Annotated in this window: 57 protein-coding genes, 1 pseudogene and 1 CRISPR repeat array (1 of these 59 running past the window's edge); of the genes and pseudogenes, 30 read left to right on the forward strand and 28 right to left on the reverse strand. The window is 67.5% G+C overall.

Annotation, left to right across the window (positions count from 1 at the left end; translation table 11 throughout):
* Nucleotides 1–109: 109 nt before the first annotated feature.
* Complete coding sequence (locus ACFQXB_RS15200) at nucleotides 110–1,060, reverse strand: LysR substrate-binding domain-containing protein (RefSeq protein ID WP_377405545.1); 951 nt, start codon at nucleotides 1,058–1,060, stop codon at nucleotides 110–112.
* 105 nt (nucleotides 1,061–1,165) lie between these two features.
* Here ACFQXB_RS15200 and ACFQXB_RS15205 point away from each other — a divergent pair, with 105 nt between their 5' ends.
* From ACFQXB_RS15205 to ACFQXB_RS15230, 6 genes are read left to right on the forward strand one after another with little or no spacing between them, the layout of a single operon-like run.
* Entirely contained in the window at nucleotides 1,166–2,089 is a 924-nt protein-coding gene (locus tag ACFQXB_RS15205) for an ABC transporter permease (RefSeq protein ID WP_377405547.1), read from the forward strand.
* The gene (locus ACFQXB_RS15210; protein ID WP_377405549.1) at nucleotides 2,086–2,922 is read left to right on the forward strand and encodes an ABC transporter permease; all 837 of its coding nucleotides are present in this window, start codon (nucleotides 2,086–2,088) and stop codon (nucleotides 2,920–2,922) included. Before ACFQXB_RS15205 ends, ACFQXB_RS15210 begins: the two co-directional genes overlap by 4 nt.
* Nucleotides 2,923–2,942: 20 nt before the next feature.
* Nucleotides 2,943–4,529 carry an ABC transporter substrate-binding protein gene (locus tag ACFQXB_RS15215; protein WP_377405551.1) on the forward strand — a complete coding sequence of 529 codons (1,587 nt, stop codon included), beginning with the start codon at nucleotides 2,943–2,945 and terminating at the stop codon, nucleotides 4,527–4,529.
* Nucleotides 4,526–5,356: a creatininase family protein gene (locus ACFQXB_RS15220; protein WP_377405553.1), complete on the forward strand. Its 831-nt coding sequence runs from the start codon at nucleotides 4,526–4,528 to the stop codon at nucleotides 5,354–5,356. The genes ACFQXB_RS15215 and ACFQXB_RS15220 overlap by 4 nt, the downstream gene beginning before the upstream one ends.
* The gene (locus ACFQXB_RS15225) at nucleotides 5,353–6,978 is read left to right on the forward strand and encodes an ABC transporter ATP-binding protein (protein WP_377405555.1); all 1,626 of its coding nucleotides are present in this window, start codon (nucleotides 5,353–5,355) and stop codon (nucleotides 6,976–6,978) included. The genes ACFQXB_RS15220 and ACFQXB_RS15225 overlap by 4 nt, the downstream gene beginning before the upstream one ends.
* The gene (locus tag ACFQXB_RS15230) at nucleotides 6,975–7,649 is read left to right on the forward strand and encodes an RraA family protein (protein WP_377405557.1); all 675 of its coding nucleotides are present in this window, start codon (nucleotides 6,975–6,977) and stop codon (nucleotides 7,647–7,649) included. Before ACFQXB_RS15225 ends, ACFQXB_RS15230 begins: the two co-directional genes overlap by 4 nt.
* 26 nt (nucleotides 7,650–7,675) lie before the next feature.
* On the opposite strand, the gene ACFQXB_RS15235 is transcribed toward ACFQXB_RS15230, so the two are convergent.
* Nucleotides 7,676–8,608 carry a dihydrodipicolinate synthase family protein gene (locus ACFQXB_RS15235; RefSeq protein WP_377405559.1) on the reverse strand — a complete coding sequence of 311 codons (933 nt, stop codon included), beginning with the start codon at nucleotides 8,606–8,608 and terminating at the stop codon, nucleotides 7,676–7,678.
* Nucleotides 8,609–8,650: 42 nt separating this feature from the next.
* On the reverse strand, nucleotides 8,651–8,794 hold the full coding sequence (locus ACFQXB_RS15240; RefSeq protein WP_377405561.1) for a LamB/YcsF family protein: 144 nt from the start codon (nucleotides 8,792–8,794) through the stop codon (nucleotides 8,651–8,653).
* A 277-nt stretch (nucleotides 8,795–9,071) separates the two neighbouring features.
* Between ACFQXB_RS15240 and ACFQXB_RS15245 the strand changes: the two genes are divergently transcribed.
* From ACFQXB_RS15245 to ACFQXB_RS15265, 5 genes are read left to right on the forward strand one after another with little or no spacing between them, the layout of a single operon-like run.
* Nucleotides 9,072–9,353, forward strand: coding sequence for a hypothetical protein (locus tag ACFQXB_RS15245; protein WP_377405563.1), 282 nt, complete (start codon nucleotides 9,072–9,074; stop codon nucleotides 9,351–9,353).
* A complete protein-coding gene (locus ACFQXB_RS15250; RefSeq protein ID WP_377405565.1) occupies nucleotides 9,350–10,072 on the forward strand; it encodes a GntR family transcriptional regulator in 723 nt (240 codons plus the stop codon). Before ACFQXB_RS15245 ends, ACFQXB_RS15250 begins: the two co-directional genes overlap by 4 nt.
* Complete coding sequence (locus ACFQXB_RS15255; RefSeq protein WP_377405567.1) at nucleotides 10,069–11,019, forward strand: NAD(P)-dependent oxidoreductase; 951 nt, start codon at nucleotides 10,069–10,071, stop codon at nucleotides 11,017–11,019. The genes ACFQXB_RS15250 and ACFQXB_RS15255 overlap by 4 nt, the downstream gene beginning before the upstream one ends.
* Nucleotides 11,016–11,645 carry a GntR family transcriptional regulator gene (locus tag ACFQXB_RS15260; RefSeq protein WP_377405569.1) on the forward strand — a complete coding sequence of 210 codons (630 nt, stop codon included), beginning with the start codon at nucleotides 11,016–11,018 and terminating at the stop codon, nucleotides 11,643–11,645. The genes ACFQXB_RS15255 and ACFQXB_RS15260 overlap by 4 nt, the downstream gene beginning before the upstream one ends.
* Before the next feature lie 32 nt (nucleotides 11,646–11,677).
* Complete coding sequence (locus tag ACFQXB_RS15265; protein ID WP_377405570.1) at nucleotides 11,678–12,091, forward strand: VOC family protein; 414 nt, start codon at nucleotides 11,678–11,680, stop codon at nucleotides 12,089–12,091.
* 120 nt (nucleotides 12,092–12,211) lie between these two features.
* Here ACFQXB_RS15265 and ACFQXB_RS15270 read toward each other — a convergent pair.
* Nucleotides 12,212–12,616, reverse strand: a pseudogene (locus ACFQXB_RS15270) (6-phosphogluconolactonase); the annotation flags it as partial.
* A 229-nt stretch (nucleotides 12,617–12,845) separates the two neighbouring features.
* Here ACFQXB_RS15270 and phnF point away from each other — a divergent pair.
* From phnF to ACFQXB_RS15335, 13 genes are all read left to right on the forward strand, one after another.
* Nucleotides 12,846–13,571: a phosphonate metabolism transcriptional regulator PhnF gene (gene phnF, locus ACFQXB_RS15275; protein ID WP_377405572.1), complete on the forward strand. Its 726-nt coding sequence runs from the start codon at nucleotides 12,846–12,848 to the stop codon at nucleotides 13,569–13,571.
* Nucleotides 13,564–13,980, forward strand: a complete 417-nt coding sequence (locus tag ACFQXB_RS15280) for a phosphonate C-P lyase system protein PhnG (RefSeq protein WP_377405574.1) — start codon at nucleotides 13,564–13,566, stop codon at nucleotides 13,978–13,980. Before phnF ends, ACFQXB_RS15280 begins: the two co-directional genes overlap by 8 nt.
* A complete protein-coding gene (phnH, locus tag ACFQXB_RS15285; RefSeq protein WP_377405576.1) occupies nucleotides 13,980–14,576 on the forward strand; it encodes a phosphonate C-P lyase system protein PhnH in 597 nt (198 codons plus the stop codon). The genes ACFQXB_RS15280 and phnH overlap by 1 nt, the downstream gene beginning before the upstream one ends.
* Entirely contained in the window at nucleotides 14,576–15,712 is a 1,137-nt protein-coding gene (locus ACFQXB_RS15290; RefSeq protein ID WP_377405578.1) for a carbon-phosphorus lyase complex subunit PhnI, read from the forward strand. Before phnH ends, ACFQXB_RS15290 begins: the two co-directional genes overlap by 1 nt.
* On the forward strand, nucleotides 15,709–16,623 hold the full coding sequence (locus tag ACFQXB_RS15295) for an alpha-D-ribose 1-methylphosphonate 5-phosphate C-P-lyase PhnJ (RefSeq protein WP_377405580.1): 915 nt from the start codon (nucleotides 15,709–15,711) through the stop codon (nucleotides 16,621–16,623). Before ACFQXB_RS15290 ends, ACFQXB_RS15295 begins: the two co-directional genes overlap by 4 nt.
* On the forward strand, nucleotides 16,620–17,423 hold the full coding sequence (locus tag ACFQXB_RS15300) for an ATP-binding cassette domain-containing protein (RefSeq protein ID WP_377405582.1): 804 nt from the start codon (nucleotides 16,620–16,622) through the stop codon (nucleotides 17,421–17,423). The genes ACFQXB_RS15295 and ACFQXB_RS15300 overlap by 4 nt, the downstream gene beginning before the upstream one ends.
* Before the next feature lie 9 nt (nucleotides 17,424–17,432).
* Nucleotides 17,433–18,167: a phosphonate C-P lyase system protein PhnL gene (locus ACFQXB_RS15305; protein WP_377405584.1), complete on the forward strand. Its 735-nt coding sequence runs from the start codon at nucleotides 17,433–17,435 to the stop codon at nucleotides 18,165–18,167.
* Complete coding sequence (locus ACFQXB_RS15310) at nucleotides 18,154–19,323, forward strand: alpha-D-ribose 1-methylphosphonate 5-triphosphate diphosphatase (protein WP_377405586.1); 1,170 nt, start codon at nucleotides 18,154–18,156, stop codon at nucleotides 19,321–19,323. Before ACFQXB_RS15305 ends, ACFQXB_RS15310 begins: the two co-directional genes overlap by 14 nt.
* Nucleotides 19,324–19,421: 98 nt before the next feature.
* Nucleotides 19,422–20,228, forward strand: a complete 807-nt coding sequence (phnC, locus tag ACFQXB_RS15315) for a phosphonate ABC transporter ATP-binding protein (protein WP_377405588.1) — start codon at nucleotides 19,422–19,424, stop codon at nucleotides 20,226–20,228.
* A 102-nt stretch (nucleotides 20,229–20,330) separates the two neighbouring features.
* Complete coding sequence (phnD, locus tag ACFQXB_RS15320) at nucleotides 20,331–21,266, forward strand: phosphate/phosphite/phosphonate ABC transporter substrate-binding protein (RefSeq protein WP_377405590.1); 936 nt, start codon at nucleotides 20,331–20,333, stop codon at nucleotides 21,264–21,266.
* Nucleotides 21,267–21,329: 63 nt separating this feature from the next.
* Nucleotides 21,330–22,307 (forward strand): phosphonate ABC transporter, permease protein PhnE, encoded by a 978-nt coding sequence (gene phnE / locus ACFQXB_RS15325; RefSeq protein WP_377405592.1) that lies wholly within the window; start codon nucleotides 21,330–21,332, stop codon nucleotides 22,305–22,307.
* Nucleotides 22,304–23,170 carry a phosphonate ABC transporter, permease protein PhnE gene (gene phnE / locus ACFQXB_RS15330; RefSeq protein ID WP_377405594.1) on the forward strand — a complete coding sequence of 289 codons (867 nt, stop codon included), beginning with the start codon at nucleotides 22,304–22,306 and terminating at the stop codon, nucleotides 23,168–23,170. The genes phnE (ACFQXB_RS15325) and phnE (ACFQXB_RS15330) overlap by 4 nt, the downstream gene beginning before the upstream one ends.
* Nucleotides 23,167–23,775, forward strand: a complete 609-nt coding sequence (locus ACFQXB_RS15335) for a DapH/DapD/GlmU-related protein (RefSeq protein WP_377405596.1) — start codon at nucleotides 23,167–23,169, stop codon at nucleotides 23,773–23,775. The genes phnE (ACFQXB_RS15330) and ACFQXB_RS15335 overlap by 4 nt, the downstream gene beginning before the upstream one ends.
* A gap of 39 nt (nucleotides 23,776–23,814) precedes the next feature.
* On the opposite strand, the gene ACFQXB_RS15340 is transcribed toward ACFQXB_RS15335, so the two are convergent.
* From ACFQXB_RS15340 to ACFQXB_RS15350, 3 genes are all read right to left on the reverse strand, one after another.
* Entirely contained in the window at nucleotides 23,815–24,054 is a 240-nt protein-coding gene (locus ACFQXB_RS15340; RefSeq protein ID WP_377405598.1) for a hypothetical protein, read from the reverse strand.
* A 112-nt stretch (nucleotides 24,055–24,166) separates the two neighbouring features.
* Nucleotides 24,167–24,481 (reverse strand): hypothetical protein, encoded by a 315-nt coding sequence (locus ACFQXB_RS15345; protein ID WP_377405600.1) that lies wholly within the window; start codon nucleotides 24,479–24,481, stop codon nucleotides 24,167–24,169.
* Nucleotides 24,482–24,723: 242 nt separating this feature from the next.
* Complete coding sequence (locus ACFQXB_RS15350) at nucleotides 24,724–25,122, reverse strand: winged helix-turn-helix transcriptional regulator (protein WP_377405602.1); 399 nt, start codon at nucleotides 25,120–25,122, stop codon at nucleotides 24,724–24,726.
* A gap of 102 nt (nucleotides 25,123–25,224) precedes the next feature.
* Here ACFQXB_RS15350 and ACFQXB_RS15355 point away from each other — a divergent pair, with 102 nt between their 5' ends.
* On the forward strand, nucleotides 25,225–26,070 hold the full coding sequence (locus ACFQXB_RS15355) for an NAD(P)H-binding protein (protein WP_377405603.1): 846 nt from the start codon (nucleotides 25,225–25,227) through the stop codon (nucleotides 26,068–26,070).
* 109 nt (nucleotides 26,071–26,179) lie between these two features.
* Here the strand turns inward: ACFQXB_RS15355 and ACFQXB_RS15360 are convergent, their stop codons facing one another.
* From ACFQXB_RS15360 to ACFQXB_RS15400, 9 genes are all read right to left on the reverse strand, one after another.
* Nucleotides 26,180–26,806 (reverse strand): flavin reductase family protein, encoded by a 627-nt coding sequence (locus ACFQXB_RS15360; RefSeq protein ID WP_377405605.1) that lies wholly within the window; start codon nucleotides 26,804–26,806, stop codon nucleotides 26,180–26,182.
* Nucleotides 26,803–27,726 carry a LysR substrate-binding domain-containing protein gene (locus ACFQXB_RS15365; RefSeq protein ID WP_377405607.1) on the reverse strand — a complete coding sequence of 308 codons (924 nt, stop codon included), beginning with the start codon at nucleotides 27,724–27,726 and terminating at the stop codon, nucleotides 26,803–26,805. The genes ACFQXB_RS15360 and ACFQXB_RS15365 overlap by 4 nt, the downstream gene beginning before the upstream one ends.
* Nucleotides 27,723–28,361, reverse strand: a complete 639-nt coding sequence (locus tag ACFQXB_RS15370) for an aspartate/glutamate racemase family protein (protein WP_377405609.1) — start codon at nucleotides 28,359–28,361, stop codon at nucleotides 27,723–27,725. Before ACFQXB_RS15370 ends, ACFQXB_RS15365 begins: the two co-directional genes overlap by 4 nt.
* On the reverse strand, nucleotides 28,358–29,815 hold the full coding sequence (hydA, locus tag ACFQXB_RS15375; protein WP_377405611.1) for a dihydropyrimidinase: 1,458 nt from the start codon (nucleotides 29,813–29,815) through the stop codon (nucleotides 28,358–28,360). The genes ACFQXB_RS15370 and hydA overlap by 4 nt, the downstream gene beginning before the upstream one ends.
* Nucleotides 29,816–29,829: 14 nt before the next feature.
* Complete coding sequence (locus tag ACFQXB_RS15380; protein ID WP_377405613.1) at nucleotides 29,830–30,756, reverse strand: N-carbamoyl-D-amino-acid hydrolase; 927 nt, start codon at nucleotides 30,754–30,756, stop codon at nucleotides 29,830–29,832.
* 39 nt (nucleotides 30,757–30,795) lie between these two features.
* On the reverse strand, nucleotides 30,796–31,461 hold the full coding sequence (locus ACFQXB_RS15385) for an amino acid ABC transporter permease (RefSeq protein WP_377405615.1): 666 nt from the start codon (nucleotides 31,459–31,461) through the stop codon (nucleotides 30,796–30,798).
* Nucleotides 31,462–31,464: 3 nt separating this feature from the next.
* Nucleotides 31,465–32,145 (reverse strand): amino acid ABC transporter permease, encoded by a 681-nt coding sequence (locus tag ACFQXB_RS15390; RefSeq protein WP_377405617.1) that lies wholly within the window; start codon nucleotides 32,143–32,145, stop codon nucleotides 31,465–31,467.
* Nucleotides 32,146–32,148: 3 nt separating this feature from the next.
* Nucleotides 32,149–32,889, reverse strand: coding sequence for an amino acid ABC transporter ATP-binding protein (locus tag ACFQXB_RS15395; protein ID WP_377405708.1), 741 nt, complete (start codon nucleotides 32,887–32,889; stop codon nucleotides 32,149–32,151).
* Between the two features lie 66 nt (nucleotides 32,890–32,955).
* Nucleotides 32,956–33,819, reverse strand: coding sequence for a transporter substrate-binding domain-containing protein (locus ACFQXB_RS15400; protein ID WP_377405619.1), 864 nt, complete (start codon nucleotides 33,817–33,819; stop codon nucleotides 32,956–32,958).
* 498 nt (nucleotides 33,820–34,317) lie between these two features.
* Between ACFQXB_RS15400 and ACFQXB_RS15405 the strand changes: the two genes are divergently transcribed.
* On the forward strand, nucleotides 34,318–34,491 hold the full coding sequence (locus tag ACFQXB_RS15405) for a hypothetical protein (protein WP_377405621.1): 174 nt from the start codon (nucleotides 34,318–34,320) through the stop codon (nucleotides 34,489–34,491).
* Nucleotides 34,492–34,620: 129 nt separating this feature from the next.
* On the opposite strand, the gene ACFQXB_RS15410 is transcribed toward ACFQXB_RS15405, so the two are convergent.
* Nucleotides 34,621–35,019: a RidA family protein gene (locus ACFQXB_RS15410; RefSeq protein WP_377405623.1), complete on the reverse strand. Its 399-nt coding sequence runs from the start codon at nucleotides 35,017–35,019 to the stop codon at nucleotides 34,621–34,623.
* A 149-nt stretch (nucleotides 35,020–35,168) separates the two neighbouring features.
* On the opposite strand from ACFQXB_RS15410, the gene ACFQXB_RS15415 reads away from it, so the two are divergent.
* Complete coding sequence (locus ACFQXB_RS15415; RefSeq protein ID WP_377405625.1) at nucleotides 35,169–35,777, forward strand: TetR/AcrR family transcriptional regulator; 609 nt, start codon at nucleotides 35,169–35,171, stop codon at nucleotides 35,775–35,777.
* 164 nt (nucleotides 35,778–35,941) lie between these two features.
* Here the strand turns inward: ACFQXB_RS15415 and ACFQXB_RS15420 are convergent, their stop codons facing one another.
* Nucleotides 35,942–37,060, reverse strand: coding sequence for an NAD(P)/FAD-dependent oxidoreductase (locus ACFQXB_RS15420; protein ID WP_377405627.1), 1,119 nt, complete (start codon nucleotides 37,058–37,060; stop codon nucleotides 35,942–35,944).
* A gap of 870 nt (nucleotides 37,061–37,930) precedes the next feature.
* Between ACFQXB_RS15420 and ACFQXB_RS15425 the strand changes: the two genes are divergently transcribed.
* Both ACFQXB_RS15425 and ACFQXB_RS15430 read left to right on the forward strand, forming a co-directional pair.
* Nucleotides 37,931–38,278, forward strand: coding sequence for a hypothetical protein (locus ACFQXB_RS15425; RefSeq protein WP_377405629.1), 348 nt, complete (start codon nucleotides 37,931–37,933; stop codon nucleotides 38,276–38,278).
* A complete protein-coding gene (locus tag ACFQXB_RS15430) occupies nucleotides 38,275–40,152 on the forward strand; it encodes an outer membrane protein assembly factor BamB family protein (RefSeq protein ID WP_377405630.1) in 1,878 nt (625 codons plus the stop codon). The genes ACFQXB_RS15425 and ACFQXB_RS15430 overlap by 4 nt, the downstream gene beginning before the upstream one ends.
* Nucleotides 40,153–40,382: 230 nt before the next feature.
* On the opposite strand, the gene ACFQXB_RS15435 is transcribed toward ACFQXB_RS15430, so the two are convergent.
* Complete coding sequence (locus tag ACFQXB_RS15435) at nucleotides 40,383–40,832, reverse strand: MarR family winged helix-turn-helix transcriptional regulator (RefSeq protein WP_377405632.1); 450 nt, start codon at nucleotides 40,830–40,832, stop codon at nucleotides 40,383–40,385.
* A 65-nt stretch (nucleotides 40,833–40,897) separates the two neighbouring features.
* On the opposite strand from ACFQXB_RS15435, the gene ACFQXB_RS15440 reads away from it, so the two are divergent.
* On the forward strand, nucleotides 40,898–41,281 hold the full coding sequence (locus ACFQXB_RS15440) for a VOC family protein (RefSeq protein ID WP_377405634.1): 384 nt from the start codon (nucleotides 40,898–40,900) through the stop codon (nucleotides 41,279–41,281).
* On the opposite strand, the gene ACFQXB_RS15445 is transcribed toward ACFQXB_RS15440, so the two are convergent.
* The 9 genes from ACFQXB_RS15445 to cas3 form a co-directional block, all read right to left on the reverse strand.
* A complete protein-coding gene (locus ACFQXB_RS15445; protein ID WP_377405636.1) occupies nucleotides 41,270–41,920 on the reverse strand; it encodes a pyridoxamine 5'-phosphate oxidase family protein in 651 nt (216 codons plus the stop codon). The genes ACFQXB_RS15440 and ACFQXB_RS15445 overlap by 12 nt on opposite strands.
* A 434-nt stretch (nucleotides 41,921–42,354) precedes the next feature.
* Nucleotides 42,355–45,068: direct repeats of the CRISPR family, unit length 29 nt; unit sequence CGGTTCATCCCCGCGTGTGCGGGGAACAG.
* A gap of 49 nt (nucleotides 45,069–45,117) precedes the next feature.
* On the reverse strand, nucleotides 45,118–45,414 hold the full coding sequence (gene cas2e / locus ACFQXB_RS15450; RefSeq protein ID WP_377405638.1) for a type I-E CRISPR-associated endoribonuclease Cas2e: 297 nt from the start codon (nucleotides 45,412–45,414) through the stop codon (nucleotides 45,118–45,120).
* On the reverse strand, nucleotides 45,411–46,307 hold the full coding sequence (gene cas1e, locus ACFQXB_RS15455) for a type I-E CRISPR-associated endonuclease Cas1e (protein ID WP_377405640.1): 897 nt from the start codon (nucleotides 46,305–46,307) through the stop codon (nucleotides 45,411–45,413). Before cas1e ends, cas2e begins: the two co-directional genes overlap by 4 nt.
* A 35-nt stretch (nucleotides 46,308–46,342) precedes the next feature.
* Nucleotides 46,343–47,050: a type I-E CRISPR-associated protein Cas6/Cse3/CasE gene (gene cas6e / locus ACFQXB_RS15460; RefSeq protein ID WP_377405642.1), complete on the reverse strand. Its 708-nt coding sequence runs from the start codon at nucleotides 47,048–47,050 to the stop codon at nucleotides 46,343–46,345.
* Nucleotides 47,047–47,727: a type I-E CRISPR-associated protein Cas5/CasD gene (gene cas5e / locus ACFQXB_RS15465; RefSeq protein ID WP_377405644.1), complete on the reverse strand. Its 681-nt coding sequence runs from the start codon at nucleotides 47,725–47,727 to the stop codon at nucleotides 47,047–47,049. The genes cas6e and cas5e overlap by 4 nt, the downstream gene beginning before the upstream one ends.
* On the reverse strand, nucleotides 47,720–48,799 hold the full coding sequence (gene cas7e, locus ACFQXB_RS15470; protein WP_377405646.1) for a type I-E CRISPR-associated protein Cas7/Cse4/CasC: 1,080 nt from the start codon (nucleotides 48,797–48,799) through the stop codon (nucleotides 47,720–47,722). The genes cas5e and cas7e overlap by 8 nt, the downstream gene beginning before the upstream one ends.
* Nucleotides 48,796–49,320, reverse strand: a complete 525-nt coding sequence (gene casB, locus ACFQXB_RS15475; protein WP_377405648.1) for a type I-E CRISPR-associated protein Cse2/CasB — start codon at nucleotides 49,318–49,320, stop codon at nucleotides 48,796–48,798. The genes cas7e and casB overlap by 4 nt, the downstream gene beginning before the upstream one ends.
* On the reverse strand, nucleotides 49,317–50,765 hold the full coding sequence (gene casA, locus ACFQXB_RS15480; RefSeq protein ID WP_377405650.1) for a type I-E CRISPR-associated protein Cse1/CasA: 1,449 nt from the start codon (nucleotides 50,763–50,765) through the stop codon (nucleotides 49,317–49,319). The genes casB and casA overlap by 4 nt, the downstream gene beginning before the upstream one ends.
* Nucleotides 50,766–51,086: 321 nt before the next feature.
* Nucleotides 51,087–53,493, reverse strand: partial view of a CRISPR-associated helicase Cas3' gene (cas3, locus tag ACFQXB_RS15485; protein ID WP_377405652.1) — the 3' portion only. Its footprint extends 98 nt past the window's final position; only the last 2,407 of its 2,505 coding nucleotides appear in the window; its start codon lies beyond the right edge, outside the window — the gene reads right to left on this strand; its stop codon occupies nucleotides 51,087–51,089.

A 53,493-nucleotide genomic window follows, 5' to 3' on the forward strand; every position in this document is an offset into this window, starting at 1 on the left:
CTTGGGGGCCGGCGCCAAACGGGGCGGATCGCGGCGCAGGGCCCCGCTTGCGACGCGGCGCCCCTTGCGAATGGATGCGCCCGGGGGGCGGCGCTCGGGGGGCGGTGCCTCAGGGCAGCGAGGGCCGCGGACCTTGGGCCGGCTCCAGCCCCAGTTCCCGGGCAAGGCCCGGCGCGACGCGGCGCGTCGTCTCGATGAAGTCGAGCACGATGGCCGAGGTCTCGCCCGCCGGCCAGGCCACCACAAGCTCGATCGAGCGGGGCAGTTCGGGCACCGGCCGGAACGCGATATAGGGGGATCGGATATTGGTGATCCAGGCCGGCATCACCGCCACCCCCAGCCCCGAGGCGACATGCGCCGCGACCGAGGTGGTATGGGTGCATTCCTGCACGATCCGCGTATGCAGCCCCGCGCGGCGGAATTCGGCGTTCAGCGTCACGGCATAGCTTGCCCCCAGGATCGGCGCATAACCGATCAGCGGTTCCTGCGCGAGATCCTGCAGCGTCACCTCGGCCTTGGCCGTCAGCGGGTGGTTGCGCGGCATGGCGGCGACGAAACCCTCGCGCATCAGCGTCTCGATCTGCATATGCGCGGCGCGTTCGGTGGGGCGGATGAAGGCGATGTTGATATCGCCCGCCTCAAGCACGCGCAGCTGTTCCGAGGTGCCGAGATGGATGATGTCGACGATCACCGCCGGCCACTTTTCGCGAAACGCCGCAAGAATGGGCGGAATGACATGGGTCATCGCCATATTGACCCCGGCGACGGTGATCCGGCCTGTCGTCTCGCCGGCCATCGCGCGGGTATGGGCAACCGCCCGGTCCATCCCGTCAAGCAGGCTGCGCGCGTGCCGGAGCAGGGTATTTCCCGCCGCCGTCAGCCGGGTCCGGCGCGTCGTGCGGTGAAAGAGCGTGACGCCAAGCCGTTCTTCCATCGCCCTTATCTGCTGGCTGAGCGGGGCCTGCGCGATGCCGAGCCGCTCGGCCGCACGGCCGAAGTGAAGCTCGTCGGCAAGGCAGACGAAATAGCGAAGCTGGCGCAGGTCGATTCCCGTATTCATATCGGAAACGTATCAAACCATTCATCATTAGGGAATTGATCGCGACAGATCGCCGTGTTTCGTTTCTGTGACTCTCCGACAACTTCCGTCCCGGATGCGAGGTATATGGCACGTTTCTGGCTGATAAAATTCCTGCGCACGGCGATCACGCTCTGGTTCGTGGTGACATTCGCCTTTGTCGTGCTGCGCACATCGGGCGATCCGGTGGTGGCACTGCTGGGGGCGGATGCGCGGCCCGACGAGGTCGAATATTTCCGCCAGCTCTGGGGCCTCGACCGGTCGCTGTTCAGCCAGTACATCAGCTATGTGGGCCAGATGGCCACGGGCCAGTTCGGCAATTCGCTGCGCGACAGCCGCCCGGTGATGACGATCATCCTGGAACGGCTGCCCGCGACGGTGGAACTGGGGCTGATGGCCTTTGCCATCGCGGCGGTGATCGGTATCCCCGCCGGGATCGTGGCGGCCCTGCGGCGCGGGCGGCTGGCGGACCGGATCATCATGATCTTCGCGGTCTTCGGCTTTGCGCTGCCGAACTTCTTTCTGGGCATCCTCCTGATCCTGCTTTTCTCGCTGTACCTGCAGGTGCTGCCATCCTCGGGCACCGGCACGATCTGGCACCTGATCATGCCGGCGGTGACGCTGGCGACCTTTACCGCCGGGACGCTGGCGCGGTTCACGCGATCCGCGATGCTCGAGGTGCTGGAACGGCCCTATATGCGGGCCGCCGCGGCGCGGGGCGTGCCCTTCTGGAAACGGGTGGTGTTCCATGCCCTGCCGAACGCGGCCATTCCCATCGTCACGGTGATCGGGCTGAACCTCGGGCAGCTGGTGGCGGGGGCGATCGTGGTCGAATCCGTCTTTGGCTGGCCGGGGATCGGGCGACTGCTGGTCGTGGCCGTGTCGCAGCGCGATCTGGCGGTGGTGCAGGGGCTGGTGCTGGTGATCGCGGTGACGATGGTGCTGGCGAACCTGATCGTCGATCTTCTTTACGGGCTTCTCGACCCGCGCATCCGGGAGGGGGCGAAATGAGCCGGCCGAACGTCATCACCCTCCTGGCCGGGGGCATCGTCGCGGCGGCGGTCGGCGTGGCGCTGGTGGGCAATGTCTTTACCCCCCATGCCGTCACCGATCAGGCGCTGTTGGCGCGCCTGCAACCCCCCGCCTTTCTGGGCGGCAATCCGGACTTCCCGCTGGGCACCGACCGGATCGGCCGCGACATGGTCGCCCGGCTGGTCGCGGGGTTGCAGATGTCGCTGTCGGTCGCGCTGGCGGGCACGCTGATCGGCGCGGTCTTTGGCACCTTTGTCGGGTTTATCGCCGCCCATTTCCGCGGGCTGGTCGAGGAAGTGCTGATGATGGTCGTGGATTTCCAGGCCTCGCTGCCCTTCATCCTGATCGCGCTGACGCTCCTGGCGTTCTTTGGCAATTCGATGGTGCTGTTCGTCATCCTGATGGGGATGTTCGGCTGGGAAACCTATGCGCGGCTGGCGCGGGGCGTGGTGCTGTCGGCCCGGTCGCAGCCCTATGCCCGCGCGGTCGAGGCGCTGGGGGCGGGGCCGGGGCGGCTCTATTTCCGGCACATCCTGCCCAATGTCGCCTCGGCGCTGATCGTGCAGGTCACGCTGACATTCCCGCAGATCATCCTGCTGGAAACCTCGCTGTCGTTCCTGGGTCTGGGCATCCAGCCGCCGAACACGAGCCTTGGGCAGATCCTGGGTGACGGGCGCGACTACCTGTCCACCGCCTGGTGGATTTCCGTCTGGCCGGGGGTCGTCATCTTCCTTGTCACCCTGTCGATGTCGCTTCTGGGCGATGCGCTCCGCGACCGGCTGGACCCGATGCTGAAAACAAGAACCACATGAACCCAACCGGAGGTACGCCGATGATCAGCAGACGCAACTTTGGGAAATATACGCTGGGGGCCGGGGCGGCATCGCTCTGGCTGCCGAAATCGCTGGCCTTCGCACAGGACGGCACGCGGCCGACGCTGACCATCGCGGTCGACAACCTCTGGGCGAACATCAACACGATCAACGGGATCTCGACCACCACGCGGCGGTTCTTTCCGAACATCTATTCGCATCTGGTCGAGCGTGACTACATCGCCGACGAACAGGGCCTTGACCTGCGCCCCGGCCTGGCCACCGACTGGACGCAGGACGGCAATGTCTGGACGCTCCGCCTGCGCGAAGGGGTCAAGTTCCACAACGGCGAGACGATGACGGCCGAGGACGTGGCCTTTACCCTTGGCCCGGAACGGCTGTGGGGCGAGAACCCGTTCGAGCCGCGCGGCCGCACCTTTACGGCCGGTTTCACCCGGGTCGAGGCCATCGACGACCTGACGGTCGAGATCGAGACCGAGCGCGAGGACCCCTATATCCCCGGCAAGCTGACCGGCTATATCGGCTTCGTCGTGCCCAAGGCCGCCTATCTCGACATGGGCGTCGATGCCTTCGGTCAGGCGCCCATCGGCACCGGCCCCTATCGCGTGACGCTCTTCCGGTCGGGCGAGGTGCTGGAGATGGAGGCCTTCGACGACTACTGGGAAGGCCCGCCGCCCGCGCAAAAGCTGATCTGGCGCATCGTGCCGGAATTCGCGGGCCGCATGGCGGGGCTCGTTTCGGGCGAGTTCGACTTCATCGCCAACATCCCCACGGACCAGGAGGCGCAGCTTGACAGCTATGACAATGTGACGGTGGCGCGCGCGCTGGCGGGGAACTATCCGGCCATCGCCTTCAACACCCGCCCCGACCCCGAGGACAACCCGCTGGTCGATGTGAACCTGCGCAAGGCGATGGTGCAGGCGATCGACATGGACGCCATCGTGCAGGCGCTGTTCGGCGACACGACCTTCCATCCGCCGGTTCCGTTCAACTTTCCCGAATACGGCGATTTCTATGACCCCGACATGGAAAACCCGCTGCCCTATGACCCCGAGGCGGCGCGGGCGCTGGTGGAACAGTCGGGCTATGACGGGCAGGTGCTGCGCTGGCACATCACCCGGTCGTTCTACCCGAACTATGAGGCCGCGGCCGAGATCATGGTCGAGCAGTGGCGCCAGGTCGGCGTCAATGTGCAGGCCGTGATCCTCGACAATTTCGAGCTGGTCTATACCCGCCCCTATCACATGATGAACATGTCCATGTCGTCGGACTTCATCCCCGGCGACCCCTATCAGCCGCTCTGGCTCGACTGGGGCCCGACATCGAGCCGCGCCACCGCCCATTGGAAGACCTGGGACCCGACGCCGGAATACCTGGCCGCCGGCGAGGAATTCGAACAGGCGATCACCTTCGAGGATCGCAAGGCCGCCTATCTGCGCCTGTCGCAGGCCTGGCAGGACGTGACGCCGGGCTATTACATGTGGAAAAGCGTCTATAACTGGGGGCACCGGTCGGATATCGAGTTCATCGCGCGGCCCGACGGCGAGATGCGGATGTTCGGCGACTACATGGCGTTGCCCGCGTGACGGCAGTTGCGAAACATGCGCTGAAGGACATGACGGTCGCGGAGTTCCGCGACCGTCTGGCCGACGAGCCGGTGATCCTGTTGCCCATGGGCAGCCATGAGGAACAGGGCCCCCACGCCCCCATGGGTGACTATCTGCTGGCCGAGGAAATCGCGCTCCGCGCCGCCGCGGCGTCGGGGGCCATCGCGGCGCCCTGCCTGCCCTTCGGCTATGCCGAGTTCTTTCGCGGCTTTCCGGGCGGCATCCAGTTGCGTGCCACGACCTTCCGCGCCGTGGTCGAGGATATGGTCACCGCCTTTCTGGATCATGACATCCGCCGCATCCTGATCCTGAACGGCCATTCCACCAATGCCGCGCTGATCGACGAGGTGCTGCGCGACATCCGCCGCCGGACGGGGGTGATCGTGGGGTCGGTCGATCTGTGGCGCGCGATCCCCGATGCCCTCTGGGCGCAGGTCCATGGGCCGGAGGCGGGGCGGGCGCGCGGGCATGGCGGCGATCCCGTCACATCCGTGTCGATGTATCTGCGGCCCGATGCGATGCGCCCCGACCTGATGCAGGCGGCCCGCCCCGCGCAGGCGATGGGGCTGCCCGCGACCGTCTCGGGTGTGCGGTTCGAGGGCGCGGCCCTGAACCTGCCGCTCGATGCGCAGGAGCTTTTTCCCGACGGGATGCTGGGGGGCGATCCGGCGCTGGCATCAGTCGAGACGGGGCGGCGGATCGTCGAACATCTCACGGGCCATTGCGCGCGCCTTGTCGCCCATCTGCGCGGGCAGGACCCGCGCGACCCGCGGGTTGGCCCCCTGGCCGCGGGGGCCGCGACATGACCGCGCCGCTGATCGACATCCGGAACCTTTCCGTGCCGCTGCCCGCCGGCGCCGACCGCCCCTTTGCGGTCGAGGATCTGTCGCTGAGCATCGGCCAGGGCGAGATCCTCTGCGTGGTGGGCGAGACCGGATCGGGCAAGTCGCTGACGGCGCTTTCGGTGATGGGGCTCTTGCCGTCGAACCTGCCGCGCGCATCGGGCGAGATCGGGTTCGAGGGGCGCGACCTCTTGCGCCTTTCGCCCGCGGAACGGTTGCGGCTGTCGGGGCGCAGGCTCGCCATGGTGTTTCAGGAACCCTCGGCCGCGCTGAACCCGATCTATCGGGTGGGCACGCAGGTGGCCGAGGTGTTCCGCCTGCACACCGATCTTTCGCGCGCCGAGATCCGCGCGCGCGTGATCGAGCTTTTCCGAGAGGTGCGCCTGCCCGAGCCCGAGGCGATCCTGCGCGCCTATCCGCACCAGCTTTCGGGCGGGCAATGCCAGCGGGTGATGATCGCGACCGCGCTCGCGCTCGACCCGGCGCTGCTGATCGCGGATGAACCGACAACCGCGCTCGACGTGACGACGCAGGCGCGCATTCTCGAGCTGATGCTCGACCTGCGCCAGCGGCACGGAACCGGCATCCTGTTCATCACCCATGACTTCGGCGTGGTCGCGGAAATCGCCGACCGGGTCGCGGTGATGCGCCATGGCCGTCTGGTCGAGATCGGGACGCGGGACGAGATCCTTCTGAACCCGCAGGCCGAGTATACGAAAAAGCTGATCGCGGCCGTTCCGCGCCTGCAACCGAAACCGCCCGCGAAAGGCCTGGGCAAGACCGTGCTCAGCGCGCTGGGTCTGGGCAAGACCTATCGCAGCCGCAGCATGATCGGCACGGGGCGCGAGGTTCAGGCGCTCCGGGGTGTCGATATCTCGCTTGCCCGGGGGGAGACGCTGGGCCTTGTGGGTGAAAGCGGGTCGGGCAAATCGACCCTTGCGCAATGCGTCATCCGTCTGGTCGAACCCGACCGGGGCGAGGTGGTGATCGACGGCGGGCAGTTTTCGGGCCTTTCGGGGCGGGCGCTGCGGGCCGCGCGGCGCAAGGTCCAGATCGTGTTTCAGGACCCTTATACCGCGCTCGACCCGCGCCAGACGGTGGGCGACGCCATCGCCGAGGGGCCGGTGATCCACGGGCTTTCACGCGACAAGGCGCAGGCCCGGGCGCGCGACCTTCTGGCGGCGGTGGGGCTTGACCCTTCTACTGCGCCCCGGTTCCCGCATGAATTTTCGGGCGGCCAGCGGCAGCGGATCTGCATCGCCCGGGCGCTGGCGGTGGAGCCGGACCTGCTGATCGCGGATGAAAGCGTCTCGGCGCTGGATGTGTCGGTGCAGGCGCAGATCCTCGACCTGCTGGCCCGGATGCAGCGCGAATTGCAATTCGGCCTTCTGTTCATCACCCATGACTTGCGCGTGGCCTCGCGCATCTGCGACCGGATCGCGGTGATGCAGCGCGGCGAGATCGTGGAACAGGGGCCCTCGGCCGAGCTCTTTGCCCGGCCGCAGAACGACTATACCCGCGAATTGCTTGCCGCCGTCCCGGGGCGCAACTGGCAGGACGCGGACAGCGAAGGAGCATCTGCATGAAGAAATACCAGATCGGCGCGGTGCCCCCGCAGGTGGACGCGGGCCTGCGGCAGGGCTTTGCCGAGGTCGAGATCGCCACGATCGGTCATTTCCGCCATCGCGGTTTCGTCGATCGCCGCCTGCGCCCCATTGCCCCCGTTTCGGGCGTTCTGACCGGCACGGCGGTGACGGTCGCGATTCCGGGCACGGATTCGACCCTGCTGCATCATGCGATGTCGGTGGTGCGGCCCGGCGACGTTGTGGTGATCGACCGGCTGGGCGACCGGCGCCATGCCTGTCTTGGGGGCGGGGTGGCCTTTGCCGCCAAGGTGGCGGGGGCGGTCGCCGTGGTGCTCGACGGTCCCTGCACCGACCCCGACGAGATCATCGAGGTCGGCCTGCCGGTCTATTGCAGCGGGGTGTCGGCCATCACAACGCGGCTCAATGACCTGGGCGGCGCGCTGAACCTGCCCGTGTCCTGCGGCAATGTCCCGGTCATGCCCGGCGATCTGGTGGTGATGGATGCCTGCGGCGTCCTGATCCTGCCCCCGTCCGAGGCGCCCGAGGTGCTGGAAGAGGCCCGCATCCGTCAGGCGCGCGCGGGCCGCAACCGGGGCCGGATCGAGGCGGGCGAAAAGCTGGGCGACCTGTCGGGCGCAACACGGCTGGTCGCGGCGGCGCTGGAAGGCTGAGGGGCGCGCCCCCCCCCCACCCCATCTCAGCCCCGTTCGGCCAGGCGGCGTTCGGTGCGGGCCATCAGCCGTTCCAGTTCCGCCACATCGGTTGTGGTCAGGCGCGGACCGGGCGCGCGGGTGGCCGCAGAGGCAATCGCACCGCGCCGCATCAGGATATGCTTGCGCAGCGCAAGGCCCCAGCCCGGCTGCTGTTCGTGGCGCAGGATCGGAAGATAGGCGTCAAAGAGATCCTCGGCCGCGTCGGTCCGGCCCGCGTGATGCAGCGCGACGGTCTGGACCAGCGCCTCGGGATAGGCAAAGCCGGTCATCGCCCCGTCCGCGCCCCGCGCCAGTTCCTGCGGCAGGTAAAGCCCGCCATTGCCGCACAGGATCGACAGCCGCGGAACCGAGGCCGCGCTCTCCTGCGCGCGCAGGGCGGTGATCTTGGTCAGGCCCGGCCAGTCCTCATGCTTGAGCATCACCATCTGCGGCAGGTCGTTCGACAGCCGCCGGATCAGCGCGGGCGAGACGGGAACGCCGGTCGTCAGCGGAAAGTCCTGAAAGACCAGCGGCACATCGGCCCCCAGCGCGGCTGCCACGGCATGGAAATACCCCTCGACCCGGTCTTCGCGGGCCGGGCCGCGCGACGGCGCGACCATCAGCCCCGCCGCGCCCCGGTCCATCGCATGGCGGCCCAGATCGGTCAGGTTGCCGATCCCCGCGTCCGAGACTCCCACCACCACCGGCAGCGCGCCCGCGCGCGACATCACCCGGTCGATCACCGCGCGCCGTTCCTCGGGCGTCAGCTTGTCGGCCTCGCCCATCATGCCGAGGATGGTGAGGCCGGTGACCCCCGTTTCCGCATAGAAATCGACCAGCCGGTCGAGGCTGTCCAGGTCGAGCGCGCCATCCTCGGCAAAGGGGGTGGCGGCGATGATGTAGACGCCGCGGGTCGTCCGGTCGATCAACTGGGTCATGGGCTGTCCTTCGGGGCCGCTGGGGCGTTGGTGGAAAAGGGGTCAGGCGAAAGGCGCGACGGCGATGCCGTTTTCGGTCACGAGAATGCGCGTGGCCCGGGCCATCCGGATCGCGCGGCGCATCGCCACCGGATCGGCGGCGTGAGAGCCGCAGGGGATGTTCGCGGCGCTGAGCCGATCGAACATCGCCCACCGCAAGGGCGCCAGAGCTTTCGCCCATGTCGCAGGTCAGGTCGATCCTTCGGGTCATCGCCTTCCTCATCCGGGCGCTTTGCGGCCATTTCCGTGCCTGATTCTTGTGTCGCTGTTGAGCCGGGCGGGATGTTTTTCGGGCCGCTCGCGCCGTTTCGGCTTGACGCGCAGGCCCGTCCCGCCGAATTAGGGAATACAGCTGGTATACCGAAACATCAAGTCTCACATTGTCCCCGATTCACGCGCGCCTCTCCCTGAACAGGAAGGATCCATGCCGGCTCCACCCCGCATCCTGCCCCCGGGCGATCAGGCGCCCAGCCTTCGGATCGGCGCCGACCTGCCGCGCCTTGCCCAGACGGCGACCGGCGCCATGATCCGGTGTGCCGCCGTGACGCAATCCGAGGCCGAGGAGATCTGGATCGCCCATGCGCGCGCGCTGCGGGCCCGGCTTTCCGGCCTGCGCCCCCGGCCCGAGGGGGGCCTGAGTTCCGCATGGCTTTTGTCCTGCGATCTGATGGGCGGGATCTGGCCGCCAGAGGAGGTCGTGTGGTGACTTCCCGTGACCGCCCCAGAGGGCTGGCGCAGGCCGCCCATGCCCGGATCATCGCCATGATCCTCGACGGCGATCTGCAACCGGGCGACGCGCTGCAAGAGGCCCGGCTGGGCGCGGTGCTGGGCATGTCCCGCACGCCCGTGCGCGAGGCGATCAAGCGGATCGAGAGCGAGGGGCTCGCGCGTCAACAGGGCCGGTTCCTGCGGGTGCGCCTGCCCGACCCCGCCGAGATCGACGAGATCTTCTGGCTGCGCCGGCTGATCGAGCCCCCTGCGGCCGCCGCCGCCGTGGCGCTGCCGCGTGACCGGATCGACGCGATGGAGGTCCGGGTGCGGGCCTTGATCGACGGCGCGGGGGCCGAGGATCTGTGGCGCGCCGATGACGAATTCCACGCGATGATCGCGGGCGCCAGCGGCAACCGGGCGGCGGTGCAGCTGCTGGCCGACCTGCGCCGGCGGACCTGCATGTTCGACACGAGCCAGATCCCCGAACGGCATCAGGCGGGCTGTCGCGAACATCTGGACATCCTGTCGGCGCTGCGGGCCAATGACGGGGCGGCGGCGCGCGACGCCATGGCGCGCCATCTCGACCACGCGCGCGACGCGATCCTGCGGCGGCTTGCCGGCGGCCGGGTGCCGGCACCGCAATCTCCACCGGCCGGCCCGCAAGACCCCCCGAACGACCTACCGCAAGACAAGCCGAAAGATACACAGCCATGAAATGCCTCATCGTCCAGCCGATCCATGACCGCGGGCGCGCCATGCTGCGCGCGGCGGGGGTGGAGCCGGTGCCTTGCCCCACACCCGACATGGACACGGTCGCGCGGCTGATCCCCGGTTGCGCGGCGGTCATCACGCGCGATGCGGGTCTTTCGGCGCAAGCGATTGCGGCGAGCGATGCGCTGCGCGTCGTCGTTGTGCATGGTACCGGCCATGACGCCGTGGACAAGGTGGCGGCCAGCGCGCGCGGCGTGATGGTCTGCAACACGCCGGGGGCCAATGCGCGGTCCGTCGCGGAACTGGCGCTGGGGCTGATCGTTGCCGCCGCGCGCGGCGTGGCGGGGGCCGACCGGGCCGAACGCGCGGGCCAGCCGGGTTTTCGCGAAAGCGCGCGTTTCGCCGAGCTTTCGGGCAAGACCGCGCTGATCGTGGGCTGGGGCGCCATCGGGCGCGATCTGGGGCGGATGCTGGATGCCGCGCTCGGGATGCGGGTGCTGGTCCATTCGCCGAACGCGCCCGACACCGGCGGCTTTGCCCGCACCGCCTCGCTGGAAGAGGGGCTGGCGCAGGCGGATGTCGTCTCGCTCCATACGCCGATGCGGCCGGGCAACCGTCACATGATGAACGACGCGCGGTTTTCGCTGATGAAGCCGGGCGCGGTGCTTGTGAACCTTGCGCGGGCGGGGTTGGTGGATGAGGACGCGCTGGCCCGCGCGCTCGGGTCCGGGCGGTTGGCGGGGGCGGGGCTCGACGTCTATTCGCCGGGCGCGCCGCTGGGGCCGCTGGCCGCGCAGAACGTGATCTTCACCCCCCATCTGGGCGCCACGACCGAAGAGGCGCTGATCCGCGTCGCCGAAGGGGCGGCGGGCCATGTGCTGACCGCGCTGGCGGGGGGCGTGCCGGAAACGGCGCTCAACCTCGCCGATCTGCGGGGGCAGCACCCATGACCGAAACGCTGGCCCAGCGGGCCTATGCCCGGATCAGGCAGGACCTGCTGGAGGGGTTCATCGCCCCCGACACGGTACTGAGCGAACGCGCCCTTGCCGCCCGGTCGGGGATTTCGCGCACGCCGCTCCGGTCCGCGCTGTCACGGCTGGAACGCGAGGGGGTGATCGCGCGGCTGGAAAACGGCGCGATCCTGGTGCGCAGCGTTTCGTTCGAGCATCTGCTGGAAATCGTGCAACTGCGCCAGGCGCTGGAAAGTGCGGCCGCCGGACGGGCGGCGCAGGCGGGCATGACCCCGGAGCTTGCCGCGATCCGCGACGTCATGGCCGAATATGCGGAAGGACGGTCGACCGCCTTTGACGAATTCTGGGCCGAGGACGACCGTTTCCACGATGCCGTCGCCCGCACCGCCGGCCTGCGGCTTTTGCCCGGGATCCTCACCGAACAGCGCGCCACCGCCCGACGCTGCACCATCACCCGCACCCATGACCGTTTCGCCGATCAGGCGCGCGAACATATCGCCGTGATCGACGCGATCGCCCGGGGCGACGCCGCCGCCGCCGGGGCCGCGATGGCGCTGCATTTCGACAATGTGCGCGCGCGCTTTCTGGGCTGGCTTGGCCGCTGACCTTCCATTCGCAATCAAGGAGAGAGACCGCGATGAAATCCCTGTTCCACCTTGCCATCCATGTGACGGACCTTGACGAGACCCGTGCCTTTTACGGCGATGTGCTGGGCTGCGCCGAGGGGCGATCGACCGACACATGGGTCGATTTCGACTTTTTCGGGCATCAGCTGTCCTTCCATCTGGGCAAGCCGTTCGAAACGACGCGCACCGGCAAGGTGGGCGATCACATGGTGATGATGCCGCATATGGGCGCGGTGCTGCGGCTTGATGACTGGCTCGCGCTGGCGGAGCGGCTGGCGGAAAAGGGCGTCACATTCGACATCCCGCCCGTCGTCCGGTTCGAGGGCGAGCCGGGCGAGCAGCGCACGATGTTCTTCTTCGACCCCTCGGGCAACCCGATCGAGATCAAGGGCTTCCGCGACTGGGACGGCCTTTTCGCGAAATAGGCGTCACGGGGCGGGCGCGGCCCCCCCGTGTCGCGGGGGACAGCCGCGCGGCCGCCGCCGTGTCGCAGATCACCGTCGCATCCGGATGCAGCCGCAGCGTGGATGCGGGGCAGGCGGGCGTTACCGGCCGTCCAGCATCGCCGCCAGCGCCTCGGCCTTGGCGGGGCCAGAGGCCAGCAGCAGGATCCATTTCACCGCAAGGATCGGGCCGATGCCCATGGCCACCGCCTTTTCCGGGACTGTGCCGCCGGGGAAATCGCCCGCATTCGCCGCGCGGGTCGATGGCGCCAGCGGCACGATCCGGGTGCGGCTGTCAAAGCGCGAGCCGGGCTCGTTGAAACCGATATGGCCGTTCTGCCCGATCCCGAGGATCTGAAGGCCGATGCCCCCCGCCGTCACGATCATCGCCTTGTAATCCGCCGCCGCGCGGACGGGATCGGGCGCCATGCCGTCGGGCAGATGGCTCCGGGCCATGTCGATATCGGACGCCGCGAACAGCTGCCGGTTCATGTCCGCGGCCCGGCGCGGTGGCCGATCTGGTCGCGCTGGAGGACTGCACCCAGACGCGGGCGGTCAATCCCGCCTCGGCCCCAGGCGCGGCGCATCGGCTGGTGGCGGAATTCGCGCCGCCCTCAGGCTGAGCGCGCCACTGACGCCGGCCTTTCCCGCGCCACGCAAGCTTCACGCAGGGTTCACCGAGGCGACATGTTCGCAGGGTACTCCGTGATTCATCCGAATGACTCAAAGGTGACGTGTGGGACGGGAAAGCTGGAAAGAGGTCAGGGATTCGCTTGCCGCCCGGATCGAGCGTGGCGAGCTGCTGCCGGGGGCGCAGCTGCCCGTGGAGCCGGCGCTTTGCGCGGAATTCGGCGTGGGCCGCCATTCCCTGCGCCGCGCGATCCGTGAACTGGCCCTGGAGGGCAAGCTGCGGGTCGTGCAGGGCGCCGGCACCTTCATCCAGAACGCCCCTCTCATCACCTATCACATCGGGCGGCGCACGCGGTTTCGCCAGAACCTGCGCGATCAGGGGGTGACGCCATCGGGCGAACATCTGGCGCATGAGATCCTGCCCGCCCCCGCCCATGTCGCCGAGGAACTGCGGGTGGACCCCGGCACGGCGCTGCACCGCGTCATCCGGCGCGGGCTGGCCGATGGCGTGCCGATCAGCCTGGGCATCGGCTGGCACCGCGTCGACCGCTTTCCCGATCTGGGGGAACGGCGCGCCGCCGGCGTCTCGGTCTCGGACATCTATCGCAACCACGGCATTCCCGACTACTTCCGCAAGCGCACCACGATCTTTACCCGCCGCCCCACCCCGGAAGAGGCCGCGCTGCTGAGCCAGCATGGCGAAAGCCCGGTGCTGGTCGTCACCAAGGTCGATGTGGCGCCCGATGACCATGTGATCGGCTTTTCCGAGGCCGTCTGGGCGGGCGACCGGATCAAGTTCAGCCTCGATCAGGGGGGACGTGACGATGACTGACCATGGCAGGCTGCTGGACGTCCTGGCCCGGGCCGAGGCCGATGCGATCAAGGCGCTGGCCGAGGATCTTTTGCCCCGGCTGGGGGATGTCGAGGTGCTGAGTTCGCGCACCGGGCTGGTGATGCAGCCGGCCCGCGACCCGGTGGCCGAGGTCGATTTTCATCTGGGCGAGGTTCTGGTCGCCGAGGCGCATATCCGCGCCGCCGGGACCGAGGGCTATGGCATGACGCTGGGCCGCGATCTGGAACGGTCGATGGCGATGGCGGTCTGCGATGCGGCCTGGTCCTCGGGGCTTGGCCGGGCCGAGGTCGCGGCCTTTGCCGAACGGGCGGCCACGGCACAGGCCGAAGCCGATGCCGCGATGCTGCGGGCGATCGAGGCCACCCGCGTGGACATGGAGACCTTCTGATGCTTTCGCCCGACCTGACGCCTGCGCCGCAGGAAACCCGCGTGGCGCCCCCCGAAATGAGCCGGGAAGAGGCGCGCGACACCGCCACCTATGAGGCGCTGCTCTGGGCCTTTGCGCGGCCCGGCCTTGTGCGGGACCTTCCGGTGGTACCGGACGCCCCCGCCGAACCCGCGATGGCGTTGATCCTTGCGGCGCTGATCGACCGGGAATGTCGCGTGATGACCGACGATCCGGCGCTGGCGGCGCAGGCGCGGCAGGCGGGCGCGGCCATCGTTCCCGCGCCCGAGGCTGACCATGCCTTTGTCGCCGGCGACGCGGCGCTGCGTGTCCTGCCGGACCTGCCCAGCGGGTCCGCCCTTTATCCCGACGCGGCCGCGACGCTGGTGATCGCCGCCCCGATCGGGCGTGGCAGGGAATTGCGGTTGCAGGGACCGGGGGTCGAACCGGGCGGCATCACCCTGCGGCTGGGGCTTCCGCCCGGCTTTGCGGCGGCGCGGGCGCGGGCGATCCGCTACCCCGCCGGGATCGATATTCTGGTGGTCGAGGGACACCGCGTCGTGGCGCTGCCCCGATCCACCCTGCTGGAGGAAATCTGATGGCCTATGTGGCGACACGCGGCGGCGAACGCGCGATAGTCGAGGCCGAGCGGCTCTATCGCGCGGGTCTGGGCCCCATCGACCGGTCGCGGGTGGAAACCGTGGGCGCGGCCCTGCCGATGCTGATCGACCGCGTGATGGGCGAGGCCTCGCTTTACGCGCCCGACCTTGCGGCGCTGGCCCTCACGCAGGCGGGCGGCGACCTTTATGAGGCGGTCCTGTTGCTGCGGGCCTGGCGCACGACCCAAGCCCGGCTGGCGGTGGCAGAGCCCGCGCGCCCCGAAGACCAGATCGTGCATCGCCGCATCTCGGCCGCGTTCAAGGATGTGCCGGGCGGGCAGGTGCTGGGGCCGACGCTCGATTATTCGCACCGGCTGCTGGAAACCGGCGTGCTGCAGGGGGTGCCGTTCCACCCCGCCCCGCCGGAACCCGCCGCGCGGCCCGCGCAGGCCCGCCGCCCTTCGGTCGCGGCCTGGGAAAAGGCGAACGGGCTGGTGGCCGCGGTCACGCCGCCGTCCGCGCCGGTCGCGCCCGACGCCATCCCCGACCTGACGCGCGAGCCGATGCTGTTTCCGGCCCACCGCGCGCACCGGCTGCAGGCGCTGGCGCGGGCCGATACGGGCGGGGTGCTCGCGCTCGGATATTCCGCGATGCGCGGCTATGGCAGCGACCACCCGACGGTGAACGAACTGCGCCTGTCGGAAATCGAGGTCCGGGTGAAACACCCGCTTGGCACGACCTTTTCCGCCGGCCGCATCCGGATGAGCCAGGCCGAGGTCGTGTCCAAGAAGGGCGAGCAACTGACGCTCGGCTTTTGCGCGACCTTCGGCTGGAACGAGGTCAAGGCCATCGCCGGCGCAACGCTCGACCTCAATGCCGCGGGTGCGGCCAAGGGATCGCCGGTGGAGGAGGAGTTTTTCCTTTACCATACCGAGCCGGTCGAGGCCTCGGGGTTCTGCATCCACCTCAAGCTGCCGCATTACGTCACCTTCCAGTCCTCGCTCGATGCGATGCGGGATGCGCGGCGGAAACGGGCTGCGGCGGACGCGGGGGTAGCGGGGGCGGGGGCCGCCAACGAACGTGCCGACGAACAGGATGGCGCGGCGGACCATGGCACGGAAAGGGAAATCGCATGACGCTCGCATCGCTCACCCGGCCCTGGGCGCCGATGTCCTACGGGTTTCTCGATGCCTCGGCCCGGCGCGAGATCCGGCGCAAGACGCTCAAGGCGATTGCGGTGCCCGGCTGTCAGATGCCCTATGCCAGCCGCGAGGTGCCGATCGCGCGCGGCTGGGGAACGGGCGGGTTGCAGGTCACGCTGACGCTGATCCGGCCCGAAAGCCGCGTCAAGGTCATCGACCAGGGCGCCGACGATTCCGTCAATGCGGCCTCGTTGCGGCGGTTTCTGGCGCGGGTGTCCGGCGCGACCGGCACCCCCGACACGACCCGGGCCACAATCATCCAGAGCCGCCACCGCATCCCCGAGGAACGCCTGCGCGAGGACCAGATCCTTGTGCTGCAGGTGCCGAACCCCGAACCCCTGCGCCCGGTCGAGCCGAACATGTCGGTCGCGCGCCAGATGCATGCCGATGCCGATTACAGCCGGTTGTGGCTGATCCTATACGAACAGATCGTGCGATCCGGCCGCGTCATGCAGGGCGCGAGCTATCCCGCCCTGGTGAACGGGCGGCATGTGATGACGCCCTCGCCCATCCCGCGCTGGGACCTGCCCAAGCTGCATATGGCGCGGCATCTGACGATCCTGTCCGCGGGGCGGGAAAAGCGCATCCATGCGGTGCCGCCCTTTACCCGGGTCGAGCCGCTGGTCTTTTCCGACGTGCCCTACCGGGTCGAGGATCATGCGGGCCTGACCTGCGACCGGTCCGGCCTGCGCGGCTATTTCATGAACGAGATCCCGCAGGAGGATGGCAGCAGCACGCACGAACTTTCGGACAGCCATCTGGGGATCAAGGCAATCCACCGGGCCGAGGGGTCGGGCGCGGGGCCTGCGGAAACATGGTATCAGGACGGGGAGTTCCGGCAATGATCGCGGCCCAGACGCTCGATGCGCCCCGCCTGACGGAGACGCCGCCGCTGCTGCACATGCAGGGGATCAGCCACAGTTATGGCAAGGTCACGGCGCTGGCCGATGTGGGCGCGACCGTCTTTCCCGGCGAGGTGCTGGGCATCGTCGGGGAAAGCGGATCGGGCAAATCGACCCTGCTGCGGATGATGAACCTGGAGGAAACGCCGGCCCGGGGGCAATATTCGCTCGCCCTGCCGGGATTGCCCGCGAACCTCTTTGCGTTGGACCGGCAGGCCCGGCGCGACCTGCGCGCCCGCCAGATCGGCATCGTCTATCAGAACCCGCATCTGGGGCTTCTGATGCGCAATTCCTCGTCGGGCAATGTGGCGGAACGGCTGCTGGTCGCGGGGGAACGCAGCTTTCACACCCTGCGAGATCGCGCGGCCGAGGCGCTGGCCGCGTCGGAATTCCCGCTGGACCGGATGGACGCGCCGCCGGTCGTGCTGTCGGGCGGGATGCAGCAGCGGGTGCAACTGGCCAAGGCCATCGCGCTGGAACCGGCGCTCCTGCTGCTCGATGAACCGACGACGGGCCTTGATGTGAGCGTGCAGGCGCTGGTTCTCGACACGCTCAAGCGGTTGCAGCGGGAACGGGCGATCACGATGGTCATCGTCAGCCACGATCTGGGCGTGATCCGCGCCATGGCCGACCGGGTGATGGTGATGCGCCGGGGCCGGGTGGTCGAAGAGGGGCTGGTCGATCAGGTCTTTCACGATCCCCAGCACGAATACACCCAGACCCTTGTCCATGCCCGGCTGTGAGGTGACGCGATGACGATGACAGAAATGCCGGCCGAGGGTGCGTCGCCCGTCCTTGACGTGCGGGGGCTGACGAAATCCTTCCACATGCACCATCTGGGCCAGCGGCTCGACCCGTTCCGGGATGTCAGCTTTGCTGTGGGGCAGGGCGAATTCCTGCTGCTGCGCGGCCCGAACGGGGTGGGGAAATCGACGCTCTTGCGCACGATCTTTCGCACCTGCCTGCCCGAAAGCGGCGCGGTGATCTTTGCCTCGCGCCGCGGGGCGGTGGACCTTGCGCGCGCCGCGGATGTGGATGTGGCGCTGCTGCGGCGGGACGAAATCGGCTTTGTCACGCAGTTTCTGGTCGCGCGGCCCCGCGTCGCGGCCGAGGATATCGTGGCCGAACCGCTGCGCCGATTGGGGCGCCCTGCGTCCGAGGCGCTGGAGGAGGCGCGGCACTGGCTTTCGGCCTTCGGGGTCAAGCGCGATCTCTGGCGGGCCTATCCCACCACGTTTTCGGGCGGCGAACAGCAAAAGGTGAACCTGGCGCGCGCGCTCATCCTGCCGCCCCGGCTGCTGTTGCTGGACGAACCGACCGCCTCGCTCGATGCGGGGGCGCGGGCGGCGCTGGTCGCGCGGCTGGCGGAACTGAAACATGCGGGCGTCGCGATGATCGGCGTCTTTCACCACCCGGGCGATGTCGAGACGCTGATCGACCGGGTGATCGACCTTGGCCGGAAGGAGGTTTCCGATGTGGCTGTCTGACTTCAGGATCGTGCTGGAAGACCGCGTGATCGAGCGCGGATCGGTCCGGTTGCAGGACGGGCGTATCGCCGAGATCGCCGAACGTCCCGTTCCCGGTGCCGCGCGCGAGGGCGACGGGCTGATGCTGTTGCCGGGCTTCATCGACCTGCATGGCGACATGATCGAGCGCGAGGTCGAGCCGCGCCCGAACGTCCGGATGCCGATGGAACTGGGCCTGCGCGACCTTGACCGGCGGCTCAAGGTGGCGGGCGTCACCACGGGCTTTGCCGCCGTCAGCTTTCACCCCGGCAGCGCCTACGGGCATATGCGCAGCTATGACCATACCAAGGCGATGCTGCGCGCGCTGCAGGAAATGCGCCCCGCCCTGTCGGTCGATCACCGCGTCCATGCCCGGTTCGAGGTGACCTTCCCGAACGCGCTGGCCGTGGTCGAGGAACTGATCGCCGAAGGGATCGTCGATCTTGTCTCGCTGACCGATCACACGCCGGGGCAGGGGCAGTATCGCGACCTCGAACGCCATATCGCCACGGTCGCGCGCAACAATGGCCTGACCGAGGACGAGGCCCGCGCCGAGGTGCGCCGCCGCATCGCGCAAAAGACCGAGGGCGCGGGCGACCTGGCGGCCACGCTGCAACGGATCGCAAGCGTCTGTGCCGGGCGCGGGATCGCCATCGCGAGCCATGACGACGACACGCCCGCCAAGGTCGCGCTGATGCAGGGGCTTGGCGCCTCGATCAGCGAGTTTCCTGTGACGCCCGAGGCCGCCGAGGCCGCCCGCGCCCGGGGCATGTTCACGGTCATGGGCGCGCCGAACGCGCTGCGGGGCGAAAGCTACTCCGGCAACCTTTCGGCGCGCGAGGCGCATCGGCAGGGGCGGCTGGATATCCTGGCGGCAGATTATCACCCCTCGGCGATCCTGCCGGCGGTGCTGGTGCTGGCGCAGGCCGACCCGGACGGGATCGCGGGGGCCGCGCGGCTTGCCACCGCCAACCCCGCCCGCGCGATCGGGCTGCAGGACCGGGGCCGGATCGCGCCGGGCCTGCGCGCCGATCTGGTCATCGCCGATCCGCAGGGCGTGGGGCATGTGCGCGCCACCTTCTGCAACGGGCGTGAGGTCTTTGCCGACGGGACGGTGCGCGGGCGCGTCGCCGCCTGAGCGGGTGCGCCGCGACGTCCCCAAGGCGTCGCACAGATGTCATCGAGAATTCATTCGAATGAAAGTGCCATGTTACCGGCCCGGAGGATAAAGAGCCCATGGAACAGCAGCACCTCATCCTGACCGATCTTTCCCGCAGCTTTGGCGCGACGAAGGCGGTTGACCGCGTGACACTCGACATCCCGCCGGGGCAGTTCGTGGGCATCATCGGCCCGTCCGGCGCGGGAAAATCCACGATGCTGCGCCTGATCAACCGGCTGGTCGAGCCGACCGGGGGCAGCATCCATCACGGCGCGACCGACGTGACCGCCTTGCGGGGCCGCGCGCTGCGGCAGTGGCGGCGGGATTGCGCGATGATCTTTCAGCAGTTCAACCTGATCGAGCGGCTGGACGTCCTGACCAATGTGCTGACGGGGCGGCTGGCCGAACACGGGTTCCTCAGTTCCATGGCGATGCGGTTCAGCGATGCCGAACGCGCCATGGCGATCCAGGCGCTGGAACGCCTGGACCTCGTGCCGCAGGCGCTCAAACGGGCAGGGGCGCTGTCGGGCGGACAACAACAGCGCGTGGCGATCGCCAAGGCGCTGCTGCAACGACCCCGGATCATGCTGGCGGACGAACCGATCGCCAGTCTCGACCCGGGCAACGCGACCCGCGTGATGGAGGCGCTGCGCAGCATCAACCGTGACGACGGTCTGACGGTGCTGGTGAACCTGCACACGCTGGATACGGCCCGGGCCTATTGCCACCGGATCGTGGCGATGCGCTTTGGTCGCATCATGTTCGACGGCACGCCCGCACAGCTGACCCCGGATGTCGTGCGCGACATCTATGGCAGCGAGGGGCTGGCCCATTTCGACGAGGGCGTCACATCGACTGCCGCCCGCGTTCCTGCCCTTGCCTGACCTTCCCCCCGGTTGAAACCGCCGGGCGAGGCGCCCGGACCCAGCCGGAATGCCCCTGGCCACCCTTGGGCAAGACCCACCCCAACCCACCCGGAGATCACAATGAAACGCGTATTCACGATGGGCCTTTCGGCCCTGCTGGCGACGTCTGCCCTGGCGCCTGTTCTTGCACAGGACGCCCGGGACTGGACGCAGGACTATCAGATCATCCGCTTCGGCATCCTGTCGGGCGAAAACGAGCAGGACCGCATCATGCGCTACACCCCGCTCGAACAGTATCTGGAACGCGAACTGGGCGTCGAGGTCGAGATCTTTTCGGCCAACAACTATGACGGCGTGGTGCAGGCGCTGGCCGCGAACCAGATCGAGTTCGCCTTTCTCGGGTCATCGGCCTATGCGGCGGCCTATACCGAAACCGGCGGTGGCGTGCGGCCGCTGTTCGTGGCGCAAAGCGCCGACGGGTCCACGGGCTATTACTCGATCATCGTGACGCGCTGCGACAGCGGGCTGGACAGCCTTGCCGATCTGGAGGGCCGCGTGCTGGCCTTTGCCGATCCCGACAGCACCAGCGGCTATGCCGTGCCCTATTACAACCTGGTCGAACGTGAGGGCATCACGCCCGAGAGCTATTTCGCCGCGACGCCGTTTTCGGGCAGCCACGAGGCGGGCGTGCAGGCCGTCGTCAACGGCACCTTCGACGCCGCCGCCACCTATCAGGACAGCGACATCAACGGCATCCCGCAGCGCATGGTGCGCAAGGGCATGATCGAGGCCGGCAGCGTCTGCAAGATCTGGGAATCGCCGGAAATCACCTCGGGGCCGTTCACGGCGCGTGCCAATCTGCCGGCCGGTCTGGTCGAGGACATGACCCGCGTGATGATGGCCTTCCCCGAGGCCGAGCCCGAATCCTTTGCCGCCGTGCGCGGCACCGTCGCCGAGGATGAAAACCCGACGATCGGCTACATGGAGGTCGATCACGACCGCTATCAGTGGATCATCGACATGCGGGAATGGCTGCGCCAGAAGCGCCGCAGCTGACCGCCCGGCCCCGGGGCTGCGCATGTGCCGCGGCCCCGGCACCGCCCGAAAGGAGGAAACGCCATGGCCAGCCCGACAGCCCCCTTTTCACCCGGCGGCGCGGTTCCTGCCGGAACCGTCCCGCCCCGGGGCGCATCTGCCGCCGCGGCCCGCGACGGGTTCGAACGGGACTTCCGGATCCGCCGCCGCCGCGCGCGGCTTTACTGGGCGGCGGGCAGCGCCGTCTTTCTCGCGCTTTTCCTGCTCAGTTCGTGGCTCGGGGATTTCTTCAAGGTCACGCAGGTGACGCTGGCCGATGGCAGCCGCGACTGGCGCTGGATCATCCCCGCGGGCCTGCCGCGCCTTGGGGAATACCTGTCCAAGATGGTCCCCGTCCTGCGCCCGGAAACGCTGGGCGCCGATCTGGCGGAATGGTTCTGGCGCTGGCGCGTCTGGGCCTGGCTGCTGCTGGAAACGGTGCTGATCGCCTTCATGGCGACGGTGCTGGGGGTGATCGGGGGGTTCCTCCTGTCCTTTCCGGCGGCGCGGAACCTGACGCCCAACGGCGCGGTGCTGTGGCTTTGCCGCCGCTGGCTGGAGATCGCCCGCACGGTGCCCGAACTGGTCTGGGCGCTGATCTTCGTCTTCTGCTTTTCGGTGGGTCCGATGGCGGGGGTGCTGGCCATCGGGCTGCACACGACCGGCGCGCTCGGCAAGCTTTATTCCGAGGCGAACGAGAATATCGACATGCGCGCCCTTGATGGCGTCAAGGCGGCGGGCGGCAGCTGGTTCGACCAGATCCGCTATGGCGCGGTGCCGCAGGTGCTGCCCAATGTGGTCAGCTATACCCTGCTGCGGTTCGAGATCAACGTCCGGTCCTCGTCCATCATCGGCTATGTGGGTGCGGGCGGGCTGGGCCAGGAATTCCGCACCGCCATGAGCCTGCAGGAATATACCGACCTCTCGGCGCTCTTCATCATCATCCTCATCACGGTGAGCTGCATCGACTATGCCTCGGACGCGCTGCGCCACCGCATCATCGACGGAGAGGCCCGGTCATGACCGCATCCGCCCCCATATCCGCAGCGGAAATCGCCGCCGCCCGCGAAAAGGTCCCCCATGCGTTCCGCGCGCCCCCTGCGGTGCGGGCCCGGCGCTGGGTCGTCCGCGTGGTGCTGGCGGGGCTTTTCGTCTATTGCCTCGTCCTGTTCGGCTTTTCGCCGGCGCGGATCGCGAACGGGCTGGCGCGGCTGGGCAATGTGCTCTCGTTCATGTTCCCGCCCCATGTCTGGGACAGCTGGCGCGACTTTTCCGAGGTGCTGAAGGGTCTGGGCGAAACCCTGTCGATGGCCTTTCTGGGCACGGTGCTGGGCGCGGTCGTGGCCTTTCCGCTGTCTTTCCTTGGGGCGCGCAACATCAACCGGCTGACCTTCCTGCGGCTGGGGGTGCGCCGGGGCTATGACGTGATCCGGGCGGTGGAAACGCTGATCCTCGCGCTGATCTTCATCCGCGCCTTCGGGCTGGGGCCGCTGGCCGGTATCCTCGCCATTGCGGTGAGCGAGGTGGGAACCTTTGCCAAGCTTTTCTCCGAGGCGATCGAGAACAGCTCGGAACGGCCCGCCGACGGGGTGCGTGCGGCGGGCGGGTCGCGGCTGCAGGTGATCCGCTATGCGCTTTTGCCGCAGGTGAACCCGGTGATCCTGTCGGTCATCCTCTACAACTTCGAATCGAACGTCCGGTCGGGTACGATCCTTGGCATCGTCGGCGCGGGCGGCATCGGCTTCCTGCTCAGCGACCGCATCGCCGCCTATCGCTGGGACGAGGCCTGGTCGATCATCTTTCTCATCATCGCGATGGTCTATGTCGTGGACTGGCTTTCCGGCCTGATCCGCCAGCGGCTGATCGGAACGGAGCCCCGAAAATGAAGCAACTTACCGAAGAACCCAACATCCACGAAACCGCCGTCGTGGTGGATTGCACCCTGGGCCGGTTCACCGAGATCGCCGCCCATGTCACGATGCGAGAGGTCGCGTTCGGTGATTATTCCTACATCGTGCGGCACGGCAACGTGGTCTGGTCGACCATCGGCAAGTTCTGTTCCATCGCCGAGGGTGCGCGCATCAATCCCGGCAACCACGCGACATGGCGGGCGAGCCAGCATCATTTCACCTATCGCGCCGCCCAGTACGGGCTGGGCGAGGATGATGCGGATTTCTTTCAGTGGCGGCGCGATCACTGGGTGACGCTGGGCCATGACGTCTGGATCGGCCATGGCGTCACGGTCCTGCCCGGGGTGAGCATCGGCACCGGCGCCGTGGTCGGCGCGGGCGCGGTGGTCACGCGCGACGTGGACCCCTACACGATTGTCGCGGGCGTGCCCGCCCGCCCGATCCGCCGCCGCTTTACCGAGGCGCAGGCCGAGGCGCTGATGGACATTGCCTGGTGGGATTGGGACCACGACGCCCTGCGTGCGGCCTTGCCCGATATCCGCGACCTGCCGATCGACGCCTTCATCGAACGCTATCGCTGAGGCAGGGGCGCCCACACGGCGCCGGGGCGGGCGCCGTCATCAGGCGGCGTGTCGGACCCGCCCCAGCCGGTCCAGCAGCGCGGCGCCCGTGCGGATGCCCTGCAGGAAAAGGTCGACCCGCAGGTTCTCGTTCGGGGCGTGGTTCGCGCTGTCGGCATTGGCATAGGGCATCACATAGGCCGGGACGCCGAGGATTTTGGTAAAGACGTAATCCGGCAGGCTGCCCCCCATCGATGGAAAGACGAGCGGTGCCTGCCCGCGCGCAGGACCTCTCCGCATGGGTCGTCGAACGGGGTTCTGGACGGCAGCATCCCGCCCCGCGGGATCATCTCGACCCCCGGCGCGTGCCTTTCCACATGGGCGCGCAGGCAGGCCAGCACCTGATCCGGGGTCATCCGCTCGACCAGCCGGATGTCGCATTTCGCCACCGCCTCGCAGGGCAGCCGCCATAGCCGCCGTGCAGGCCGTTGATCGTCAGCGTCGGGTGAAACATCAGCCGGTCCCAGAACGGGCGGTCGGCCGGCGCGTCAAGCCGCGCGATCCCCATCTTTTCCATATCGGCGGGCGGGTCGAGCGGCAGCGCCCGCGCCGCCGCGATCTTGGCCGCGGAGGGCGGGACGATCCGGTCATGCAGCCCCTCGATGGTGATGCGCCCGCCTTCGTCTTTCATCGAGGCGAGCAGATGCACCAGCACCCGGCGCGACATCCATGATGGAACCGGTCTCACCTCGTCCGTGTCGCCCATGGCCTGAAAGAAGTGATGGAGCGTGCCGATCTGGTCGTCATGATGTCCCTGGGCTGCATCGAGCAGATCGGCCGCCCGCCTGCAATCCGCGCCAGATCTGCCACCGGAATCGTGCGGGACATCGCCTCTGCCCCAGGCGCCCGGAAGGGGGCAGTCCCTGCCCCGTCTGATCCCGCCCGCGGTCGTTCGGGCGGGGCAAGCCGTCAGCCGGCGGGAGTGCCTTCGGCGGCAGTGCGGTCCGCGGCGGCCTCGATGCAGATCGCAAGATCGCGCAGTCTTGCCGCAACCTCGCGCCCCAGGGGCGTCAGGTCATAATCCACGTGCGGCGGCACGACCTTGTGCGCCGTGCGGGACAGCAGCCCGTCCGCTTCCAGCAGCCGCAGCGACTGGGTCAGCATCCGTTCCGAAACCCCACCGATCCGTCGCCGCAGCGCGCTGAACCGCAGTTTGCCGTCGTCGTGCAGCGCGATCATGATCAGCGCGCCCCAGCGGCTTGTCACATGGCTGAGCACGCTGCGCGACGGACATCTTTCGTCAAGCACATCGGCCACGAACTGGGGCTGCGTCAGAACGGGCGTCGTCTGGCTGCTGGCGGTGTCCATCGGGACATTCCCTCATACTTACAAAAATGTCGGTACTTCCTTTTCATAAGTGACCCGTTAAGTCTGAGGCGTCAACATGCAACGCCGAACAAGGAACATCCCATGACAATCGCAGTCTCCGCCGCCAGCGGTCAGCTTGGCCGCATCGCTGTCACGCATCTGAAAACGCTCGTCGATCCGTCGCAGGTCGTGGCGCTGGCCCGCGACCCGGCAAAGCTCGCCGATCTTGGCGTCACGGCGCGGCCCTTTGACTATACGCGGCCGGACATGCTGATCGCCGGGCTGGACGGGGTCGAGACGCTGGCACTCATCTCCTCGGGCGATCTGGCGGGGCGGGTCGATCAGCATCGCAACGTGATCGAGGCGGCAAAGGCGGCGGGCGTGGGCCGGATCGTCTATACCTCGATCCTCAAGGCCGACCGGTCGCCCCTGATGATCGCCAGCGATCACCGCGCGACCGAAGAGATCCTTGCGGGGGCGGGCATCGCCACCACCATCCTGCGCAACAACTGGTATTCCGAGAACCGGGCCGCGACGCTGCCGGCGGCGCTTGGCGCGGGGGCGCTGATCGGGGCGGCGGGGCAGGCGCCGTTCAACACCGCGACGCGCGCCGATCTGGGGCAGGCGCTGGCCATCGCCGCCGCCGACGCGGCCCTTGCCGGGGCGGTTCTGGAACTCGCGGGGGATGAGACCTATACGCTTGCGGATCTTGCGGCCGAGGCGCAGCGCCAGTCGGGGCGCGACCTTCCCTATCGCGATCTCTCGCCCGAGGAGTATCAGGCGGCGCTGCTGGCGGCGGGTCTGCCTGCGGGCTTTGCCGCCGTTCTGGTCGATGCGGATGTGCAGGCGAGGGATGGCTGGATGGCCGATGACAGCGGTGCGCTGTCGCGCCTTCTGGGGCGCCCGACCACGCCCATCGCGGATGTGGTCGCGGCGGCCCTGGCCTGATCCGGCGCCCCGGCTGCCCGGGATGCGGCGTATCGGAAAACCGCCGTGCCCGACGGCCCCGCCCGCCGGGGCGGTTTCCCCGGGCTGAAGGCGGTTGCAGGCAATTGGCTCAAAGGCCCGGGGGGATCGTGTGGCGCTCGATCTCGACCAGCCGTGCATAGCGGTCTGCAAAAAGCCGCGCGACGGGATAGTCGCCGCCCCAGTTCACATGCCAGCGTTCGCGGTCGATCAGCCCGTCGCGGCAGGCAAGTCCCAGCGCCTCGCCGATCAGGATTTCACGTTCCGCCGAAAACCCGAGCGCGACCGTGCGCCGGCATTCGATGGCCGCGGGCGCGGCGGCAAGGCGCGGCGGGCGCACATGGGCGGATGGCGCAAGGTCGAGCCCCAGCGCCGCGGGTTCCGACAGGTCCGGCCCGGCGGGCGCGGCCGAGCGCACCATCGGCCCGACCAGATCCTCGGACACGAGGTTGATGACAAACTCGCCCGTGTCGCGGATGTTGCGGGTCGTGTCCTTGAGGCGCCCGTCGGCGTGATGTTCCAGCCCCAGCACCACCAGCGCCGGGTCCTTGCCAAAGAGGTTGAAGAACGAATAGGGCGCGGCATTCACCACGCCCGCCGTGCTGATCGTCGTGACCCAGGCGACCGGGCGGGGCAGGACGATGGCCGTCAGCAGCTTGTAGCGGATCGCGGGGGGCAGGGCGGTCAGGTCGATGGACATCGGCGGCCTTTCGATCATTCGTGAACTCGGTGGAGGTTCCGGGCAAGAAGCGGCCGCAGCGCCGCGACAAAGGCATGGGCCAGTTCGCTGCGCGGCACGCCCCGCCGCGTCAGCAGCACCACCCGGATCGGGCAGGCGGGCAGGAAGGGGCGGATCGCGATCTGCGGGCGGGCGTGGAAATGCGCCGTGAACGGGTCGACCACCGCATTGCCCAGCCCGTGGTTCGCCAGTTCCGCCGCGGTCGAGACATAGCGCACCTCGATATGCGGCAGATAGCCGACCCCGTCCTGCACGAAGGCGGACCGCACGAGGCTGCCAAGCTTGCTGTCCACCTCCATCCCGATGAAGGGGCGGCCGTCCAGATCGCCGGCCCGGATCTGGCTCTGCCGGGCAAGGTCGCTCTCGGCGGGGACGAGCGCCACCATATGCGTTTCGTGCAGCACCTCGGTATTGAGCGAGGGCGGGCGGTCCATCGTGATCGCGACGCCCAGATCGGCGCTGCCGCTATGGACCGCATCCAGCACATGTTCCAGCCGCCGCACGTCAAAGGCCACCGACACGCCCGGCCGTTCGCGCAGAAAGCTGCGCAGGGCGCGCGGTGCGAGCGTGTGGCCGATGGGCGGGGTCGCGATGATCCGCAGCCGGCCGCGCAGCCCCTGCCGGATATCGCGCGCGGTCTGGGTAAAGCCCTGCAGCATCGAGAACATGGGCCGGATCTCGGCGAAAAGCGCCTCGGCCTCGGCGGTGGGCATCATCCGGCGCGAGGTGCGTTCGAACAGCACGATGCCAAGCTGGGTTTCAAGCTGTTTCAGCCCCGCCGACACCGCCGGCTGCGAGACGCCGAGCGCCGCCGCTGCCTCGACCGTGGTGCCGTTGCGCATCATCGCGGCAAAGATTTCCAGCAGGCGGAGCGATATGTCGGTGGGTGAGCCCGTCACGCGACGACCGCCCCCAGCGCGATGGCCGCCGCCGCCTGCACCGGGTCGATCACGGCGATCCCCAGGTCGCGTTCCAGCTGCGCCCGGCGGGGGGCAAAGCCTGCGCAGCCGGGCACCAGCGCCCCCGCCCCCATGTCGCGCAGCCGCCGCCCGACCTCCAGCGTGCGGGCATAGACGGCGTCGGACCGGCCCGCATCCTCGGCGCTGACGCCGCCCAGATCGAGTTCTCCCGCCAGCCGCCCGATCACCCCCATGGCGCGCATCCGCCGCATGTGCCGCGCGACCGAGGCCGGCCCGAGCGCCACGATCCCGAAACGGTCGGCCCGCGCCATCGCGGTCAGGATGCCGGCCTCCTGTATGCCGATGACAGGCTTTGCGGTCAGGCTGCGCGCGAGGTCGAGGCCGGGATCGGAAAAGCAGGCGATGACATAGGCATCCGCCCCCGGATCGGCGGCGATCGTTTCTGCGACCCGGATCCCTGCGCGCGCGACATCCTCTTCGGTCAGGATGGTGGCGGGGCTTTCGGGGATGCGGATGCAGTCGAACCGCGCGCCCGCAAGGCCCGCAAGCGCCTCGGTCAGGCTGTCGGTCACGGCCCCGGACGAATTCGGGTTGATGACGAGGATGCGCTTCATGGCCAGATATCCGCGCCGAAATTCTGCGCCGGGTCGAGCTCCGGCACGGTGGGCGCCTGCGGCCCGATGCGATAGGGCTGGCGGGCGACAAACCGGCCACGGCCACGCGCGGCCTTCAGCGCGCCGCCCTCGACGATGGTTTCGCCCCGGTTCAGCACATGAACCGGCCAGCCGGTCAGGCGCATTCCCTCGAACGGGGTGTAGTCCATCGCGTCATGCTGGTCGGCGGCGGTGACGGTGCGGGTTTCCTCGGGGTCCCAGATGGCGATATCGGCATCCCAGCCCGGCAGGATCGCGCCCTTGCGGTCCATCCCGAAGACCCGCGCCGCATTGGCCGAGGAAAGCGCCACGAACTGTCCCAGCGTGATCCGGCCCGCGACCACCCCTTCCGAGAAAAGATAGGGCAGGCGCGCGGCGATCCCCGGCATCCCGTTCGCGATAGCGGGATAGGGCGCATCGGCCCCCTTGGCGAACTTGCCGGTCTCATCGAACCGATAGGGTGCGTGGTCCGAGGACACGCTGTCGAAGGTGCCGGTGCGCGCGTGGCGCCAGAGCGCCCCTTGCGTGGCCTCATCCCGCAGCGGGGGCGAACAGATGTATTTCGCCCCCTCCATCCCCGGACGGTCCAGATCGGCGCGGGTCAGCGCGAGGTATTGCGGGCAGGTCTCGGCATGGACGGGCAGGCCTTCGGCGCGGGCACGGGCCACCAGTTCCGCCCCCTCGGGCGTCGAGACATGGACGATGAAGAGCCCCGCGCCCACCAGCCGCGCGAGCGCGATGGCACGGTTGATCGCCTCGGCCTCGGCAATCGCGGGGCGAGAGATGGCGTGGTATTTCGGCGCCGTCAGCCCCGCCGCCGCCAGCCGCGCGTTCATCCATTTGATCATGTCGTTGTTTTCGGCATGGACCATGGTCAGCGCGCCGTGCTGCCGTGCCACGGCCAGGATATCGAGCATCCCCCGGTCGCCGAGGTTCATCAGGTCATAGGTCATGAAGACCTTGAAGGACGTGATCCCCCGGGCAAAGGCGCGGGGCAGTTCGTCCGACAGGACCTCGGGGCGGGGGTCCGAAATGATGAGGTGATAGGAATAATCCAGCACCGAATTGGGCGCGGCGCGGCCGTCATAGGTGGCGATGACGTCATCGACCGACTGGCCGCGCTGCTGGGCGGCAAAGGGAATGAAGCTTGAATTGCCGCCAAAGGCCGCCGAGACCGAGCCGCTGTAATAGTCATCCGCGGTCATCAGCCCCGCGGAGCTTTCCTGCGCGATATGGGCATGGGCCTCGATCCCGCCGGGCAGCACCAGCCGCCCGCTCGCGTCGATCCGCCGGTCGCCGCCGGGGATGCGCTCGGCCAGGGCCGCGATGCGCCCCGCCCGGATGCCGATATCGCCCACCCAGCTTTCCTGCGGCGTGACGATCGTGCCGCCGTGAATGACGGTGTCGAATTCCATGCCCGTTCCCCCCCTCAGACCTCGACCTTGATGCCGGTCTGGCTGCCGATGCGCTGATAGTGCTCGATCCGGCGGTGGCGCGCAAAGTCGAACACGGTCGTCTTGCCGAAGGTGCAGCGGTCGAAATCGCATTCGGCGGTGATCAGCTCGTCATCCTCGGTCGTGGCGCGGGCGATGATCTCGCCGTCCGGATCGACGATGACCGAACCGCCCATCAGGTGATGGCCGTCCTCGGTCCCGGCCTTTGCCACGCCCACGACATAGGTCGAGTTCTGATAGGCCCCCGCCTGCATCGACAGGTCGGAATGGAAAAGGCGCTGGCGCAGCCCCTCGTCCCCCTTCTGGCTGTTCACGGAAGGGGTGTTGTAGCCGATGGTGATCAGTTCGACCCCCTGCAGCCCCAGTTCGCGATAGGTCTCGGGCCAGCGCCGGTCGTTGCAGATCGCCATGCCCATCACGACGCCTTCGTTGCGCCAGACGTTGAAGCCCAGATCACCGGGTTCGAAATAGCGCTTTTCAAGGTGCTGATGCGTGCGGTCCGGGTCGTATTCGTCATGGCCCGGCAGGTGGATCTTGCGATAACGGCCGACGATGTTGCCCGCGCGGTCGGTCAGGATCGAGGTGTTGAAATGATGCCCGTCGGGGGTCAGTTCCGCAAATCCGAAGGTAAAGGCGATGCCCAGCTCCCGCGCCAGATCGAACAGCGGCTGCGTCGCGCCATTGGGCATTTCCGTCTCGAACCAGATATCCATCTCGGCCCGGTCCGCCGCATGCCAGCGGGGGAAAAAGGTGGTCAGCGCCAGTTCCGGATAGACGAGCATCGTGACGCCCTGGCCATGGGCCTCGGTCATCAGGGCCATCATGCGGGCCACCACGGCCTCGCGGCTGCAGGCCTTCTGGATCGGGCCCATCTGGGCCCCGCCAACGATCATCTTGCGCATGTCTTTTCTTTCCTTGGTAGGGTCTTTCGGGGTTTCGCGTCACACCGCCAGCTTGCGCTGATAGCGGCTGACCAGCCGGACCATCGGCCACAGGAAGGCCAGATAGATCAGCGCGGCCAGCACCAGCGGCGAGGAATTGTAGGTCAGCGACCGGGCCATGTTGGCCGAGTAAAGCAGTTCGCCCAGCGACACGACCGAGGCGAGCGAGGTGAGCTTGACCACCTCGACCGCGTTCGACAGGAGGTCCGGCAGCACGTTGCGCACCGCCTGCGGCAGCACCACATGGGCCATCGTCTGCGCAGCACCAAGGCCCGAGGCGCGCGCGGCCTCGGCCTGTCCCGCGGGCACGGACCGGATGCCGGCCCGGTATATCTCGGCGTAATAGGCGGAGTTGTTGAGGAAGAACGCCACCGCCACCGCCGCGAAGGGCGTGATGTCGAGCCCGGCAAAGGGCAGGCCGGAATAGATGAAGATCAAAAGCACGAGGGGCGGCATCGCGCGCAGAAGGTCGATCACCGCGAAGGCCGGCCAGCGCAACCACGCCCTGGGCGACATCGCCGCCAGCGCCAGAAAGAGCCCGCCCACCAGCCCGAGCCCCAGCACCACGGCGCAAAGCCTGAGCGTCATCCACAGCCCCGACATCAAGAGCGGCCAGGTGCGCATCATCACATCGATGTTGAGAAAGAGCCGGATGAAATCGTCCATCCCCTAGATCCTCCAGGCAAAGCGGCGTTCCAGCAGCCGGGTCAGCACGACCAGCGGCAGGAACACGATGACATAGGCGATGGCCCCCATCGTCAGCGGCGCGGCCGAGCCGGAAAAGCTCTGGGCGGTCGAGGCGACCGACAGGATTTCCGACACGCCGATGACGGAGCCGAGCGCCGTCATCTTGGATATCGCAAGCACCCGGTTGACGACCGGCGGAATGGCCATCTGCACCGCCTGCGGCAGGGCGATGAAGATCAGCGTCCGGGTAAAGCCAAGGCCCGTGGCGCGCCCGGCCTCCCACTGGCCCCTGGGGATCGAGGTGAGGCCGGCCCAGAAGATTTCCTCGGTGAAGGCGGCCAGCACCAGCCCCAGTACGAGGATCAGCACCAGCGGCCCCGACAGGCGGATGCCCAGCCCCGGAAGGCCGAAATACATGATGAGGATGATGACCAAGGGCGGCAGGGCGCGGCCCAGATCGGCGAAGATCACGATCAGGAGGTTCAGCGCCCGGTTCCCGTAGGCCCGCAGGCAGGCCAGTATCAGCCCCAGCGCCACACCCAGCGCGATGACCGCCGCCGCCAGCCAGATCGTGTTCCAGACCCCCGCCAGCATGTCGGGCAGATAGCGCGCAAAGACCGCGCGGTTGAAGAAGGTGTCGATGAAGCGCTGCAGACCGTCCATGGCCTAGCCCCGGACGCGCGCAAGAAAGGCGCGGGTGCGTTCGGCCTGCGGGTTGGAAAAGATCGCCTCGGGTGCGCCTTCCTCGACCACGACGCCGCCATCCATGAAGACGACGCGGTCCGCCGCCTCGCGGGCAAAGCCCATCTCGTGGCTGACGACCAGCATCGTCATGCCGCTTGCCTTCAGATCCTTCATCACGGCGAGCACCGATCCGACCAGTTCCGGGTCGAGCGCCGAGGTCGGTTCGTCGAACAGCATCACCTTGGGGTCGAGCGCCAGCGCCCGGGCAATCGCCACGCGCTGCTGCTGGCCGCCCGAAAGCTCGGACGGCATCGCCTCGGCCCGGTGGCGCAGCCCGACGCGGTCGAGCATTTCGAGCGCCCGTTCCCGCGCCTCGTCGCGGCTGCGCCCCAGCGCCTTGACCTGCGCCAGCATCACGTTCCTGACCGCGTTCATGTGCGAATAAAGGTGGAAGCCCTGAAAGACCATGCCGACCTTCAGCCGCATCCGGTTCAGTGCGCGGGTGTTGCAGCCGACGATGTCCATCCCGTCGATCAGGATCGCGCCCGAGGTGGGTTCCTCCAGCCGGTTGCAGCAGCGCAGCATGGTGGATTTGCCCGAGCCGGAGGGGCCGATGACAAAGACCAGTTCCCCCTCGCGGACCCGCAGGTCGATGTTGCGCAGGACCTGCGTGTCGCCGAATTTCTTTTCAAGTCCGACGATTTCAAGCATGGGGCGGGGCATGGTCATTCACGTCCGGAGGCAAGGGGAGATACCCGTCCGGCCGCGCCGGACGGGGCAGGGTCAGGGTCAGCCAAAGCTGCAGGACGGCTCGTGCGCGCTTTCCTGGTAGCCCGCGAAACCGGGGACGCCATAGCCCGGCGTCGGCGTGACGATGGTGGCGCCTTCGGGCGGGGTGACGCCGAACCAGCGTTCGGACAGTTCGGCCATCGACCCGTCGGTCTTGAGGCATTCCAGAACCTGGTCGATCAGGTTGCGCGTTTCCACATCGTCCTGGCGGAAGGCCAGCGCCCAGACAAGGCCGGTCTCGATTTCATGGGACAGGTCGATGGCGGGGTTCTGCAGCGCGGCCCAGGCGGCGACGGTGGCGCCCGCAAGGTTCGCATCGGCCCGGCCCGTTGCCACGGCCTCGACCGCGTCGGTATTGGTGCCGAAGGGCACGACCGTCCAGCCATATTCCCCGGCCAGATCGTCAAGATAGGTGTGATAGGCCGAACCGCGGTTGACGGCGATGGTCAGCCCGCGGAAATCGTCGAGCGTGTCGCGCGGCTCGGACCCGGCGGGAACCACGAAGGCAAAGTTCGTGTCCATGAAGCCCTCGGTGAACAGGAGGTTCTCTGCCCGTTCTTCGTTCACGGTGACCGGGGCCATCAGGAAGTCATAGGTGCCGGCCTGCAATGCGGGGATCAGCCCCGAAAACTGCGCCGCATCGAGCTGCATCTCCGCGCCCAGCCGGTCGGCGATCAGCGCGGCCAGATCGACGTTGAAGCCCTCGACCCCGCCCGAGAGGTTGGGCATCGCATGGGGCGCGAATGTTCCGTCAAGCGCGGTGCGATAGGCGGGCTTGATCTCGGCGATCTGGGCCTGGGCGGGCAGTGTCGCAGCGACCGCAAGGGCAAGCGTCGCGCAACCCCGGAATAGGGCGGTGAACATGGGTCTCTCCTGTTGTGAATGGTCTTGCGCCATGAGGGATGGCAAGCACGCGAAGAGAGGCGGGAGAAGTATAAAACAGGTTTTTGCTGATTGTTGTAGTATAATCCTGTTTTATATTGCCTCATTTTGAGGCACTGGGTGACGATAATGGCGTGATCTGCCTGTGAGGGCGGCGGATCTTGCCCGCACCCTCGTGTGAAGCACAGGCCAAGGGGCGCACGAACCCGAGGCGCGGCGACTCCCGTGAAGGCGGGCATCGGATGGCGCGGTGCGTGGAACGGGCAAGGCTCATGCGCGTGGCTTCGGCACGCCTCTCTGCGGCGATCCCGGTGCCCCGGCTCACGGTCATCATCATCAAGGGCTTGACGTCCCTGCGTGATCCGCGGCCGAACGCGGGACATTGCCGGATGATACCTCAACCTCGCGCGGGGTTGCAGATAAGGGTGGGGGATCAAGTTCGCTTCGGATCATGTGCCAAGGAGGGCGTGATATAACGCGGTGATGAACTTGCGCTCTGGCGGCAGCAGGCTGGACGATGCAGCGACGTTCGACCATCTGCTCTGGGTCGATCTGCTCTGGTTGTCGCGGCTGATCGATGCGCCGTCCGTCCGTCCCGCGGGCGAATGCCGCGACAGTGAACGAGGATTCCGCGTGTTTGTGCAGGCCCAATGATGCCGATGCCGATCTGTGCGCCTGGGCCGAGACGCTCGATCCTGCGTGGATGCAGGGCGATCATCTGATTGCAGGGCGGCCCCAGGGGATCATCCCCCCGGCCGTCGGGGCGCCCGTTGCCGCCTTGCGTCATGCCTCGGGGATGCGGGCGATGACCTTGATCTCCAGATCGAACCCGGCAAGCCATGTGACACCGACGGCAGTCCAGGTGGGGAAGGGACGGCCGGAAAAAAACCGCTCTTTCACCGGCATGAAGACCGGAAGCTGCGTTTCGGGGTCGGTGTGAAAGGTGGTGACGTCGATGATGTCGTCAAAGCTCGCGCCGGCGGCCTCCAGCACCGCCCCCAGATTGGCGAAGGCGCGCTCGACCTGGGCCAGATAGGTATCCTCTGGCTCGCCGTCCTCGCGGCTGCCGACCTGACCCGAGACAAAGAGCAGGTCGCCCGATCGGACGGCGGGGGAATAGCCATGCGTGTCATAAAGCGCGTGGCGGGCGGACTCGGCGGGGAAGATGGCCTGGCGGGTCATGGGTGATCCTTTCAGATTGCGCGGGGCCGTCATGCGGCATCCGGGCTTTCGGCGGGCGCCAAACGGAGATACGCTGCGTATTTGAAATGTAGGGACATACGTTACGTATGTCAATTAAAATACGAGCCGTATGTCAGTGAGGATCGAGAATGGTCAGGCGAACGCGCGCCGAAATGATGGAGGAAACGCGGCGCAGGCTTCTGGCCTCCGCCCGTGCCGCCTTTGCGGAAAAGGGGTTTTCGGCCACGTCGATGGATGACCTGACGGCGGCCGTCGGGCTGACGCGCGGGGCGCTTTATCACAATTTCGGCGATAAAAGGGGGCTTTTTGCGGCGGTCGTGGACCAGATCGACGCCGAGATGGCGGAGCGGGCGCGCAGCCGTGCGGCAACCCAGGACAATCTGTGGGACGCGCTTCTGGCCGAGGGCTGCGCCTATATCGAGATGGCGCTTGAGGCGGAGGTGCAGCGCATCGTCCTGCGCGACGGCCCCGCGGTGCTGGGCGATCCGGCGCAATGGCCCAGCCAGAACCGATGCCTCGACGCGACGCGCGCAGCGGTGACGCAACTTCTGGCGGAGGGTGTGCTGCGCCCGGTGGATATCGAGGCGGCCGCCCGCCTTCTGAACGGCGCGGCGCTGAACGCGGCGCTGTGGGTCGCCACCTGCGACGATCCGGCTGGGATGCTGCCCAAGGCGCAGGACGCCTTCCGGATGCTGGCCGAAGGACTTTTGGCAGACAGGGTGGGCCAGAGGGGGTGACGGAGGCGGGGGCTGCCCCGTCCTTGGCGCTGTGCCCAAGGCCACGGGCAGTTCTTCGTGATCCGCCTTTCCGACCTCAAGCTTGCCTCCTTGCCACGGTGTCGGGGACCGGAGCGGAGCCTGCGCAACCGTGCTGCTGCCCCCATCCGGAAAACGCCCCGCCATCAACGGCCTGCGCCCAGCCTCGCCGCTACCTCTTCCGCGATGGCCAGCGAGGCGGTCAGCCCCGGGCTCTCGATTCCGAAAAGGTTGATCAGACCGGGGATGTCATGCGCCTCGGGTCCGTCGATCCGGAAATCGGCGCCGGGGTGGCCCGCGCCGGAAAGTTTGGGACGGATGCCGCAATAGGTGGGGGCAAGCGCATCCTCCGGCAGACCGGGCCAGTATTTGCGGATCTCGGTCTGGAAATGGTCGCGCCGCGCGGCGTTCACGCGATAGTCGATGCTGTCGATCCAGTCGACATCCGGGCCAAAGCGCATCCCGCCCCCGAGATCGAGCGTCAGGTGGACGCCCAGCCCGCCGGGTTCCGGCACCGGATAGACCAGATGCGAAAAGGCCGGTCGGCCCGGAAGGCTGTAATAGTTGCCCCGCGCGAACAGGGTGCGGGGCACGTGGTCGGGCGGCAGCCCCAGGATCGCCCCGGCCAGTTCCGAGGCATGAAGCCCCGCCGCATTGACGAAGAACCGCGAGGCCATGGTGAAGCGCTCGCCGCTGGCGATGTCCTCGGTCGTCACCGCAAAGCCGGCGGGCGTCACCTCGACCCCCACCACCGCGCTGCCGGGGCTGAGGATTGCGCCCTGGGCCTCGGCCTCGCCCAGCAGCGACAGCATCAGGGCGTGGCTGTCGATGATCCCGGTCGAGGGCGACAGAAGCGCCGCGGTGCAGGCCAGTTCCGGCTCCAGCGCCTGCGCCTCGGCGGCGGTCAGGCGGCAGAGGTCATGGACGCCGGCCGCCCTTGCGCGCGCCAGAATGGCGTCCAGCGCGGTGTCCTGATCCGGGCTCGTCGCCACGATCAGCTTGCCGCAGCGCCGATGGGGCACGCCGTTTTCGGCCGCATAGGCATAAAGCATCCCGCGCCCCTCGACGCAGAGCCGAGCCTTGAGGCTGCCCGGTGCGTAATAGAGACCCGCATGGATCACCTCTGAATTGCGCGAGGATGTGCCGGTGCCAAACGCGGCCTCCCGCTCCAGGATCACCACCTCGATCCCCCGGCGCGCCAGGCTGCGCGCGATGGCAAGCCCCACGACCCCGGCCCCGGCGATGATGCAATCGACCTTGTCCATTCTGTCCCCCCGGCTGAGATCCGGGCAGGCTAGGCGTCTTCCGCCGGCTTGTCGTGGCGAAAATCGTTGTTGGTCCCTGCGCGCCTGGACCGGGGCGCATGGCGGGAAAGGCCCGGCCAGTCGGCTGGGTCGCATTTCAGGATGGCCAGTGCGTCAGGAATTGGTGCCATGGATCTTAGGCATTACGACATGACGACCGGAAAGTCGTCTGCCGGCGGTGCGGCGCACCAGGAGCACAGGACGCTGAAGCGGCCACTCGTCCCGGCGCGTTGTCTCAGATGCATCAGCCTCCCGGATGCGGCGGAAAGGCCGGAGCCTTGACATGGACGCAACCAGGATCGGCCAGACGGTGCAAACTGGAACCTGTGCCGATCACGCCGACAACATCGGGGGGCCTGCCAGCCTGAGCGGAAGCCCCAAAACTCTGGCTTCAGGCAGCGCGGGGTCAGGTTTCGCGTGGGCGATCTGCGGATGGCCAGCTTCGATGAGGTAGCACTGGGAACCGCGGGCCCATCTGGCGGTGCAGTATGGGACAGGCATCGCAGCTCTTCCTTGACGGGCACGGTCGCGCGAAGCGAAGGAATTGCCCCGAAACAGTGTCGTGGGGCGAATGACCATCGGCAAGCGTGCTGATGGGGCCTGCGCCATGAGACATATCCACTCGGTGCGTGGAACGGGCTGACCGGACCTGTTCAGATCACGCAGGGCGGCGGCCCGGGGATGGCGGACGGCCGGATGTCACCGCAGTGATCCTGGAGACGGATGGCACCTTTGCGGTGATCTGTCGGCCATCACGCTCAGGCCAGGCATCTGCGGGTGGTTGAAGAAGCCGAGGAAGGAACAATTCCGTGAACGGTTCGTTACCTTCCCATGAGACAGCTTTTTGCCATGCCCCTGCTGGCGGCGATCCTGGGCCTTGCCATGGCGGTGATCGCCTGGACGGGGCCGTTTGGCACTACAGGTGTCGACTGGACGCTCGGCGCGGGGCTGGCGGTCCTGGGGGCGCTGGCGACCAGCATCATCATCGCCGTGCTGATGACCCGCCGCGTCTCGCGCCGCTGGTCGGCCATCCTTCACGTCATCGCCCTGCTGGCCGCGCTGCTGACCGCCATCGCCGCGCTCTTTCTGATGCAGACCACACTGATGCTGCTGATGGCAACGGCTTTCGTCACGCTGCTGATCGCAGGCATCGGCTCGCGCAGAAGGACCCACGCATGAGATATCCCGCCTTCGTCCTTCTGGCCCTGCTGGCGACGCCCGCATCGGCGCAACAGGACAGCTGGACCGGCTTTCACGGCGATCTCGGTTCGACCAAGTTCTCGAACGTCACCAGCTTCACGCCCGAGAATGTCGGCCGGCTGGAACGCGCCTGGGATTTCCGGACGGGCGATGTCTCGGACGGGTCCGGCGATCTGGTCGAGACGGTCTGGTCCGCCACCCCGGTCTATGCGAACGGCACGCTCTATCTGGGCACGCCCTTCTACCGGATCATCGCGCTGGACCCCGCGACGGGCGAGGAACGCTGGAACTATGACAGCCGCTCGCGGCTCGAGCCGCTGACGCAGCCGGCGCTCAAGAACCGCGGCGTCGCCTATTGGGACAGCGGCGCCGAGGGCGAGTGCGAGAAGCGCGTCTTTATCGGCACGATGGACGCGCAGCTTCACGCGGTGGACGCCGATACCGGCCAGCCTTGCGTGGAATTCGCGCAGGGCGGGGTTCTGAACGTGAACCAGTGGAACACGGTCAACGATGTCTTTCCCTTCTCGCTGCTGCAGCCGCCGATCGTGGTGGGCGACACGCTGCTGATGGGCTGGGCGGGCAAGGACTGGGAATATACCGCCGCCCCGCCGGGCAACCTCCTGGCAGTGGACGCGCGGACGGGCGAGCTGCTCTGGGACACCGGCTTCATCCCCGAGGAGATGATCCCGCGCACCGGCACCGCCAACATCTGGACCGCCATGACCGCCGATCCCGAGCTGGGGCTGGTCTATGCGCCCGTCTCCTCGCCCAGCCCGAACTACTGGGGCGGGCTGCGGACGGAAGGCATCCCGCTGGCGACCTCGGTCACCGCCGTCGAGATCGAGACGGGCGAGATCGCCTGGAGCTTCCAGCACGTTTATCACGATATCTGGGACTACGACACGCCCTCGGCGCCCACGCTGGTGGACATCCCGCGCGACGGCGAGGTGATCCCGGCGCTGGTCCAGGCGACGAAGCAGGGCTTCCTCTTCGTCCTCGACCGACGCACGGGCGAGCCGCTTTACCCGATCGAGGAACGCCCGGTCCCCGAAAGCACCGCCGAGGGGGAGGTGACCAGCCCCGTCCAGCCGTTCGTCTCGGTCCCCGCCCCTGTGGGCGCGCCGCTGGAACTGCCAGAGGTCTGGACCCTGTCCGACATCGTCAGCTTCGGCCAGTGCTCCCGCGAGCGCGAAGAATACCTGTATCAGGGTATCTTCACCCCGCCCTCGGTGCAGGGCACGCTGTTCTTCCCCGGCACGGCCGGCGCGACCAACTGGGGCGGCGTCGCGGTCGATCCGCGCAGCGGCATCCTTTACGTCAACGCCTCGCGCATCGTGCAGCTGATCCACCTGATCCCGCGCGAGGAATACGAGGCCGAGGCCCGCGAGGGCGGCAACGAGGAAGGCTATCACCCCCAGCACGGCTCGCCCTACGGCATCCACCTGACCGACTGGAGCAACTGGGCCGGCATGCCCTGCTGGAAGCCGCCCTTCGGCACCTTCTCGGCGGTGGACCTCACGACGGGCGAGCTGCTCTACGAGGTGCCCTTCGGCCGCGCGCAGTTCCACGGCTTCTACGGGCTGGCGGATTGGGGCTCGCCCACGCTTGGCGGGCCGGTCCTGACGGCGGGCGGCGTGATCTTCATCGGCGCCTCGATGGATTCCCGCGTCCGCGCGCTGGATGCGGCGACGGGCGAGGAGCTGTGGTCCGACCTTGTCGAGGCGCCGGCCGTGTCGATCCCCGCCGTCTTCACCCACGAGGGCGAGGACTATGTCGTCTTCGCCGTCGGCGGCAACTCGATCCTCAAGCCCGAAGTGTCCGACCAGGCAGTCGCCTACCGCCTGCCGCGCTGACAGATGGCACGGCCTGATCGAAAAATTCCGATCGGAATCGCAAATGCGCCGGATCAACTGTCTCGGCGCCGCTTCTGATGGCGGTCATCGAAGTAACTGGCGACGGACTCGCCAGCGGACTGCGCTTGCCCATTTCGACATGGATCAGCATCCGGTCACTGCCGACATCACCGACCTTGGGGTTGCAGACCTCGCCGGCCCGGGGCCCGGCACCACAGGAAATGCTGACCCTATGCAAGCGCCTCTGCGATCCTCGTAAGCATCACGGCCGCATCGGGTGACGCCGCCTTTCGGGCCAGCCGCTCTGTCTCCTGGACGGCCTGATGGGCCTCAAGAACGGTTTCCCGCCCTTTTTCCGTCAGTTCGGTCCGCTGGATGCGACCATGCTCGGTATCGGGGGTTCGCGCAATCAGGCCGGCCCGTTCCAGCTTGACCAGCATGGACTGCATGGTCTGCGGCGTCACGAAAGCACGTCGCGCCAGCCGTGCGTTGGAGGCGCCGGGCTCTGCCTCGAGGCTGCACAGCACGTTGTATTGCGGCGCGGTCAGGCCGAGGCTTTTCAGCTGCCGGTCCATGTGCAGACGGAGCGCCTGCTGCGCACGTTTCAGGGCGTAGCCGAGCGACTCCTGGGGCAGGAAGGGATGATCTTCGGCGGGTGAGGGAGACTTGGCACTTGTCATATCAGCAGGCTTATATTATGTCAGGAAGCTGATACTATCAGCAATGCCCGCTCAGGACAATGGATATGCCCCATCTGATCGGACCCGATTTCATCAGTCTCCAGGTTGCCGACCTGGATGCCGCCCGCGCGTTCTACACCAACGTCGTCGGGCTGACCCCGGCCGCCTCCGCCCCGCCGGGCGCCGTGGTGTTCGACACAAGGCCGATCCCTTTCGCCTTGCGCATTCCGGTCGTCGATCTGGACGCCGTTGAAATACGCGGCCACGGGATCGTCCTGTGGTTCGGCTGCGACGACGCCGACGCGCTGCACGCGCATCTCGCGGCCCGGGGCGTGGCAATTGCCTTCGCCCCCAAGGATGGCCCCTTCGGGCGCTACTTCGCCTTCAAAGATCCTTCCGGATACACGATCACCGCGCATACCGTGCAACCCGAAGCCTCAATACATTGATGATTTGTAATCTTTTTCCAGATCATCATCCAATCTGCGCAGTGCTGCTGCGTCGTCCGGCGCACCCGTTGTCTGGTCAAGAAGGATTTTCATCAGGGATGGCATCGCGCTGCGTTCTTGGAACTGGGCTGGATCCCAAAGTCGCGACCGTCGAAACGCCTTGGCGCAATGCAGAAAGACTTCGGTTACATGGATAACAATCGCCAGCCGAGGTGCGCGATCATGCATGCTCAGACGTTCGAGCAGATCGGGATCAGTGGCCAGTCGCGCCTGCCCGTTCACCCTGAGCGTGTCGTCAAAACCAGGAACGATGAACAGCAGCCCGACGCTGGGATTGGCGATGATGTTTGACAGGGTGTCCAGACGGTTGTTGCCTGGCCTGTCGGGGATGGCCAGCGTATGCGGGTCCAGGATGGCCACGAAACCTGCCGGGTCGCCGCGCGGGCTGACATCGGCGGTGCCGTCACGGCCTTGGGTGCCAATGCAGACGAACGGCGCACGCCGGATGAAGGCCTGCGCATGGTCGTCCAGCACATTCAGGCTTTTCAGCTTCGCCAATGTATGTACAGGTGGATAAAGGCTGCGCAGGGATTGCTCGTCTGTTACCAGATGTTCCGGTTTGATGTGGATCTCGCTCATTGTTACGCCTTCCTCCCGATTGCACCGACACTCTCCGAGTATGAAGCATCATACCTTGTAATCAACTTGCAGCAGCGCAGGACCAGACGCTCCTCGATCTGCACCTGGGTTCCAGCCTTCGGGGTCTCCCTGGCCAAGCTCTTTTGGCCGCGAGATTTCGTTCGCGGACAAGCCAAAGCCTTGACCGATCCTTCCGGGACCGCCGTTTCTGGCAGAAAGCCTTCGTCTGCGATCACCTTGCGTGCATGCTTCGGTCCGTTGTCAGCGCCTTGGCAAGTTGCAATGTGCCCATCTCATGGCCTGGTCCAAGTTACCGGAGCAACGTTCTGGATCTCGGCGTCATCGGAACTGCGCCCTTTGCCAGGTCGCTGAAACAGACGGCGTGTCGTGTGCGGGGAACAGGGTCGGCAATATCAAGCCCAAGCTCGCGCCAGCGGTTCATCCCCGCGTGTGCGGGGAACAGGCACGTCGGCACGGTCGGCCAGTGGTGGGCAGCGGTTCATCCCCGCGTGTGCGGGGAACAGATAATGTTCGAGGAACATTTCCCGCATCCGGCCGGTTCATCCCCGCGTGTGCGGGGAACAGGATACGGACTCCGCAATGGCGACGTCCTGCGGCGGTTCATCCCCGCGTGTGCGGGGAACAGAGCCGGCCGATCTGGTCATTCGCCGCCTCGATCGGTTCATCCCCGCGTGTGCGGGGAACAGCCAAATGCCGCTGCTGCCTGATCTGCCCGCGCCGGTTCATCCCCGCGTGTGCGGGGAACAGCATCCATCTCGCGCATCGGCTCATTCATCAGACGGTTCATCCCCGCGTGTGCGGGGAACAGTTGCGCGCGGCCAGAAGTTCCTGATCGGACGCCGGTTCATCCCCGCGTGTGCGGGGAACAGGACCTGCGACGCTGACCTTTGGCGCGCGGCATCGGTTCATCCCCGCGTGTGCGGGGAACAGACTGCGCGCACGGGCAGGCGTCAGGCAGACGCCGGTTCATCCCCGCGTGTGCGGGGAACAGGACCGGCGCGATCACCTCAAGGTCAGCCGCGCCGGTTCATCCCCGCGTGTGCGGGGAACAGTGGTCGTATGGTCGCACCCTGAGCGGGGTTGTCGGTTCATCCCCGCGTGTGCGGGGAACAGCGCATCGCCACCTCGGGCCGCGCCCGGATCATCGGTTCATCCCCGCGTGTGCGGGGAACAGTTGTCGAGACAGCGACTAAGATCATCGACGTACGGTTCATCCCCGCGTGTGCGGGGAACAGGCATTATCCCCGTGCAGCCAGTTGCGCACCGTCGGTTCATCCCCGCGTGTGCGGGGAACAGGGCCCCACGGCACGCCCATCAACGCCGCGCCGCGGTTCATCCCCGCGTGTGCGGGGAACAGGACGACGGCACGTTCATCGACGTCACCCGCGACGGTTCATCCCCGCGTGTGCGGGGAACAGACTGCGCGCGCGGGCCGGCGTCAGGCAGACGCCGGTTCATCCCCGCGTGTGCGGGGAACAGTGGGGCAGGGATTTAAGTCCATGTCCCCGGCGCGGTTCATCCCCGCGTGTGCGGGGAACAGGCCGAGGGGCGGGCGTTTCGACATTGCGAGAGCCGGTTCATCCCCGCGTGTGCGGGGAACAGATCGTTACCTGCACAGCCGCGGCGTTGACGAGCGGTTCATCCCCGCGTGTGCGGGGAACAGCGAGGATTGCGCGGCCCCTGCGGAAACTTCCGCGGTTCATCCCCGCGTGTGCGGGGAACAGCTATTGTGACCGATAATGGCCGATAAGAAGTGCGGTTCATCCCCGCGTGTGCGGGGAACAGCACCCCCACGTTCCTCCAACAGTCGCCGCGGCCGGTTCATCCCCGCGTGTGCGGGGAACAGGGCTACCCGATCAGCTTGCGCGGCGTTGGCCGCGGTTCATCCCCGCGTGTGCGGGGAACAGCTATCGAGATAGACGACGGCCCCGACATGCGCCGGTTCATCCCCGCGTGTGCGGGGAACAGTGTGGAGAGATCCCAGCGGGCCTCGTCTCTGGCGGTTCATCCCCGCGTGTGCGGGGAACAGCCCCATGCGGTCGAGCAAAAGGTTCAGTGTCGCGGTTCATCCCCGCGTGTGCGGGGAACAGGACATGCGGGCCGATTTCTCGGAGCGGGTGTCCGGTTCATCCCCGCGTGTGCGGGGAACAGTGCCACGGAAGCAAGCTGAACGGCTCGCCCTCCGGTTCATCCCCGCGTGTGCGGGGAACAGGGCGGCCCTTTTGCCCCATTCAAGGCGCTCCCCGGTTCATCCCCGCGTGTGCGGGGAACAGGTCCTTGAGTGCTTGCTTTGCTTTGCGTTCGGCGGTTCATCCCCGCGTGTGCGGGGAACAGGCGCTTCACACCGTTCGGGTTCACATCCTTGCCGGTTCATCCCCGCGTGTGCGGGGAACAGAAACGCGGATCAAGCGCGAAGGCACCACCTACCGGTTCATCCCCGCGTGTGCGGGGAACAGGAAAGGAACATGCCTGGGAAGATCTCCGAAGTCGGTTCATCCCCGCGTGTGCGGGGAACAGGCGCATATCAACGCCGCTAGGATTGCGGCTTGCGGTTCATCCCCGCGTGTGCGGGGAACAGATCTGAAGGATGTAAATCCGCAGACGAACGAGCGGTTCATCCCCGCGTGTGCGGGGAACAGGGCAATTCGCTCGAATACGTCCGCGAGAAGGGCGGTTCATCCCCGCGTGTGCGGGGAACAGTATTGGTGGCATCATGAAACCAAATATGCCACCGGTTCATCCCCGCGTGTGCGGGGAACAGGCACCAGCCAATCAGAATTTCGAAAAATACGTCGGTTCATCCCCGCGTGTGCGGGGAACAGGGCCGGTTTCCGCTGCCAGTTCTGCTGCATCCGGGTTCATCCCCGCGTGTGCGGGGAACAGGGAGCCGAATTGGACGATCTGGGCGCCCCGGCCGGTTCATCCCCGCGTGTGCGGGGAACAGGAGCCTGAGCGGCGATGCAAGACTATTATCGGCGGTTCATCCCCGCGTGTGCGGGGAACAGTTGCCGGATCAGTTGCAGAAATTGCTGGATCGCGGTTCATCCCCGCGTGTGCGGGGAACAGTGGGGCGCAATGCTGAGACCGTGCCCCCGCATCGGTTCATCCCCGCGTGTGCGGGGAACAGTCTTGCTGGAGGCTATTGATCTACCGATACAATTTCAACCTTTTCGGGACTACCGGTTCCGTGGCGCATCCGATGGGAAGAACGAGACCAGCTTCAGCCCGTCGAAATCGACCGGCATCCGACGGTTCCGACCAGTTGTGGCGAAGTCGTAGCCCTGATCTGTCGGTGCGCTCCAGATCATCACTGCATCGCCCTCTTCGATCCCGCCGGAAACCTGTGACCAGATCATTTCGCGCGTCCGTGCCGAATAGTCTCCGACATAGACGCCTGCACGGACCTCCACCAGCCAGGCGGCCAGCCGCCCCCGCAATCGGGGCGGCGCGTTCGAGACGACAACCACGATCATCCGCGGTGCCCGGCATCGCCCGAGCGGTCATCCTCGAAGGCCGGGCCGATCGCATCCGGGGGCGGTTCGGGACGCGGAAGCTCTCCGGCCTCGAGGACCTCTTCGATCCGGGGGATGATCTTCGCCAGAAGGCCTGTCTTGCGGAAGGCATCGCGGCAGGCCAGGCGCACCGCGCGGTCGGGGGACATGTCCAGCTTGCCACGCGCGGCAAGGCCCGCGATGCGGAAAGCCTCGGGCACGACCGTGTCCAGCTTCCACAGATCGGCGATATCATAGACGAAGGACAGCGGCTTGCCGCTGTGCAGAAACCCGATCGCGGGGGCGTAGCCAGCGGCCAGAACCGCGGCCTCGGTCAGGCCGTGCAGACAGGCGGTGGCAGCGGAGAGGCAGCGATTGGGGATGTCTCCGGCCTCCCAGTCCCTGGGGTCATAGGCGCGGCGGGACCAGTTGACGCCATGGGCCTGGGCCAGCAGTTCGTAGGTCTTGCGCACGCGCACCCCCTCGATCCCGCGCAGCTGGTCGATCGAGCGGCGCTGCGGGGCCTCTTCTCCGAAACGCAGGGCATACATCTTGCGCACGATCCGCAGCCGGGCCGCGTCATCCAGCGCCAGCCGGGCCTGCCACAGAAGCCGATCGGCACGCGCGCCCCCCGGCTGGCCCGCAGAATAAAGCCGCACGCCGGCCTCTCCCACCCAGGTGATCAGCGTTCCGGTCCGTGCGGCCAGCGCGATGGCGGCGTGAGAGATGCGCGCCCCCGGCTCCAGCATCACGCCGGCCAGGCCACCGATGGGAATCTGTGTGCGGGTGCCATCGGCATTGACGGCCACGAAGGCACCGTCCGCCACGTCAAGCTGCGCACGCTCGACGAAGACCAGCGTCGAGCGGTCCTTCATCGGGATAGGCCGCGGCGGCGGTAGTCCCGGCAAGCTCATGGCGGCGGGGCGCGGCGGATCATCATCAGCCCATGACCGAAGGATTTGGCGCGACCAAAGCCTTGCGCCATGCTGTCGATAAAGAGAACCGGATCCTCGACGCGGATCACGCCGGACAGGTCCAACACCCCGAACTGGGGCTGTCTCTTGCGGGGGCCGCGGTGGTCGGGAAGCGCCACCACGGAGTAGTCCGCAACCTCGGCGCGTTCCACCTTGAAGCCGCTGCGGCTGCCCTGTCCGTCCAGCCATGCCCGGCCCGCGGTTTCAGCGGCGGCCATCCGGGCCTCGGCCCGCTCGCCCTTGGGCAGATCGCGGATCGCATGCATGACCACGTCGTCATGCTTGCGCCGTTCCTTGCCCGAGGCTGTCATCTCACCCGTTTTTCGCGTGCGCGTGGCATTCGCGCGCAGCACGAATTCCAGCCGGTCGCCGGGAGACAGCGCGGGGGCGAACTCCTTGACCTCGGGAAGGCGGAAGAAGGGCGAGTCTGCCGGGCGTCGGCGCGACAGAACGAAGAAGACGCCGTTCCCCTCGGCGCGCCACAGGAAATCACGCGGCGCGTTTGCATCGCCGGCAAAGGCCGACCACAACAGGCGGTGATGGGCGTCCTGCGCGCGGCCGCGTTCCTCGGGGTCAATCAGGCGCTTCAAGGCCGCAACCGAAGGCTCGTTCGACAGGGTCAGACGCGACAGGAACAGGCTCATGTGTCCTCCGCAAACGTTGTGACATGGACATCGCGGCTGGTGAAGTGCCACAGCTGCCGGTCGAGGGCCACGTCGTTGCGCCGCTCGGTCCGGGAGTGATCCGAAGGGGTGTCGGAATAGAGCGCCAGTGGCGGGGGAACCGGACGGAAATGCGGCATCTGCGCCGAGGCCAGCGCAGTTGCGGCATCCGGCGCGGCGATCAGACGGGGTGCGGGCGGGGCCGAAAGCGGGCAGGATTTGCGGCCCAGATACAGAGTGAAGACCGGCCGCAACAGAGCGTCGCGAAAGGGCGCCATGTCCAGCCCCCAGACCGCGACCGAGTAGAGCACACCACAGCGATAGTCGCGCTGTGTCAACGTTGTGTTCACCGCCCGCCCGGCCAGCCGCAGGGCCAATGCGCGGCTGTCGGGCCGCCGCACCGCCGCCGTCGGCACGGTCTGGACGGTGTGATAGTCGCGCAGCGGCTGGCCGATGTCATGGACGGCGACCGCCACGCGCAAGGGTTCCAGCGCCGCGAGGCCGGGGGCATCGTCGCGACGGATGCCTCTGGCTGCCGCCAGCAGGCCCAGGATCGCCGAGCGGGCGGGCCAGGTCAGCGTGCCGCGCCGCTCGTGCCCTGCCAGATCCCCGTTCGCGGCCAGATTGGCCACCAGGGTAAAGACCAGATGCTCAGTCATCCTGCGGCCCCAGGGCCGAGGCGGCAAACGCTTCCAGCCCCGCGAGCGTGCCCTGCCGCGCCCGGACATCCATGATCTGGACACGGTCGGCGGCGGGTCCGTAAGCCTCGTCGATGGCGCTGGCCATGTCTGTCAGTGCCGTGACCGAGGCCTCAAGCAGATCCTCGCCCTTGACCGGAGAGAAGAACGCACCGGTCAGGTCGCGGGGCGTGGCGCTGCCGATCTCGGCCCTGATATGGCCGGCACGCGGCCGGTGGGCATGGCTGTTCTGCTTGCCCGAGGGAGTGGCCGTGGCCATTGCCTGCACCAGCGCCCGCAGCCCGCGCGCGGCCAGGTCACGATCTCCGGCCAGATTTTCGACCAGCAGATCACAGTTCACGCAGGCATAGAGGTAATAGACCCCGGACCCGAAGCTGTGCTCGCCCAGATGCGCGCCGCCGGCATCGTCGTCGCGTCTCTTCAGGTCGTCAACGGCGGTGAAATAGTCATCCTCGGACTGCGCGCGATGCGTGGTGATGGCATGCGAGACCTGCACCGCCGCCTCGCGATTGAAGCCTGGATTGTCGGCCAGCATCCGTCCGAACATGGCGATATCGACCGCCCCGTCAGCCGTGCGCAGGACCGTCCTGGCCAAATCCTTATCGGTGGGCAGCGCTTCGCCAGCGAAGGCCTTGTCGGCCAGTTCCAGCGCGAAGGCACGCTCATCAGGAGAGATGAAGGCCAGGGTCGTGCCATGAAGCGCATCGGGGCGTTTCTTGTCGGCTGCCTCGATCTTGCCGAAGACCTTTCCGATTTCTTCAGCCGTCTTGCGCGCGGTCTCGGCGTCTGCCCCGCGTTCGATCAGATGCCTCCGCACCTCATTGGCCATCAGCTTGGTGCGCTGGCCCATATGTCCGGCCAGCCCCTGCTGGAACGGCGGCGAGATCCGCAACGCGCGCTTGATCGATTGGCTGGACAGGCGCAGGCGCGGGGCGCCACCGACCGTCGCCTGCTTGGGGCGGCCCTGATCGTCACGGTTCGGGTTCGAGGGTGGATAGGCGGTCAGCAGATGCAGTTGCAGGAATGTCGTCATTGCGAAATCTCCGTGTCCTTGACGCCGCCGGCGCCATCCATGCGCAAGGCGTTGAAATACTCGAAAAACCAGTCTTGCCGGATCTTCTCGCCCCGCTCGGGATCGTCCCAGTTCAGAACGTCACGCGCGAGGGCCGCGACATTGCAGCGACCGTCGGTCAGCGGAAGCGCGCGGCGAAGCGCGCGGGGCAGATCAGCGGCTTCACTGCGGACCAGCGCCTCAAAGCGCGCGCGTGACATGGCGGGCGGATCGCCCGCGCCCAGCAGGCGGGCGAGGCTGCGCGGATCGTTGCCCTCGACCCGCGCCAGCACCTGCACGAGGCGGATCAGATCCAAGGGGCGGTGCCGCAGCCACGGCGCCTTGGCTACAAGGTCATGGACCTGACGCTGTGCCAGCACCTCGGGCCCGGTCTCGGCCCGCCGCAGCCGGGCGCGCAGGGCACGGGCAGCGGGCGTGTCTTCACCGGGCCGCAATTCCGTGCGCCACCATGCGGCAATAGTCGCTCCGATATCTTCCGTCATGCGACCTTCTCCTCGTCCATCAGCCCCAGTTCCGCATGAAGCCTCGCGCCAACCTTGCCGTTCCCCGCGAACATCCGCAGCAACAGGTTACGTTCGCGCAGGATGTGCTCGACCTCGGGGATGCGGGCGCTCGCCAGGCGGGGCAGGGCCGCATCATCGAAGATCCGCAGGGCTACCTGCCGCATCTCGGCAAGCCACCGGGCGGCGGTGCCGGGGCGCGCGGACAGGGCCTCGAACGGGCCTTGCGTGCGCAGGAAGAATTCCTCGCGCAGCGCGTCCAGGGCGGTGCCCTCGCCCATCACGGGCTTGAGTGATTGCCGCAAGGCGGGGGCGCAAATCTCGGCGGCGGCGACCATGCGCTGGATACGGTCGAGCGCGTCGCCATCGGTGATCAGCGGCTCGAGCGACAGGATGAAATCGCGCGGCTTCATGTTGTCCATCGCCCAGCCCGCCACGATGACCCGGGCGCCCCCGGTGCTGACGACCCGGTCGCGATAGCCCGTCAGCGCGGCGGCCTGACGGCGCAGATCGCTCTGCGAAGCGGCGTTGATCCCCAGCCAGTTGCGATATCCGAAAGCACCCGCGCGCGGATGCTGGGGCAGTAGTTCGCCCCCCTCCTTCATCCGGTAATGGGGCGTCAGCGGGTGCTCCCATCCCGCGTAATTCGCGCCATAGGGCTTTTGCAGCACGCCGGTCACCTGATCGCCTTCGAAGACCAGGCGCAGCCGGCGCGGCATCCCGAAGAACGCCTCGGCCAGATTGCCGTCCTCGGGGGGGTATGTGGCTGCGCCCCCCTCGGATCGCCGGGTCGGCGCCATCCACGGCAGCGCATCATGCCCTTGCGGACACCCCAGAGGGACATTTGCCCAGATCAGATGCCACAGGCCCGGCATCGGCGGCTGGACCAGCGTCACCATCGGCCCGCCGCCGCGCATCGAGGTGCGGTTGCCCGCTCCGCCCGCCGGCGCCTGCGATTGCAGCGTGAACAGCGCCATGGCCGCCAGAGCGGGATCAAGACGCGGATAGCGTCCGCGCCGCACCATCAGGTCGGCGTTGTTCCTGGCCGTATTGCCACCCGCCGAGTCGATGAACAGCATGTCGGGAGAGTTGATCTCGACCTTGCCATTCGCCGCCTCGAACCGCTCCTGATCCTGCAGGAAGCGCGGGCCGTCGCCGCCCAGATCAAAGGCCGGTGTCAGAGGCTCCAGCGCTGCGCGCAGCCGGTCGGGGTCGGGGCTGCGTTCGGCCCAGTCCTCGACCTCTTCAACCGGATCGGCCAGATAGACGAGACCGATCAGCAACTCGAGGCAGGCGATGTTCAGATCGGCACGCGGCCAGTCGGGGAACAGCACATCGGGTTCGGCGATCTGGTCGGGGCGGATGAGGCGGCGGCCATCCGTGCAGCGAACGGGAATCCACGGATCGGTGATGAGGTTGAGGGGCATCGAAATCTCCGTGACACTCAAAACAACCAGCCCGCACAACGATGCACAGACCAGCCCTTATCGGGAACAAGGCGCAAAACCGGGCCTGACCGAATGAAGGGTGCGCAGGTATCTTTGGCCTTGAATCTGCCTCCGCCAACCTGCTGCGCAAACAGGGGGTTGATGGCCAGACTTTTCAGCCTCAGGGTAATTCAGGAGGTCTTTCTTTGTCCGCCGAACATGATCAGTGTGTCCAGCCGCACAATCTGAGTCAACACTTTTCTTTAGGTCTTATATCCCCGATTGACCGGGGAACAGTCTCGCCCGTTTCTTTAGGTCGGGTCATCCCGTTCGGGAACCGGCCAACAATAACCCCAGATCCGCATCATATGCCAGCCCCTCACAGATCGTGCCGTCCTCCTCGACGATGCACAGGGTCACCGAGGCCTTGCGCCAGTCGGGCCAGTCTGTGGTCAGTGCCGCAAGTTCGGGCTGATCCTGATCCGGCAAGTCAAGCCGCGCCAGCCGGGCGGCACTCGCAGTGACCTCGCTGAGGGCTTCGGCTTCGGCGCGACCGGGCGCGTCGGACCACAGTTGCAGGGCGCCGCCCTCGCGCCGCAGCAACAACAGCGTGCGCGTTTCCTGCCCAAGCCGGGTGGGGTATTCGGCATCGTCCGAGGCGCCTCCGCCGTCGCGATAGCCGTCCTCGATCGTGATGGTGTTCTGGCGGGCCCTGTTGGCCCGGGCATAGCCCTCACCCAGGGCTTCGGTCTCGGCGCGTTCCAGTGCGGGCGGCACGGCGCGGGCATCGGGGCCATGCACGGCCTCGATCAGGGCGCGCAGGTTGCCGGGGGCACGAAGGGCGCCCGCTTCGGCCAGGACCTGAGCGGTCCGCCACTGATCGGCCTGCGGATAGACCCATGCGCCGCCCTCCAGAACGGCGTGGAGCCAGCGCTCATCCTCGACCCGCGCGGGGTCTGGGGCGACGATGTGCAGGACCGGCGCGGGAACCGGTCGGGCGGATGCGGGGCGCAGGTCCATGTGCCGCCACAGCCGCCCGGCCCGCTGGATCAGCGAAGCGATGGGGGCAAGATCCGACACCATCACATCGAAATCCAGATCGAGGCTGGATTCCAGCACCTGCGTGCCGACCAGCACCCGCCCGGCGCGTTCAATGCCTTCCCTCCCGAACCGCGCCATGACCCGCGCCTCGATCCGCTTGCGATCCGCCAGCGTGAATCGGGCATGCAGCAATTCCGCCTCGATCCCGCGCGCGCGCAGTTCGGCGACGGCGGCGATTGCGTCATCGACTGCATTGCGCACCCAGACGCAGGCCGCGCCCCTTGCCGCGGCATCCGTCAGCCGATCAAGCGCCGCCCCGGCATCCGGCAGCCGGTCAACCGTGACATCCCCCTTGGTCAGGGTGGGCGGAGGGAAACTGCGGATCGCCTCGCCGCCCGCGATCGAGAGGCTGGGATAGGCCGGGTCGTGATCTTCGGCAAAGGCCCGGCCCGCGCCTTCGGCAAAGGCCCGCGACAGTCGTGCCCGCAGATCAAGCGGCAAGGTGGCGGTCAAGAGGATTGCCGATCCGCCCTGCATCGCATGGAGCCGCAACAGGGTCGCCAGTTCATGAACCAGATAGGGCTCGCCCAATTCATGCGCCTCATCCACGATCAGGACCTTGCGCGACAGACCCCAGTTGCGCAGCGTGGCAAAGCGCGTCGGCAACACGGCCAGCAAGGCCTGATCAATCGTGCCGACCCCGATATCGGCGAGCAATGCGCGCCGCCGGCTCTCGGCCAGCCAGTCTCCACAGACCGGTGCGTCCGACTGCGGCGCGGTGTTGCGCACGTCCCGGAACTCTACCGACAGGCCAGCGTGCCCATGGGCCAGCGTCAGGGATGGCTCCGACTGGAACAATCGCGCGACCACTCCGCGTGCGCGACGGAACATCGCATCAGCGGTCGCCATGGTCGGCAAAGCCAGATAAGCGCCCCGTCCCTTTCCCTCACACAGCATCCGCTGCAGCAGGATCAGGGCCGCCTCGGTCTTGCCCGCGCCGGTCTCGTCCTCGATGATCGCCAGCATGGGGCCGGAGGGCAGTGGGATGTCCAGCGCCGCCTGCTGCATCGGGCGCAGCGCGAAGGTGAACAATGGATCAGCCTTCGGCGCGGGCGGCAAAAGCCCTGCGGCCGCCAGGGCATCCGGAGCCTTCCGGCGGGCCAGCTCAAGATAGTCGGGAAGGCTGATCGTCGCAGCGGTCGGAGAGAACCATTCCGCGTTCGAGCCGACCCAATCCGCCACTGTCGTTACACCAGCCAGAAGCCAGCTGAGATCCTTGGCCTCGCGGTGGCGCATCCCCGACAACGACGCAGCGGGCCAGAGATCCAGGCAGGCCCGGACGAATGCCAGCGCATCCTCTCCCGCCTGTGCCCCCGCCAGCGCCCGCATGGTGGTCCAATCCCGATCCAACGCGTTCGGTGGCCGCCCGTGATGTCCGGCAATCGCGGCGATCAGGGGGCGCAGGGCCTGAAACGTTCCCCCCAGATGCTGCAACAACAACTGCTCGGTGCTCTCGGCGCGCAGCCATGCTTCGGTGATCTCCCAGTGCTTCCATGCCTGAGGGCTGCCGTTGCTGAGCATGTCGCGGAACGGCTTTCCGATCTTGCCCAGATCGTGCAGTGCGATGAGCAGGCAGAACAGGTCCCGCCGGGGGTGGTCCGCCAGAAGGATCTCGGCGACAGCTGCC

Origin of the sequence: Halodurantibacterium daqingense (genome assembly GCF_042666235.1) — a bacterium.
GTDB lineage: Bacteria > Pseudomonadota > Alphaproteobacteria > Rhodobacterales > Rhodobacteraceae > Halodurantibacterium > Halodurantibacterium daqingensis.

Bases quoted from the DNA above. Each gene is read 5' to 3' on its own strand.
- ACFQXB_RS15200 (WP_377405545.1), bottom strand. From the start codon at position 1,060: ATGAATACGGGAATCGACCTGCGCCAGCTTCGCTATTTCGTCTGCCTT.
- ACFQXB_RS15205 (WP_377405547.1), top strand. From the start codon at position 1,166: ATGGCACGTTTCTGGCTGATAAAATTCCTGCGCACGGCGATCACGCTC.
- ACFQXB_RS15210 (WP_377405549.1), top strand. From the start codon at position 2,086: ATGAGCCGGCCGAACGTCATCACCCTCCTGGCCGGGGGCATCGTCGCG.
- ACFQXB_RS15215 (WP_377405551.1), top strand. From the start codon at position 2,943: ATGATCAGCAGACGCAACTTTGGGAAATATACGCTGGGGGCCGGGGCG.
- ACFQXB_RS15225 (WP_377405555.1), top strand. From the start codon at position 5,353: ATGACCGCGCCGCTGATCGACATCCGGAACCTTTCCGTGCCGCTGCCC.
- ACFQXB_RS15230 (WP_377405557.1), top strand. From the start codon at position 6,975: ATGAAGAAATACCAGATCGGCGCGGTGCCCCCGCAGGTGGACGCGGGC.
- ACFQXB_RS15235 (WP_377405559.1), bottom strand. From the start codon at position 8,608: ATGACCCAGTTGATCGACCGGACGACCCGCGGCGTCTACATCATCGCC.
- ACFQXB_RS15240 (WP_377405561.1), bottom strand. From the start codon at position 8,794: ATGTTCGATCGGCTCAGCGCCGCGAACATCCCCTGCGGCTCTCACGCC.
- ACFQXB_RS15245 (WP_377405563.1), top strand. From the start codon at position 9,072: ATGCCGGCTCCACCCCGCATCCTGCCCCCGGGCGATCAGGCGCCCAGC.
- ACFQXB_RS15255 (WP_377405567.1), top strand. From the start codon at position 10,069: ATGAAATGCCTCATCGTCCAGCCGATCCATGACCGCGGGCGCGCCATG.
- ACFQXB_RS15260 (WP_377405569.1), top strand. From the start codon at position 11,016: ATGACCGAAACGCTGGCCCAGCGGGCCTATGCCCGGATCAGGCAGGAC.
- ACFQXB_RS15265 (WP_377405570.1), top strand. From the start codon at position 11,678: ATGAAATCCCTGTTCCACCTTGCCATCCATGTGACGGACCTTGACGAG.
- ACFQXB_RS15280 (WP_377405574.1), top strand. From the start codon at position 13,564: ATGACTGACCATGGCAGGCTGCTGGACGTCCTGGCCCGGGCCGAGGCC.
- phnH (WP_377405576.1), top strand. From the start codon at position 13,980: ATGCTTTCGCCCGACCTGACGCCTGCGCCGCAGGAAACCCGCGTGGCG.
- ACFQXB_RS15290 (WP_377405578.1), top strand. From the start codon at position 14,576: ATGGCCTATGTGGCGACACGCGGCGGCGAACGCGCGATAGTCGAGGCC.
- ACFQXB_RS15295 (WP_377405580.1), top strand. From the start codon at position 15,709: ATGACGCTCGCATCGCTCACCCGGCCCTGGGCGCCGATGTCCTACGGG.
- ACFQXB_RS15300 (WP_377405582.1), top strand. From the start codon at position 16,620: ATGATCGCGGCCCAGACGCTCGATGCGCCCCGCCTGACGGAGACGCCG.
- ACFQXB_RS15305 (WP_377405584.1), top strand. From the start codon at position 17,433: ATGACGATGACAGAAATGCCGGCCGAGGGTGCGTCGCCCGTCCTTGAC.
- ACFQXB_RS15310 (WP_377405586.1), top strand. From the start codon at position 18,154: ATGTGGCTGTCTGACTTCAGGATCGTGCTGGAAGACCGCGTGATCGAG.
- phnC (WP_377405588.1), top strand. From the start codon at position 19,422: ATGGAACAGCAGCACCTCATCCTGACCGATCTTTCCCGCAGCTTTGGC.
- phnD (WP_377405590.1), top strand. From the start codon at position 20,331: ATGAAACGCGTATTCACGATGGGCCTTTCGGCCCTGCTGGCGACGTCT.
- phnE (WP_377405592.1), top strand. From the start codon at position 21,330: ATGGCCAGCCCGACAGCCCCCTTTTCACCCGGCGGCGCGGTTCCTGCC.
- phnE (WP_377405594.1), top strand. From the start codon at position 22,304: ATGACCGCATCCGCCCCCATATCCGCAGCGGAAATCGCCGCCGCCCGC.
- ACFQXB_RS15335 (WP_377405596.1), top strand. From the start codon at position 23,167: ATGAAGCAACTTACCGAAGAACCCAACATCCACGAAACCGCCGTCGTG.
- ACFQXB_RS15340 (WP_377405598.1), bottom strand. From the start codon at position 24,054: ATGCGGAGAGGTCCTGCGCGCGGGCAGGCACCGCTCGTCTTTCCATCG.
- ACFQXB_RS15345 (WP_377405600.1), bottom strand. From the start codon at position 24,481: ATGTCGCGCCGGGTGCTGGTGCATCTGCTCGCCTCGATGAAAGACGAA.
- ACFQXB_RS15350 (WP_377405602.1), bottom strand. From the start codon at position 25,122: ATGGACACCGCCAGCAGCCAGACGACGCCCGTTCTGACGCAGCCCCAG.
- ACFQXB_RS15355 (WP_377405603.1), top strand. From the start codon at position 25,225: ATGACAATCGCAGTCTCCGCCGCCAGCGGTCAGCTTGGCCGCATCGCT.
- ACFQXB_RS15360 (WP_377405605.1), bottom strand. From the start codon at position 26,806: ATGATCGAAAGGCCGCCGATGTCCATCGACCTGACCGCCCTGCCCCCC.
- ACFQXB_RS15370 (WP_377405609.1), bottom strand. From the start codon at position 28,361: ATGAAGCGCATCCTCGTCATCAACCCGAATTCGTCCGGGGCCGTGACC.
- hydA (WP_377405611.1), bottom strand. From the start codon at position 29,815: ATGGAATTCGACACCGTCATTCACGGCGGCACGATCGTCACGCCGCAG.
- ACFQXB_RS15380 (WP_377405613.1), bottom strand. From the start codon at position 30,756: ATGCGCAAGATGATCGTTGGCGGGGCCCAGATGGGCCCGATCCAGAAG.
- ACFQXB_RS15385 (WP_377405615.1), bottom strand. From the start codon at position 31,461: ATGGACGATTTCATCCGGCTCTTTCTCAACATCGATGTGATGATGCGC.
- ACFQXB_RS15390 (WP_377405617.1), bottom strand. From the start codon at position 32,145: ATGGACGGTCTGCAGCGCTTCATCGACACCTTCTTCAACCGCGCGGTC.
- ACFQXB_RS15395 (WP_377405708.1), bottom strand. From the start codon at position 32,889: ATGCCCCGCCCCATGCTTGAAATCGTCGGACTTGAAAAGAAATTCGGC.
- ACFQXB_RS15400 (WP_377405619.1), bottom strand. From the start codon at position 33,819: ATGTTCACCGCCCTATTCCGGGGTTGCGCGACGCTTGCCCTTGCGGTC.
- ACFQXB_RS15410 (WP_377405623.1), bottom strand. From the start codon at position 35,019: ATGACCCGCCAGGCCATCTTCCCCGCCGAGTCCGCCCGCCACGCGCTT.
- ACFQXB_RS15415 (WP_377405625.1), top strand. From the start codon at position 35,169: ATGGTCAGGCGAACGCGCGCCGAAATGATGGAGGAAACGCGGCGCAGG.
- ACFQXB_RS15420 (WP_377405627.1), bottom strand. From the start codon at position 37,060: ATGGACAAGGTCGATTGCATCATCGCCGGGGCCGGGGTCGTGGGGCTT.
- ACFQXB_RS15425 (WP_377405629.1), top strand. From the start codon at position 37,931: ATGAGACAGCTTTTTGCCATGCCCCTGCTGGCGGCGATCCTGGGCCTT.
- ACFQXB_RS15430 (WP_377405630.1), top strand. From the start codon at position 38,275: ATGAGATATCCCGCCTTCGTCCTTCTGGCCCTGCTGGCGACGCCCGCA.
- ACFQXB_RS15435 (WP_377405632.1), bottom strand. From the start codon at position 40,832: ATGACAAGTGCCAAGTCTCCCTCACCCGCCGAAGATCATCCCTTCCTG.
- ACFQXB_RS15440 (WP_377405634.1), top strand. From the start codon at position 40,898: ATGCCCCATCTGATCGGACCCGATTTCATCAGTCTCCAGGTTGCCGAC.
- ACFQXB_RS15445 (WP_377405636.1), bottom strand. From the start codon at position 41,920: ATGAGCGAGATCCACATCAAACCGGAACATCTGGTAACAGACGAGCAA.
- cas2e (WP_377405638.1), bottom strand. From the start codon at position 45,414: ATGATCGTGGTTGTCGTCTCGAACGCGCCGCCCCGATTGCGGGGGCGG.
- cas1e (WP_377405640.1), bottom strand. From the start codon at position 46,307: ATGAAGGACCGCTCGACGCTGGTCTTCGTCGAGCGTGCGCAGCTTGAC.
- cas6e (WP_377405642.1), bottom strand. From the start codon at position 47,050: ATGAGCCTGTTCCTGTCGCGTCTGACCCTGTCGAACGAGCCTTCGGTT.
- cas5e (WP_377405644.1), bottom strand. From the start codon at position 47,727: ATGACTGAGCATCTGGTCTTTACCCTGGTGGCCAATCTGGCCGCGAAC.
- cas7e (WP_377405646.1), bottom strand. From the start codon at position 48,799: ATGACGACATTCCTGCAACTGCATCTGCTGACCGCCTATCCACCCTCG.
- casB (WP_377405648.1), bottom strand. From the start codon at position 49,320: ATGACGGAAGATATCGGAGCGACTATTGCCGCATGGTGGCGCACGGAA.
- casA (WP_377405650.1), bottom strand. From the start codon at position 50,765: ATGCCCCTCAACCTCATCACCGATCCGTGGATTCCCGTTCGCTGCACG.